Source organism: Halanaerobium congolense (assembly GCF_004366375.1).
Lineage (GTDB): Bacteria > Bacillota > Halanaerobiia > Halanaerobiales > Halanaerobiaceae > Halanaerobium > Halanaerobium congolense.
In genome coordinates this window covers 1-56,359 of record NZ_SOEF01000014.1, presented here as the reverse complement: position 1 = coordinate 56,359, position 56,359 = coordinate 1, and the positions used below count along the sequence as shown (strand labels likewise).

Annotated in this window: 67 protein-coding genes, 3 pseudogenes and 2 riboswitches (1 of these 72 cut by a window edge); of the genes and pseudogenes, 60 read left to right on the top strand and 10 right to left on the bottom strand. The window is 34.2% G+C overall.

Translation table 11 applies throughout. The features are described from left to right. Together C7954_RS06520 and C7954_RS06515 are read left to right on the top strand one after the other, a co-directional pair. A protein-coding gene (locus C7954_RS06520) for an ABC transporter permease (protein ID WP_073157735.1) crosses the window boundary here: on the top strand, positions 1–93 show its 3' portion. Its footprint begins 678 nt before the window's first position; only the last 93 of its 771 coding nucleotides appear in the window; its start codon lies off the left edge, out of view; its stop codon occupies positions 91–93. Next, positions 90–857, top strand: coding sequence for an ABC transporter ATP-binding protein (locus tag C7954_RS06515; RefSeq protein ID WP_073157732.1), 768 nt, complete (start codon positions 90–92; stop codon positions 855–857). The genes C7954_RS06520 and C7954_RS06515 overlap by 4 nt, the downstream gene beginning before the upstream one ends. Here the strand turns inward: C7954_RS06515 and C7954_RS06510 are convergent. After that, positions 814–2,292, bottom strand: a complete 1,479-nt coding sequence (locus C7954_RS06510; RefSeq protein ID WP_243734162.1) for an ArnT family glycosyltransferase — start codon at positions 2,290–2,292, stop codon at positions 814–816. The genes C7954_RS06515 and C7954_RS06510 overlap by 44 nt on opposite strands. Before the next feature lie 398 nt (positions 2,293–2,690). Between C7954_RS06510 and C7954_RS06505 the strand changes: the two genes are divergently transcribed. Together C7954_RS06505 and C7954_RS06500 are read left to right on the top strand one after the other, a co-directional pair. Then, positions 2,691–3,611 carry a sulfurtransferase gene (locus C7954_RS06505; protein WP_089723031.1) on the top strand — a complete coding sequence of 307 codons (921 nt, stop codon included), beginning with the start codon at positions 2,691–2,693 and terminating at the stop codon, positions 3,609–3,611. A gap of 155 nt (positions 3,612–3,766) precedes the next feature. Then, positions 3,767–4,669, top strand: coding sequence for a rhodanese-like domain-containing protein (locus C7954_RS06500; protein WP_073157726.1), 903 nt, complete (start codon positions 3,767–3,769; stop codon positions 4,667–4,669). Between the two features lie 182 nt (positions 4,670–4,851). Here C7954_RS06500 and C7954_RS06495 read toward each other — a convergent pair whose 3' ends face one another. The 5 genes from C7954_RS06495 to C7954_RS06475 form a co-directional block, all read right to left on the bottom strand. Then, complete coding sequence (locus tag C7954_RS06495; RefSeq protein ID WP_073157723.1) at positions 4,852–5,646, bottom strand: ABC transporter ATP-binding protein; 795 nt, start codon at positions 5,644–5,646, stop codon at positions 4,852–4,854. 50 nt (positions 5,647–5,696) lie between these two features. After that, complete coding sequence (locus C7954_RS06490) at positions 5,697–6,782, bottom strand: taurine ABC transporter substrate-binding protein (RefSeq protein ID WP_073157720.1); 1,086 nt, start codon at positions 6,780–6,782, stop codon at positions 5,697–5,699. A gap of 91 nt (positions 6,783–6,873) precedes the next feature. Then, positions 6,874–7,731: an ABC transporter permease gene (locus C7954_RS06485; protein ID WP_134059122.1), complete on the bottom strand. Its 858-nt coding sequence runs from the start codon at positions 7,729–7,731 to the stop codon at positions 6,874–6,876. A gap of 292 nt (positions 7,732–8,023) precedes the next feature. Further along, positions 8,024–9,721, bottom strand: a complete 1,698-nt coding sequence (locus C7954_RS06480) for an FAD-dependent oxidoreductase (RefSeq protein ID WP_073157718.1) — start codon at positions 9,719–9,721, stop codon at positions 8,024–8,026. Between the two features lie 82 nt (positions 9,722–9,803). Then, the gene (locus C7954_RS06475) at positions 9,804–11,063 is read right to left on the bottom strand and encodes a YeeE/YedE family protein (RefSeq protein WP_073157715.1); all 1,260 of its coding nucleotides are present in this window, start codon (positions 11,061–11,063) and stop codon (positions 9,804–9,806) included. 305 nt (positions 11,064–11,368) lie between these two features. On the opposite strand from C7954_RS06475, the gene C7954_RS06470 reads away from it, so the two are divergent. From C7954_RS06470 to C7954_RS06445, 7 genes are all read left to right on the top strand, one after another. Beyond that, entirely contained in the window at positions 11,369–12,016 is a 648-nt protein-coding gene (locus C7954_RS06470; protein WP_081374531.1) for a class I SAM-dependent methyltransferase, read from the top strand. A gap of 81 nt (positions 12,017–12,097) precedes the next feature. Further along, the gene (locus tag C7954_RS06465; RefSeq protein WP_073157709.1) at positions 12,098–12,307 is read left to right on the top strand and encodes a heavy-metal-associated domain-containing protein; all 210 of its coding nucleotides are present in this window, start codon (positions 12,098–12,100) and stop codon (positions 12,305–12,307) included. 68 nt (positions 12,308–12,375) lie between these two features. Then, positions 12,376–12,816 (top strand): SoxR reducing system RseC family protein, encoded by a 441-nt coding sequence (locus C7954_RS06460; protein WP_073157706.1) that lies wholly within the window; start codon positions 12,376–12,378, stop codon positions 12,814–12,816. Between the two features lie 100 nt (positions 12,817–12,916). After that, entirely contained in the window at positions 12,917–13,054 is a 138-nt protein-coding gene (locus tag C7954_RS13635) for an LDCC motif putative metal-binding protein (protein ID WP_158531721.1), read from the top strand. Between the two features lie 57 nt (positions 13,055–13,111). Beyond that, positions 13,112–15,598 carry a heavy metal translocating P-type ATPase gene (locus C7954_RS06455; RefSeq protein ID WP_110301056.1) on the top strand — a complete coding sequence of 829 codons (2,487 nt, stop codon included), beginning with the start codon at positions 13,112–13,114 and terminating at the stop codon, positions 15,596–15,598. A 58-nt stretch (positions 15,599–15,656) separates the two neighbouring features. After that, entirely contained in the window at positions 15,657–15,932 is a 276-nt protein-coding gene (locus C7954_RS06450) for a metal-sensitive transcriptional regulator (RefSeq protein ID WP_073157700.1), read from the top strand. Between the two features lie 89 nt (positions 15,933–16,021). Then, a complete protein-coding gene (locus tag C7954_RS06445) occupies positions 16,022–16,564 on the top strand; it encodes a hypothetical protein (RefSeq protein ID WP_073157697.1) in 543 nt (180 codons plus the stop codon). 69 nt (positions 16,565–16,633) lie between these two features. Here the strand turns inward: C7954_RS06445 and C7954_RS06440 are convergent, their stop codons facing one another. Then, a complete protein-coding gene (locus tag C7954_RS06440; protein WP_089717162.1) occupies positions 16,634–17,068 on the bottom strand; it encodes a Dps family protein in 435 nt (144 codons plus the stop codon). A gap of 230 nt (positions 17,069–17,298) precedes the next feature. On the opposite strand from C7954_RS06440, the gene C7954_RS06435 reads away from it, so the two are divergent. Continuing rightward, positions 17,299–17,583 (top strand): ATP-binding protein, encoded by a 285-nt coding sequence (locus C7954_RS06435; RefSeq protein ID WP_073157691.1) that lies wholly within the window; start codon positions 17,299–17,301, stop codon positions 17,581–17,583. 85 nt (positions 17,584–17,668) lie between these two features. Here the strand turns inward: C7954_RS06435 and htpX are convergent, their stop codons facing one another. Beyond that, positions 17,669–18,505 (bottom strand): zinc metalloprotease HtpX, encoded by an 837-nt coding sequence (htpX, locus tag C7954_RS06430; RefSeq protein WP_073157688.1) that lies wholly within the window; start codon positions 18,503–18,505, stop codon positions 17,669–17,671. Positions 18,506–18,676: 171 nt separating this feature from the next. Here htpX and C7954_RS13630 point away from each other — a divergent pair, with 171 nt between their 5' ends. The 7 genes and pseudogenes from C7954_RS13630 to C7954_RS06405 all read left to right on the top strand — a co-directional run bounded on the left by C7954_RS13630 (position 18,677) and on the right by C7954_RS06405 (position 22,573). Next, positions 18,677–18,814, top strand: coding sequence for a hypothetical protein (locus tag C7954_RS13630; protein ID WP_159429268.1), 138 nt, complete (start codon positions 18,677–18,679; stop codon positions 18,812–18,814). Next, the gene (locus tag C7954_RS06425; protein WP_073157686.1) at positions 18,807–19,091 is read left to right on the top strand and encodes a hypothetical protein; all 285 of its coding nucleotides are present in this window, start codon (positions 18,807–18,809) and stop codon (positions 19,089–19,091) included. Before C7954_RS13630 ends, C7954_RS06425 begins: the two co-directional genes overlap by 8 nt. Positions 19,092–19,129: 38 nt before the next feature. Next, positions 19,130–19,468: a phenylpyruvate tautomerase MIF-related protein gene (locus C7954_RS06420; protein WP_089720162.1), complete on the top strand. Its 339-nt coding sequence runs from the start codon at positions 19,130–19,132 to the stop codon at positions 19,466–19,468. Between the two features lie 30 nt (positions 19,469–19,498). Next, positions 19,499–19,732, top strand: a pseudogene (locus tag C7954_RS14050) (CorA family divalent cation transporter); the annotation flags it as partial. A 15-nt stretch (positions 19,733–19,747) separates the two neighbouring features. Continuing rightward, positions 19,748–19,933 (top strand): CorA family divalent cation transporter, encoded by a 186-nt coding sequence (locus C7954_RS14045; protein ID WP_256208173.1) that lies wholly within the window; start codon positions 19,748–19,750, stop codon positions 19,931–19,933. A 74-nt stretch (positions 19,934–20,007) separates the two neighbouring features. Continuing rightward, positions 20,008–21,444 (top strand): nicotinate phosphoribosyltransferase, encoded by a 1,437-nt coding sequence (locus C7954_RS06410; protein ID WP_089655723.1) that lies wholly within the window; start codon positions 20,008–20,010, stop codon positions 21,442–21,444. 46 nt (positions 21,445–21,490) lie between these two features. Then, on the top strand, positions 21,491–22,573 hold the full coding sequence (locus tag C7954_RS06405; RefSeq protein WP_166635499.1) for an ADP-ribosylglycohydrolase family protein: 1,083 nt from the start codon (positions 21,491–21,493) through the stop codon (positions 22,571–22,573). Between the two features lie 55 nt (positions 22,574–22,628). On the opposite strand, the gene C7954_RS06400 is transcribed toward C7954_RS06405, so the two are convergent. Then, positions 22,629–23,516 carry a LysR family transcriptional regulator gene (locus C7954_RS06400; RefSeq protein ID WP_089717156.1) on the bottom strand — a complete coding sequence of 296 codons (888 nt, stop codon included), beginning with the start codon at positions 23,514–23,516 and terminating at the stop codon, positions 22,629–22,631. A gap of 152 nt (positions 23,517–23,668) precedes the next feature. Between C7954_RS06400 and C7954_RS06395 the strand changes: the two genes are divergently transcribed. From C7954_RS06395 to C7954_RS06320, 17 genes and pseudogenes are all read left to right on the top strand, one after another. Further along, positions 23,669–24,688, top strand: coding sequence for a YeiH family protein (locus C7954_RS06395; RefSeq protein WP_089655712.1), 1,020 nt, complete (start codon positions 23,669–23,671; stop codon positions 24,686–24,688). Between the two features lie 418 nt (positions 24,689–25,106). Further along, the gene (locus C7954_RS06390; RefSeq protein ID WP_073157667.1) at positions 25,107–25,673 is read left to right on the top strand and encodes a DUF305 domain-containing protein; all 567 of its coding nucleotides are present in this window, start codon (positions 25,107–25,109) and stop codon (positions 25,671–25,673) included. Positions 25,674–25,753: 80 nt separating this feature from the next. Beyond that, positions 25,754–26,071, top strand: coding sequence for an SHOCT domain-containing protein (locus C7954_RS06385; protein WP_073157664.1), 318 nt, complete (start codon positions 25,754–25,756; stop codon positions 26,069–26,071). A gap of 36 nt (positions 26,072–26,107) precedes the next feature. Beyond that, on the top strand, positions 26,108–26,497 hold the full coding sequence (locus C7954_RS06380) for a DUF302 domain-containing protein (RefSeq protein WP_110301057.1): 390 nt from the start codon (positions 26,108–26,110) through the stop codon (positions 26,495–26,497). A gap of 164 nt (positions 26,498–26,661) precedes the next feature. Then, positions 26,662–27,768, top strand: coding sequence for a methylated-DNA--[protein]-cysteine S-methyltransferase (locus C7954_RS06375; protein WP_089720158.1), 1,107 nt, complete (start codon positions 26,662–26,664; stop codon positions 27,766–27,768). Positions 27,769–27,822: 54 nt separating this feature from the next. Beyond that, positions 27,823–27,978, top strand: coding sequence for a hypothetical protein (locus C7954_RS13870; RefSeq protein WP_223174521.1), 156 nt, complete (start codon positions 27,823–27,825; stop codon positions 27,976–27,978). A gap of 148 nt (positions 27,979–28,126) precedes the next feature. Continuing rightward, positions 28,127–28,579, top strand: a complete 453-nt coding sequence (locus C7954_RS13865) for a hypothetical protein (protein WP_089720156.1) — start codon at positions 28,127–28,129, stop codon at positions 28,577–28,579. Between the two features lie 25 nt (positions 28,580–28,604). Continuing rightward, entirely contained in the window at positions 28,605–28,973 is a 369-nt protein-coding gene (gene rsgA, locus C7954_RS06365; protein ID WP_081374529.1) for a GTPase RsgA, read from the top strand. 58 nt (positions 28,974–29,031) lie between these two features. Continuing rightward, positions 29,032–29,133, top strand: a riboswitch (SAM riboswitch). Positions 29,134–29,343: 210 nt separating this feature from the next. Then, positions 29,344–30,159: a MetQ/NlpA family ABC transporter substrate-binding protein gene (locus tag C7954_RS06360; RefSeq protein ID WP_073157648.1), complete on the top strand. Its 816-nt coding sequence runs from the start codon at positions 29,344–29,346 to the stop codon at positions 30,157–30,159. 42 nt (positions 30,160–30,201) lie between these two features. Beyond that, entirely contained in the window at positions 30,202–31,374 is a 1,173-nt protein-coding gene (locus C7954_RS06355; RefSeq protein ID WP_073157646.1) for a pyridoxal phosphate-dependent aminotransferase, read from the top strand. 26 nt (positions 31,375–31,400) lie between these two features. Then, positions 31,401–32,495: an iron-containing alcohol dehydrogenase family protein gene (locus C7954_RS06350; protein ID WP_073157643.1), complete on the top strand. Its 1,095-nt coding sequence runs from the start codon at positions 31,401–31,403 to the stop codon at positions 32,493–32,495. 159 nt (positions 32,496–32,654) lie between these two features. Beyond that, entirely contained in the window at positions 32,655–33,374 is a 720-nt protein-coding gene (locus tag C7954_RS06345) for an HD family phosphohydrolase (RefSeq protein ID WP_073157640.1), read from the top strand. A gap of 44 nt (positions 33,375–33,418) precedes the next feature. Continuing rightward, complete coding sequence (locus C7954_RS06340; RefSeq protein WP_073157637.1) at positions 33,419–34,069, top strand: YczE/YyaS/YitT family protein; 651 nt, start codon at positions 33,419–33,421, stop codon at positions 34,067–34,069. 104 nt (positions 34,070–34,173) lie between these two features. Beyond that, a pseudogene (locus C7954_RS13860) lies at positions 34,174–34,314 on the top strand (IS30 family transposase); the annotation flags it as partial. A 214-nt stretch (positions 34,315–34,528) separates the two neighbouring features. Continuing rightward, positions 34,529–35,467, top strand: coding sequence for an NADP-dependent oxidoreductase (locus C7954_RS06330; protein ID WP_073157634.1), 939 nt, complete (start codon positions 34,529–34,531; stop codon positions 35,465–35,467). 482 nt (positions 35,468–35,949) lie between these two features. After that, complete coding sequence (locus tag C7954_RS06325; protein WP_073157631.1) at positions 35,950–36,300, top strand: DUF3147 family protein; 351 nt, start codon at positions 35,950–35,952, stop codon at positions 36,298–36,300. A 106-nt stretch (positions 36,301–36,406) separates the two neighbouring features. Continuing rightward, positions 36,407–36,601, top strand: coding sequence for a DUF3179 domain-containing protein (locus C7954_RS06320; protein ID WP_073157628.1), 195 nt, complete (start codon positions 36,407–36,409; stop codon positions 36,599–36,601). Here C7954_RS06320 and C7954_RS14180 read toward each other — a convergent pair. Beyond that, positions 36,591–36,872 (bottom strand): MerR family transcriptional regulator, encoded by a 282-nt coding sequence (locus tag C7954_RS14180; protein ID WP_166635500.1) that lies wholly within the window; start codon positions 36,870–36,872, stop codon positions 36,591–36,593. The two genes, C7954_RS06320 and C7954_RS14180, sit on opposite strands and share 11 nt — an antisense overlap. 10 nt (positions 36,873–36,882) lie before the next feature. Here C7954_RS14180 and C7954_RS06310 point away from each other — a divergent pair, with 10 nt between their 5' ends. From C7954_RS06310 to C7954_RS06195, 24 genes and pseudogenes are all read left to right on the top strand, one after another. After that, positions 36,883–37,830, top strand: coding sequence for a dihydrolipoyl dehydrogenase family protein (locus C7954_RS06310; protein WP_089717142.1), 948 nt, complete (start codon positions 36,883–36,885; stop codon positions 37,828–37,830). Positions 37,831–38,131: 301 nt separating this feature from the next. Further along, positions 38,132–38,293: pseudogene (locus C7954_RS14175) on the top strand (flavodoxin family protein); the annotation flags it as partial. Between the two features lie 77 nt (positions 38,294–38,370). Continuing rightward, complete coding sequence (locus C7954_RS06300) at positions 38,371–39,909, top strand: ABC transporter substrate-binding protein (protein WP_134059119.1); 1,539 nt, start codon at positions 38,371–38,373, stop codon at positions 39,907–39,909. Positions 39,910–39,938: 29 nt separating this feature from the next. Next, positions 39,939–40,877 (top strand): ABC transporter permease, encoded by a 939-nt coding sequence (locus C7954_RS06295; protein WP_089655702.1) that lies wholly within the window; start codon positions 39,939–39,941, stop codon positions 40,875–40,877. A 17-nt stretch (positions 40,878–40,894) separates the two neighbouring features. Further along, the gene (locus C7954_RS06290) at positions 40,895–41,770 is read left to right on the top strand and encodes an ABC transporter permease (RefSeq protein ID WP_089655701.1); all 876 of its coding nucleotides are present in this window, start codon (positions 40,895–40,897) and stop codon (positions 41,768–41,770) included. A 6-nt stretch (positions 41,771–41,776) separates the two neighbouring features. Continuing rightward, positions 41,777–42,751, top strand: coding sequence for an ABC transporter ATP-binding protein (locus C7954_RS06285; RefSeq protein ID WP_089655700.1), 975 nt, complete (start codon positions 41,777–41,779; stop codon positions 42,749–42,751). Between the two features lie 12 nt (positions 42,752–42,763). Further along, positions 42,764–43,744, top strand: a complete 981-nt coding sequence (locus tag C7954_RS06280) for an ABC transporter ATP-binding protein (RefSeq protein ID WP_089655699.1) — start codon at positions 42,764–42,766, stop codon at positions 43,742–43,744. Between the two features lie 32 nt (positions 43,745–43,776). After that, entirely contained in the window at positions 43,777–44,184 is a 408-nt protein-coding gene (locus tag C7954_RS06275; RefSeq protein WP_089655698.1) for an RrF2 family transcriptional regulator, read from the top strand. Between the two features lie 18 nt (positions 44,185–44,202). Next, the gene (grxC, locus tag C7954_RS06270; protein WP_089655697.1) at positions 44,203–45,390 is read left to right on the top strand and encodes a glutaredoxin 3; all 1,188 of its coding nucleotides are present in this window, start codon (positions 44,203–44,205) and stop codon (positions 45,388–45,390) included. 141 nt (positions 45,391–45,531) lie between these two features. Then, positions 45,532–46,089, top strand: coding sequence for a peroxidase-related enzyme (locus tag C7954_RS14040; RefSeq protein WP_276330798.1), 558 nt, complete (start codon positions 45,532–45,534; stop codon positions 46,087–46,089). 31 nt (positions 46,090–46,120) lie between these two features. After that, a complete protein-coding gene (locus C7954_RS14035; protein WP_256208222.1) occupies positions 46,121–46,243 on the top strand; it encodes a hypothetical protein in 123 nt (40 codons plus the stop codon). Positions 46,244–46,269: 26 nt separating this feature from the next. Further along, entirely contained in the window at positions 46,270–46,803 is a 534-nt protein-coding gene (locus C7954_RS06255) for a hypothetical protein (RefSeq protein WP_089655694.1), read from the top strand. Positions 46,804–47,234: 431 nt separating this feature from the next. Then, positions 47,235–47,579 (top strand): DsrE family protein, encoded by a 345-nt coding sequence (locus C7954_RS06250; protein ID WP_089655693.1) that lies wholly within the window; start codon positions 47,235–47,237, stop codon positions 47,577–47,579. 502 nt (positions 47,580–48,081) lie between these two features. Further along, positions 48,082–48,786 (top strand): PspA/IM30 family protein, encoded by a 705-nt coding sequence (locus C7954_RS06245; RefSeq protein WP_089655692.1) that lies wholly within the window; start codon positions 48,082–48,084, stop codon positions 48,784–48,786. 2 nt (positions 48,787–48,788) lie between these two features. Then, a complete protein-coding gene (locus C7954_RS06240) occupies positions 48,789–49,442 on the top strand; it encodes a hypothetical protein (RefSeq protein WP_089655691.1) in 654 nt (217 codons plus the stop codon). Between the two features lie 16 nt (positions 49,443–49,458). After that, positions 49,459–49,686 carry an SHOCT domain-containing protein gene (locus C7954_RS06235; protein ID WP_089655690.1) on the top strand — a complete coding sequence of 76 codons (228 nt, stop codon included), beginning with the start codon at positions 49,459–49,461 and terminating at the stop codon, positions 49,684–49,686. Between the two features lie 145 nt (positions 49,687–49,831). Then, positions 49,832–49,954, top strand: a riboswitch (cyclic di-AMP (ydaO/yuaA leader). A 136-nt stretch (positions 49,955–50,090) separates the two neighbouring features. After that, a complete protein-coding gene (locus tag C7954_RS06230) occupies positions 50,091–51,413 on the top strand; it encodes a TrkH family potassium uptake protein (RefSeq protein WP_134059116.1) in 1,323 nt (440 codons plus the stop codon). A gap of 20 nt (positions 51,414–51,433) precedes the next feature. Beyond that, positions 51,434–52,087: a potassium channel family protein gene (locus tag C7954_RS06225; protein WP_089655688.1), complete on the top strand. Its 654-nt coding sequence runs from the start codon at positions 51,434–51,436 to the stop codon at positions 52,085–52,087. 26 nt (positions 52,088–52,113) lie between these two features. Then, entirely contained in the window at positions 52,114–53,940 is a 1,827-nt protein-coding gene (locus C7954_RS06220) for a sensor histidine kinase (protein ID WP_089655687.1), read from the top strand. Then, positions 53,933–54,349 (top strand): response regulator transcription factor, encoded by a 417-nt coding sequence (locus C7954_RS06215; RefSeq protein ID WP_089655686.1) that lies wholly within the window; start codon positions 53,933–53,935, stop codon positions 54,347–54,349. The genes C7954_RS06220 and C7954_RS06215 overlap by 8 nt, the downstream gene beginning before the upstream one ends. Continuing rightward, positions 54,339–55,034 (top strand): response regulator, encoded by a 696-nt coding sequence (locus C7954_RS06210; RefSeq protein WP_089655685.1) that lies wholly within the window; start codon positions 54,339–54,341, stop codon positions 55,032–55,034. Before C7954_RS06215 ends, C7954_RS06210 begins: the two co-directional genes overlap by 11 nt. Then, positions 55,035–55,448 (top strand): potassium channel family protein, encoded by a 414-nt coding sequence (locus C7954_RS06205; protein WP_089655684.1) that lies wholly within the window; start codon positions 55,035–55,037, stop codon positions 55,446–55,448. Between the two features lie 3 nt (positions 55,449–55,451). Beyond that, entirely contained in the window at positions 55,452–56,114 is a 663-nt protein-coding gene (locus C7954_RS06200) for a potassium channel family protein (protein ID WP_089655683.1), read from the top strand. After that, positions 56,115–56,318: a hypothetical protein gene (locus C7954_RS06195; RefSeq protein ID WP_243833653.1), complete on the top strand. Its 204-nt coding sequence runs from the start codon at positions 56,115–56,117 to the stop codon at positions 56,316–56,318. Positions 56,319–56,359 lie beyond the last annotated feature (41 nt).

The window sequence follows — 56,359 nt, the reverse complement described above, 5'->3', positions numbered from 1 at the left end:
ATTGTAATTATTTTTATTGGAGTTACAGTTGAGGATTTTATATTCAAGAAATTAGAAACAAATACAGTTCGGAAATGGGGCATGTTAAAATGAGCTCCTATTTAGAACTTAAAAATATAGCTAAGAGTTTTAACACAGAAAAAGGGAAGAAGATAGCTTTAAAAGATATTAATCTACAAATTAAAAAAAATGAGTTTTTGACAATTTTAGGACCTTCCGGCTGTGGTAAGTCAACTCTGCTTAAAATTATTGCCGGATTTATTAAATCAGAAAAGGGAAAACTTCTTAAAAATGAGCAGCTGATTGAAGATTCTGGTCTAGATCGTATTATGCTTTTTCAGGAATTTGAACAGCTTTTTTCCTGGCAGACGGTAATTGATAATATCAGTTTTGCGGTTAAGGCTTCTGCTAAAAATAAAAATATAAAACTAACTAAAAGACAGATTAAAGAAAAGTCATTAAAATATTTAAATGAAGTTAAGCTTAAAAGTTATCAGGATTATTATCCACATCAGCTATCTGGTGGGATGAAGCAGCGGGTGGCGCTGGCAAGAACTCTGGCTGCAGAGGGAGAGATAATGCTGATGGATGAGCCTTTTGGTAGTGTAGACAGTCAGACAAGACAGGAACTGCAGCAGCTTTTAGCTCAGCTCTGGCAGGAAGAAGATAAGACAATTATCTTTGTGACTCATGATATCAGAGAGGCAGTTTTTCTTTCGGAAAGGATAGTACTCATGAAAAATGAACCTGGAGAGATTATAGAACTGGTGGATAATAAGCTGCCCCATCCTCGAAAACGCAGCAGCAGAGAATTTAATCAGCTTTTTGAACAGCTTCAGACCCGGCTGCAGAATTAACCTTATAAATTTTAACCGACCAATCTTTTTGACCTATTTTTCTAACAATTCTCATTCCATAAGTAGAGCTGCTAAATATTTTAATCAGCTTTGTTTTCTGTTTTAAAAACTGCTGCATCTCAGAATAATAGGGATAAAGATTACCATAAAGGATATTCCAGCTGGGACGGCTGTTATAAATAAAATCCATTTCTTCAGGATAAATTATATATTCGATTTTATTTTTGTTAATATAGTCAGCAAAGGAGAGTTTGTTTTCCTCCAAATATTCCAGATTCCTATAATCATAAAGGCTTCCATTTTCAAAATAGTAATCAGTATTTAAATTAGCTAAAACCCGAGCTTCCTGCGGTACTACTTCTGCAATCTGATGCAGATAATCCTGATAATTATAATGGCTGTCCTTAATTATTGTGAAACCAGTGTTCAGCAATAAAATTATTATTAAAATCAATACTAGTGATCCCCTAAATTTGGGATTTAAATTTTTTATCATATTTATAAATATGAGATAGGCAGCAGGTAAAATAAAAATAATTGAGGTCTGGTTGTATCTGCCTATTATTAAATACCCAAGATTAAGACCCAGCAGAGTCAAAAGTAAATAAATATTAATTCTATCTTTTTTAAATCTGCTAAAAATAGATTTTATTATTGAAACTGTAATTACTGCAGTAAAAAATATAAGTTGAAATTTTATTGGAGGAATATAATAAGTACCACTGACTCTATAAAATAATTTTAGATAAAATGCTTTTAGATTTTCTAGTTTGATTAAAAAAGAATCTAAAACCCCCAGTCGGGCACCATAACTGCTGTAATTACTAATAAAATTAGGATCAAATTGAAAACTTAAATAAATAAATAACAGAGCAGTTATAGTCAGGGCTGCTCCAAAGCTGAGATAATTTTTAAATGTAGTTTTTTGATTAAAAATTAAATTCCAGCTGTAGATTAAGATTAAAGGCATTGAAATAATAAAGGCATTAGGATGAAAACCAATTGATAATCCCAGAATAAGTCCCAAAATAAAATCTTTTTGGACTGAATGACCTGATTTTAAATAATAATTATCAGCATTTTTAGAATCAATATTTTTTAAAAAATAATAAAATACTGAGAGGAAGAATAGAACTAAAATAATTTCCTGACGAGCCAGATGAGAGCTGTAAATAAAATGAATGTCAGCAGCCAGAATTATTAAAGCAGACAGACTTAACTTCTTTGAATTTGTAATTAAAAATGATATTTTATAAAAGATATAAAGGCTGACACTTCCTGCCACTAGAGAAATCAAGCGAAATGTAAAAATTTGATAGTCAAAAAGCTTGATAAAGATAATCTGCAGCAGATGAAAGAAGATTTTAACTGCATGAGGATGACGGGGCAGCAGATCAAAGAAGGATTCAGTGCTCGCTAAATTTTCAGTCTGCATAATTTGTCTTGAAAGCCCGCTCAACCAAGCTTCATCAGAATGTATAAAAGGAAAATTAGTCAGAAAAAATATATTTATTATAAAAAAAAGTAGAATTAAATGAGATGCTTTAATTTTATTAAACTTATTTTTTATTGAATTATACATATACATACAAAGATGCTCCTTAATATTATTTTAATCCAGCTCACGCCCATTATATCATATCTGTTTATTTTTTTTAAAACTTTTGAGTTAATCAGCAGCAGTTATTAAGTATTTTAGAGAGCAGAAAAGCAGTCCTCATTTGATAATTGAATGCACTATTAATAAATGTTATAACCATAAACGGCTAATATGTTTTATAATATTAATAGAGATTGTTCCAATTTTAACAATATAAATTTGGAGGTGGAAAAATGAAAAAAACAGCAAAGTTATTATTGCTTTTATTAACTTTTGCGATTATTCTCACAGGCTGTGAAGCAGATATTTCTGTTCCTGGTGAAGTGGGTCAGGATATAATTACAGCAGATGAAGCCCTTAAAATGATTGAGGAAGGGGAGGTAGTTGTAGTTGATGCACAGCAATCGGGTGATTTTGAAGATCAGCATCTTGATGGTGCAGTAAATATTGCCAGAAATGATATCACTACTTTTGGTCCTTATCCAAATATGCTAGCAGATGCTTCTAAAGTTGAGTCTTCTTTAGGAGAAAATGGCATTTCAAATCAGACAAAGGTATTAATTTATGATAATAACAATAATATGGATGCAGCCCGCTTGTGGTGGACAATGCTGGTCTACGGACATGATACTGCTAATATGAAGGTGATCAGTGGTGGTTTGAATGCTCTGAAAGAAGCTGGAGCTAATTTTGTATCAGGAGATTACGAGGTTGAAGCTGTAGAATACAAAGCAGCAGAAAAAAATGAAGAACTAATTGCTGCTAAAGAAGAAGTTCTGGCTGAGGTTAATAATCCCAGTGAAAATGTTGAAATTTTAGATGTTCGAACAGCAGCGGAAGTAAACAAAGGGATTATTCCGGGAGCTATTCATATTAATTATGTAAATAATAATAAGGATAATGGAGAATTTTATCCACCAAGTTATATTCAGAGATATTATCCTGATAATGGTATAACACCAGACGAAGAAGTTATTATGTACTGTCAGACTTCAATTAGAGCAGCTCAGAGTTTTATAGCCTTACATAATGCCGGCTATAGAAATCTAAAGCTTTATGATGGTGCCTGGATTGAATGGTCATCAGATAGTTCAACACCTAAGGCAGTGCCTACTGGTGCACCTGCTAAACCAAGTGCTCAGGATGGCTCTTAGTAAAATTGTTTTTAATTAAATGTATATAATGAAAGTTCTTAACAATAAGTTGAGAACTTTTATTTAAGAAGGTTTGTGAAATATATTTTAATGTATTGTATTTTCACAATTTAGTTAGATTTGACGTAACGAATAAAAAATTAGGAGGAATACGAATGAAAAAAAGAAGAATTTTATTATCAATGGCACTAGTTGTTATGGCCCTGCTGGTAGTTTCAACATCAGCATTTGCAGTATCTGATGCAGTAGAAGATGCAGTTAATGGTTATTTTGAAAACCTTCCTGAAGACAACGGTATGATTGGTGAAAAAGATTTTGTAGAAAAAGTTAAGGCCGGAGAAGATCTCTTTATTTTAGATATCAGACAGCCTGATGTTTATAATGAAGGTCACGTCAAAGGTGCAGTTAATATACCCTGGGGCCCAGAAGCTATTCCAGCTGCTTTAGATAAGTTACCTGGAGATAAAACAATTTATGTTTACTGCTATACAGCTCAGACTGCCAATCAGACAGTTGCTTTATTAAATTTTGCTGGTTTTGAGGCTAAGTCAGTTAGATTTGGCTGGAACTTAGGTATTTCAAGAGTTGCAGGTTATGAAGAAATAGTTGAAACTGAAGCACATCAACTTGGTGGAGTTACAGATTATAAAATTAATGCGAATCTTAAAGCTGCAGTTGAAGATTACTATGCAGGTTTAGCTGATGTTAGTGATACAATGTATAAAAACTATAAGATTGCTGAAGATATGTTAAAAATGGCTGTAGATTCTGGTGCAGATATGATGATAGTGTCAATCAGACAGCCTAAAGATTTTGCTGAAGGTCACATCAAAGGTGCAGTTAATATTCCCTGGGGTGCTGGTATGCAGCAGTATTTTGGACAGCTGCCTCAGGATAAGAAGATAGTTGTTTACTGCTATACAGGTCAAACAGCAGGTCAGGCAGTAGCAGGTTTAAGAATGTTAGACTATGATGCTGTATCACTTAATGGTGGTATGGGTACTTCTGCTAATGAGCCTTATGGTTGGTCTAACAAAGGTTATGAAGTAGTAAAGTAAGTAGTGCAGTAAATTGAAATTAAAAAACTTAATATCTGATAAAATAAAATTTATAGATATTAAAAAGGAGCCCCTCGGGGCTCCTTTATGTTTTTTGTACATATATTTATAGATTATTTTAAAGCCAATTATATTTTCTTAAGATTTTGATCAAATTTACACTCTAGTTAAAGATCTTAAATTTAATCAATTTGGCTGTGGATGATATCCATAATTTCATTTTTGACTTCAAAATAATCTTCATTATAAATTACTTCTTTAGTACCCTTTTCAAAAATTTGATTAGTAAAATCAACATTAAAGATCTTTATAATTTCACCCGGCTGTTTGGACATCACGACAACTCTATTAGCCAACAAAAGTGCTTCATCTACATCATGGGTGATAAAAAAGATGGTGGTATTGTTTTCTTTCCAGATGTTGCGAATTAAGTTCTGCATATTTTCTCTGGTTAAAGCATCCAGAGCTCCAAATGGTTCATCCATTAGAACTACCTGAGGATAATTTGCTAGTACTCGAGCGATAGCTACCCGCTGTTTCATACCTCCGGATAATTCAAAGGTGTAGTTTTCTCCAAAACCGCTTAAATTAACTTCATCTAAGAAAAAATCTCGGATTTCTTTAATTTCAGCTTTAGGTAAATCCCGCATTTTTGGTCCGAATTCTACATTTTCATTAACTGTCATCCAGGGGTATAGAGTGGGAGATTGAAAAACAACTCCCCGATGCCAGTCAGGTCCATCAACTTCTTTTCCCTGCATTAAAACTCTACCGGCAGTAGGTTTTACATAACCAGCAATACATTTAAGCAGTGAACTTTTACCACAGCCGGAAGGTCCTAAAACACAGATGAACTCTCCCTTATTAATCTCTAAGCTGATATTTTTTAGAGCCAGAGTAGAGTTAATACTTTCCCCATACTCCAGACTCATATTTTCAATTTTAATTAAGCTTTCTTTATTTGATTGAGCAGACATACAAGATATCCTTTCCTGGTTAACTATATATATAATTGAAAATTACTTCTTTAATTATTCTGATCATTTTTTAAAGATATTTTTATATATTCTGGATTAACATATTTATTAAAATCTGCTTGAGAAGGAGATTCTTCTATAGAGCCCTGCCGCTGCAGAAAATCAGAAGTATCTTTCATCACTTTAGCAAAGCTGCCAGGCTGATCAGCAGTGCCAAAGAAATCTTGACTTAAAAGTTCTTCTCTAGTTTTCCAGGTGGTGCCGCGCATCTGGTGGAGAGCGACTTCGGTTTCAATTCCAAGTTCATTACCAGCAATTTCAGCTGCTTTTTTCGGATTATTTCTATAAATGTCACCGGCTTCACTTAAAGCAGAAATGAAATCAGCAACTAATTCGGGATATTTCTCTGAGAACTTCTTACGAACAACCTCTACATTGGCAGTTATATACCCTTTTTCAGCCATTTCGCTGCTGTCAGTTAAAGTATAACCGCTTTTTAAAAGCTGGGCTAGGGTTGGCTGCCAGGTATAAGCTGCCTGAACATCACCGCGCTCCCAGGCTGCTACAATCTCGGCAGTCTGCATATCTAAAAGCTGAACATCTTTTTCAATACCTGCTTCTTTTAAAACATTTAAAAGAACATAATGGGAGGTAGAAGCAAAAGGGACTGCAATTCTTTTTCCAACTAGATCTTCAACTTTTTCAATCCCAGAACCATTTTTGACTGCCAGAGCTTCATTTTCTCCCAAAACTTCATGAATCCAGATTAATTCAACATTAAGTTCACGTGCTAGAGCAGTAATAGCATTGGTGTTTCCCATAGTTGCAAAATCAATACTGCCGGAAGCTAAAGCCTGATTGGCCTCTACACCTGAGTCAAAAATTCTGGTATTAATTTTAATTCCACGTTCGGTAAAATATTTATCAAAAAAACCTTCTGCAACTGCAATGGTTTCATCATTTGGAACTCTTAAAATCCCAAAGTTAATCTCTTCTGGTAGTTCTTCCTCAGCAGCTGTATTTTTAATTTCTTGACCTTCATTTTGAGCTTGATCATTACCACAGGCAGTTAAAGTTAAAGCCAGAGCAGTAATTAAGAAAATAAGCATTATTTTTTTAAAATATTTATTTTTCATTGTCTTTCCCTCCAGATTTGTGATAGTAATGTAAAATCTAATAGTTTTAAAATTTATCTTACAATATTTTAATATATTTCAAACAATTTAGTTAAACATGACCCTTCCAAAAAATAATTTTTCTTTCTAGAAATCTTAAACCAGCATCAATTATCACACCTGTAATTCCCATAATTATAATTCCAACAAAGATTACATCACTTTTCAAAAAATTAGATGCATCTAAAACCATCCAGCCTATTCCTGATGTTGCGGCAACCATTTCTGAGGAAACAAGTGTTGTATAGGCGACACCAAAGGCGGTTCTAATTCCAGTGAAAATTTCAGGTAGAGAAGCAGGGAGTACAATCTTAAAAAAAACATCCTTTTGAGCTGCTCCCAGTGAGCGTGCACTTAAGACAAAGTCCTGATTTAACTTCCTGACTGCAGAAACACAGGCAATATAAATAGGAGCAAATCCAGCTAAAAATAAGAGAATCTGTTTGGAGGTATCATCGATTCCAAACCAGAGCACTAGAAGTGTATAATAAGCTAGTGGTGGCAGGGGGCGATAAAATTCTACAACAGAATCAATTACTGCTTCAACTTTGTCAAAATAACCGCTTAATAAGCCAAGAGGAACAGCAGTAAAGATGGCAAAGAAAAGCGCCACAAATAAACGTTTAAAACTGGCTCCTAAATGAAGCCAGAGAGGAACTCCATTATAACCATTTTCTAGAATTCTTAAAAATGCATTCCAGACCCTTGCTGGTCCAGGCAGCAGGGTAGGGGTAAAGATACCTAACTTAGTAACTATATACCAGGTAAGAAAAATAGTAGCCCAGGTTATAAAAGTGAGGGCTTTTTCTGTTTTAGTTTTTTTATTTTTTTCGGATTCGCGGCTAATTTTTGGATTATTTGCTGCTGGTTTTTCTTTTTGTTTATTGTTTTTCTTTTTGTTTAAAACCATTTCTTTACACGTCCTCATAATCCTCACTATCTTTTTGAACATAAGTCATATACTAACATCAAAGATATCATATTTGCAGTAAATTATCAATTTTAAAAGTGCTGATAAATGATTAAAAAGACCACCAAGTTTAACCCTGATGGTCTAATTAAGGTACCTGGTACCGGGAAATTTAATCCAGGTACCATAATCCAGGTACCAGGTACTTTTAATTTTTGATTTATAACTAGAATTAACCGAGTTGATTGGAAAAACTTCTCAAGTACCCGGTACCTATTATACCTATTAGCCTTTACTCAAAATTATACTCAGTTACAATTTTTTCGCGGTCAGTTGTCTGATCTAAAAAGTATTCGTAGCAGCAGATTCCTAAGAAAGAACCTGAGACATTGATTACATTATCAAAGCCCCTACCCTGCAGAGCTAAAACAGCATTATAACTTCTCTGACCTGAGCGGCAGTGTAGGTATACCGGCTGGTCTTTAGGAATTTCATCAGTTCTTTCTCTTAATTCACTTAAAGGAATATTGATAGAATTAACCAAATGGCCGGCTTCATATTCATCCTCTTCGCGAACATCTACAATAAAGGCATCATTTTCTACTAATTCTCTAACCTTTGTTACTGGAACCTGATTGTAGCGGTTGTTGATTAAGTTTGTAGCAACAAGGCTTGCCTGGTTAACAGCATTTCTGGGAGTAGAGAAGAGAGGAGCATAAGCTAACTCTGATTCTGTTAAATCTTCTACAGTTGCATCCATTAAAATAGCTGTTGCCATTACATCAATTCTTTTATCTACATTACCTTTCCCAATTGCCTGAGCACCAAGAATTTTTCCTGTTGGTACCTCATAAATCAATTTAAAATGTAAAGGATTAGCATCCGGCATTAAGCTTACTTTGTCTGTTGGAATAACATAAACAAAGTCATAAGAAATACCAGCATCTTTTAGCTGCTTTTCGTTGAGTCCAGTTGCAGCTGCATTGTAATCAAAAGCTCTAATTACAGAAGTTCCAATAACTCCATTATTTTTATTAGGAATATTATACATATGGTTGGCTGCTGCTCTGGCCTGTCTCTGAGCAGGACCGGCAAGTGGTAATCTTGTTTTAGAGCGGGCAATCTTAGAATAAACTTCAATTACATCTCCCACAGCATAAATATCTGGATCACTTGTTACATAATTGTGATTTACCTCGATCCCACCTGTTTCTCCAATTTTAAGGCCGGCATCTTCTGCAAGTTTGGTTTCTGGACTAACTCCAATTGCTAAAACAACTGCTTCAGCATCAATTTTTTTACCAGATTTTAAAACTACATGGTTATCATTAACTTCACTAAGAGGATCAGATAAAACCACATTTACTCCATTATCATAGAGTTCTTTTTGAATAATCTGTGCCATATCAAAGTCAAAAGGATTTAAGACCTGATCCATAGCTTCTACTAAAGCTACATTTTTATCAGAGTGAATAAAGTTTTCAGCAATTTCAACACCGATATAGCCGGCACCAATTACTGCTACATTTTCTACATTGTTTTTCTTAACATACTGATTTAATTTATCAATATCATCAACATTTCTAATAGTAAAGACATTATCATTATTAACTCCCTTAATACTACCAGGTTTAATTGGATTGGCACCAGGAGAGAGCATTAACTTATCATATTTTTCTGTGTAAGTTTCTCCGGTTTCTAAGTTTTTAACTTCTATTGTTTTTTCATATCTATTGATTCTAGTAACTTCACTATTAACTCGAGCATCAATATTATACTGCTCGGCAAATTTGGAAGGACACATTAATACTAAGTCATCACAGTCTCTAACAATCCCGCTTAAATGATAAGGTAAGGAGCAGTTAGAAAAAGAGACATGTGAGCCTCTTTCAAACATAATAACTTCTGCGTCTTCATCAAGTCTTCTTACTCTAGCAGCTGTACCTGCACCACCAGCTACTCCCCCAACAACTAAAATTCTTCTACTCATCTTATATTCCTCCTGTAAATTTTATATTATAAATCATCCTCTCAACAAAAATAATGGTTGAGAGGGAATGTTACTTACTAAATTAAAATACTTTTTCACTGAACTTATTACTAATTATTCCGCCAATAATCATAAAGATTAAGAATACCCAGCCTGATAAAGAAAAGTTAGAGATAGGAGTAAATAATGCTCCAACATTACATCCCTGAGCGAGACGAGTACCAAAACCCATTGTTAACCCACCAAGTGAATACATTGCCGCCTGTTTTTTGCTAATTTGCAGTTCACTTTTAAAGGACTCCATAAATTTACCTGCAGTTAGAAGATAAATAATTGCTCCAATTAAAATACCAAAGTTCTGGACAGAAATTTGGTGTTCAAAAAATGGAGTGGCAAAATTTTGAGCTGACAATTGAGTGAATTCTGCAATAGCTTCAGCAGAGACACCAAATAACATTAATATTTTACCAAACCAGATACCATAGGCTTGAGAAATTCCCCAGCCATACCCTGTTACTCCCAGCATAACTGTAACAATTACAGCTAATGCTATAGCACCCTGTTTTAAGGTCCACGGTTTTTCGAAAAAGTGGTAATAGGTATCTTTACTAAATAATTTGAAATTCTTTAAATCCATGGGCTCTAAATTTTCCTGAACTCTTTCTATTTCTAAACCAGTGTATTTTCCTGATTTTTTTTGACGTTTTTCGTAATAATAGGATAAGAAGGTAAAGAACAGACAAATAGCACCTAAAAGAATTAAGGCACCTAGATAACCTTCAAACCCATCTCCCTGAAATAAGTCAGGCAGAAAAACCCCACCCATTGTTCTGTAGCCTATATAGGTGCTGAACCATGATTCTTGAACCCAATCAGCTGTGTACTGAACTGGAAAACCGATAAAAACTCCAAACATAAAGAAGATAAGAGTTGTAAACGCTCTTGGTAATGCCTGAGGTAGGTCAGTTAAAACTCCACTTGCACAGCAGACTGAAATAGACATACCGAAACCAAATAGAAAACCACCTAAGATTAAGCCTATATTAATTGGTTTAATCCAGAGATTGTAGCTGGCTGGATCTTTACCAAAGAGAAAAGCTGTAATTAGAACGGCTGTAATAAAAAACATAAATAACATAGTTCTCATTAATTTGGTTGAACCTGTTCTGTAAGCTCTATTTACACTCCCAGCAAAACCAGTATAAGCTCGTGCTAAAGCATATCCAAGTCCTGCTCCAGCTAATAATCTAAAAAATAAAAGATCTGTTTTCAGCCAGAATTTGGCTGCAGCTAAAATAATAATAATAGCTATAAACCCTAATGCTTTTTCAAATTTTTTCATAAAAAAATTCCCTCCTTATTTTTTGAATAAAAATAACTTTGTTCTAAAATTCGCAAAACAGAACAAAAAATTATAACAGAGATAAAAATAACTGCCAGGCTAAGTTATAATGTTATTTATAATATTATTCACAATCATCTATAATAATTATATACTATTTATTAACAATACTAAAATAATAATATCTTATGTAGGATAACTTTATTTTATAGACAAGTGATTTTGACTTTTTTAATTCTGAGTGTTATACTATGTTTAAAGATACCATATAGAGGTATATAGTATATTAATAAGGAGTTTTTATTATGAGTAAAGATAATAAAATTAAAAAGCGTTATGATCGAATTGCTCCAGTTTACGATTCTTTAGAACTGTTTATGGAAAAGGGAAAGATGGGAGATTGGCGTCAGAATCTCTGGCAGAAGGTGAGTAAAAAAATTGATCAATCTGAATTGAACAGGAGTGAGATCAAATTACTGGAAGCCGGTGTCGGCAGCGGCAAGAATATTGAGTATTATCTGGATGATCTTGAAATTTATGCTATAGATTTCAGTCCTAAAATGATTAAAGAAGCAGAGAAAAAAGCTAAAAAATATAATAAAGAAGTAAATTTGCTGGAGATGGATATTCAGGATCTGGATTTTGAAGATAATTATTTTGATTTTATTGTTACCAGCTGTGTATTTTGCTCAGTCCCAGATCCAGTTAAAGGATTAAAAGAACTAAAAAGAGTGCTTAAAGAAGACGGGAGGATAATAATGTTGGAGCATATGCGCAGTCAGAATGAATTTGTTGGTAAAATGATGGACTGGTTTAACTGGGTTAGCCTCTACACCTGGGGAGCAAATATAAATCGTAAAACAATAAAAAATATAGAAAGAGCTGGACTTAAGCTGGTTGAGGTTAATGATTTGATGTCCGATATTGTTAAAGAAATTGAGCTTAAAAAATAATTAAATCTTGACAAAAATACTAAGTAATGTTATTATAACTTATACCCCCTACATGTATAATGTATAAAGGAGATGTTAAAAATGAAAAAAACTATTATTATAGAAGGAATGTCCTGTGAACATTGTGAAATGCATACTAAAAAAGAATTAGAAAAAATTGATGGTGTTATTGCTGCAGAAGCTGATGCAGATCAAGGTCAGGCTGTAGTAGAAATGGAAAAAGAGGTAGCAGAAGCTAAATTTAAGGCCGCTGTTGAAGAGGCTGGCTACAAATATATTAAAACAGTATAAATTTAAAAAATTTTAATCTATATATACATTGTAGGGGTATATCTTATAAAATGAGGAGGAAAACTCCAATGGAAGAATTAGCTACTGTAGTTAAAAGTAAAAAGAATAAAGCAGAATTGAAAATAATCAGATACTCTGCCTGCAGCAAATGTGATAAAAGCTGCAGTCTGGCCGGTGATAGTCATGACCAGGATGAGATTGTTTTAGAAGTTGAAGATAAAATTGGAGTTACAGCCGGAGATCAGGTTTTAGTTGAAATGGAAAAAGGAAATCTCTTATTTGCTACTGTTGTTGTTTATGTGATTCCAATATTTTTAATGATAATTGGCTATTTTTTTGGAGTCTGGATGGCATCTTTATTTGGTATAGCGGCAGTAGAATTGGCAGGTATTGCTGGTACTTTTATTTTTTTAATTCTTTCTTTTTTAATAAATAAAATGTTTAATTCTTATCTTGAAAAAATTTCTTCGTTTAAACCGAGAATTAAAAGAGTAATTAATCGAAATTAAATAATAAGCAAAGCTGCACGACATTGTTTTTAGAAGTTTAAATAAAAAATTAATTGTACTCTTAGAATTAATATAGTTTATACTCTGAGGAGGATATAAGATGGTTCAGGATAAAAGCAAAAAAAATTGGTGGCAGAAATTTGTTAACAAACTGGCTTCCGCCAATGAAAAGCAGTATGGAGATGATGTTCCGGACTGTTGTGGAGATGGAAAAACAAAAAAAGAAAATAAAAAGTAGATTTAATTATTTGGATTTTAGATAAAATTTATATAATTTTAATGGAGGTGCAGAATAATGGCTAGTAAGAAAATAACTTTAAAAATAACAGATATGAGCTGTGCCAGCTGTGCTCAAACGGTAGAAAAATCTTTAAACAAAGCAAATGGAGTAAGTGAGGCACAGGTTAATTTTGCTGCTGAAAAAGCATATGTCACTTTTGATCCACAGCAAAACAGCAGAGATAAATTGATTGAGGTTGTTGAAAACAGCGGTTATGGTGTTAAAGAAGAAAAGGCAAAGACTTCTTTTAAGGTAGGTGGAATGACTTGTGCCAGCTGTTCGGCAGCAGTTGAGAAGGCTTTAAATAAAAGTGACGGTGTTTATCAGGCAAATGTTAATATTGCAACTGAAAAGGGTAGTGTTGAATATAATCCAGAAATTTTAAGCAAAAATGACTTTCGAGAAATTGTAAAAAATTCTGGTTATGAGCTGCTCAGTTTTGAAGATGAAGAAACAGACAAAAGTAGTGAGAGTGCTGAGGATGAAATAAGTGATGATCTGAAAAAAGTTAAAGCAGCAAAGAAAAAGATGTGGGGGACCTGGGCTTTTACAATTCCAATCATGCTCTGGATGATTCCAGAGATGTTCTTTGGTGTTGCCTGGCCCAATATGCAGATATTTAATTTAGGAATGATTGTGCTGGCTATTCCACCGCTCTTTATTTTTGGCCGCAAAACTTTTGTTACTGCCTATCGAGCGGTCAGCCACGGCAGTGCCAATATGGATGTTTTAATTGCAATGGGTACTGGAGCTGCTTTTATAACCGGCCCGGCTGTGTTTTTTACTCCAATTGCCAATTATGCAGGTGTTTCAGCAATGATTATGGCTTTTCATTTAACCGGACGTTATATAGAAGAAACAGCAAAAGGTAGGGCCTCTCAGGCAATTCGAAAACTGCTGGAACTGGGAGCCAAAACTGCCACAATTATTGAAAATGGAAATGAAAAAGAAGTTGCAATTGAAAATGTACAGCCTGGAGATATTATGCTGATCAAACCAGGAGAAAAAATACCTACTGATGGAGAAATTGTAGAAGGTGAGACGACAGTTGATGAATCAATGGCAACTGGAGAGTCAATGCCTGTTAAGAGAAAAGAAGGAGACGAAGTAATTGGTGCTACAGTTAACCAGAATGGATTGATTAAAGTTAAAGCCACTAAAGTTGGTAAAGACACCTTTCTTTCACAGGTAGTTAAAATGGTAGAGGAAGCTCAGGGAACCAAAGTTCCCATTCAGGAATTTGCTGATAAGATAACAGGAATCTTTGTCCCAACTGTTTTAATTATAGCTACTTTAACCTTTATTTCTTGGTTGATTTTTCCTGATACATTGCGAGAAGTTGGTTTCTGGGCCCAATCATTTTTGCCTTGGGTTGATCCAACATTAGGAACATTTACCCTGGCAATTTTTGCAACAATTGCTGTCTTAGTAATCGCCTGCCCCTGTGCTTTAGGACTGGCAACTCCAACTGCACTGATGGTTGGAAGTGGAATTGGAGCTGAAAATGGAGTTTTAATCCGTAAAGGTGAGGCAATCCAAACTATGAAAGATGTACACACAATTGTTTTTGATAAAACTGGAACCATTACTAAAGGTAAACCCGAGGTAACAGATATAACTGCAGCCTCAAACAGCAGTGAAGAGGAATTACTGCAGTTAGCCGCAAGTGTAGAAGCAGGTTCTGAACATCCTCTGGGAGAAGCAATAGTTCAGGGCGCAAAAGACAGAGAAATTGAAATAAAAGAAATTAAAAATTTCAATTCTGTTACTGGTAAAGGTGTTAAGGCAGAAGTTGATGGTAAAGAGGTACTTGTTGGAAGTAGAAAATTAATGGAATCAGCAGGAATAGATACCTCTGATTTTGAAGGTGAATTACAGAGGTTAGAAAATGAAGCCAAAACTGCAATGTTAGCTGCAGCTGATGGTAAAATGCTGGGAATAGTTGCTGTGGCAGATGCTTTAAAAGAGGATTCGTTTCAGGCAATTGCAGAACTCAAAAAACTGGGACTAGAAACAGCAATGATCACTGGTGACAATCAGCGTACAGCTGAGGCAATAGCAAAAGAAGTAGGAATTGATCATGTAGTTGCGGAAGTAATGCCCGATGGTAAGGTAGATAAAGTAAAAGAACTGCAGTCTAAGTTTGGTGTTATTGCTATGGTTGGTGATGGAATCAATGATGCACCAGCTTTAACTCAGGCAAATGTTGGAATAGCAATTGGTACCGGTACAGATATTGCAATTGAATCTTCAGATATTACCTTAGTTCGAGGTGATTTATCTTCTGTAATCACAGCAGTTAAGCTCTCCCGAGCGACCTTTAAGAAGATCAAACAGAATCTTTTCTGGGCCTTTTTCTACAACCTAATTGCTATTCCAGTTGCAATTCTTGGACTATTACATCCTGTAATTGCTGAGATGGCAATGGCGACAAGTTCAATTAGTGTTGTCACAAATGCTAACCTCTTGAGACGGGAAAATGTACAAGCGAATTATAAATAAAATTGGGAGTAGATAATCAAATATGATATAATGAAATAGAGGAATTAGGAGGGGTTTGATGAATTCTTTATGTGAGCTGGATAAAAAGGAACTTACAAATCGCTTAAGAAGAATAGAAGGCCAGGTTCGCGGTCTACAGCGGATGGTAGATGAAGAAAAGTACTGTGTTGATATTCTGCATCAGATCAATGCCGTTCAAGGGGGACTAAAAAAAGTTGGTCTAAAAATCCTTGATAAACATGTGCACGGCTGTGTTCAGAGAGCAGTCAAAAATGAAGAAGGCGACGAAATCATAAATGAATTGATGAATGTTTTGGCTAAGTTTACTGATTAAACTGAATTTAGATTTTAAGTTTGATTATAAAGATAAAAAAGTAAGAGGAAATTGGAATTTGTTGACAGAATTAAAGGAGGAATATGAATATGAAGAAAAAGTTAATTGTAGCTTTAATAGCTGTTTTGTCGATTTTTGTGTTAGCAGCATGTTCTGGAGCTGGAGAACAGGGAGCAGCTCCAGAACCGGAAACAGCAGATACCGTAACCACAGCCTCAATTATTGCGGATGAGGAAGCATTTATTAATGCAGTAAGTGCTGATGGCAGCTGGATTGTTGCAACTTTGAATGATTTGACTTTTGAAGAAGCAATAACAGTTGAAGGAAAATTTTATGATGATGGAGATTCTGAAAATGATCTCTATAGAAAAATAGCAGCTTATGCTCAGGATGATCAGCGTAATATAACAGACAGATATACTATCACAGCTCCTGAAATGATTATTAAAAGTCCAAATACACGCTTCCAGGCAGGAACATTTGTAGGAGATATTATTGTAGAGGCAAATGGATTCACACTTTATGATGCCGTTGTCGAAGGAAATATTTATTTTGCTAATGAAGAATATCAGAAATCAGCAGAAATTACTAATGATAGTGAAGTGACTGGAGTTATAGAAGTCCAAAATTAAAATAACTGCAAAAAAGCCCTAATGCTTTAAAGCATTAGGGCTTTTATCATTTTAAATTATTTAAGTTAATTATGCTAAAATAGCAGTTACAAACCAGATATTTTGGCTGTAGCCAGCTACATGATCTTCAAAGGCACCAACAACTTCAAAGTCACCATCAGCATCAGCATCGTTTCTAATTTCTGCAGCTAATTTTTTCATTTCTTTTAAATCAGACTGAACTTCATTCAATACCTCATCTACACCATACTTTTTAGAATCTAATTCTTCAATAGTTGCAGCTTCAATATAATCGTTTAGCTTTACTAATGGAAATTCACCTTTCATCTTCATAATTTCTGCAACTTCATCATATTTTTCAAAGAAATCATCATAAAGTTCTTCGGTAAAGCTGTGAACCTGCATAAACTGCTTACCTTCTACATTCCAGTGTAAGTTGTGTAACTTTGTGTTTAATACTGCTAAGTTTGCTAAATAAGTGTTCATTTTTTCGTAATTTTTCATTTTGAATTCCTCCTGTTTAATTTTTTATTATTAGTAATGATTATTATTATTAATTTCTACATTTATTATAATATTCTATTTAGATACTTTTGTCAAGGCAATATTTTGTCTAATGGTGTTGATTAAAAACTGGAAATCTTAAATAACTACAGTTATATGATTTATATCACATAACTAAAGAAAAAATTCTTATATAATATAATTAAATAACTAAAATAAAGGAGATTATCATGCAGCTAAAAAAATATATTACTATTGATCAAAACAAATGCAATGGATGTGGAAAATGTATAACTCATTGTACTAAGGGTGGAATAAAAATCAAAAGTGGTAAAGCAGTATTGGCAGCAGAATCATTTTGCGGGTCTTTTATCAATTGTATTAAAAAATGTCCAAGAGAAGCGATAACTATTCAAAGACGCAAATTATCTCAGGTTGAATTAGATAATGAAATAGCACCAAATGCCGGTTGCTTTTTCAGCGGTCGTTATGATGTAAACCACTGGTTTGAATAATTTTTATAAAAAAAGCCAGAAATTATCTATTTACATAGAAAACTCCTGACTGTTAATTAATATTTTATTTAAAGACTGTGCTGGTTTATTTTAACTGGCGCAGTTTTTTGATTCTTTCTTCTGTCGGAGGGTGTGAGCTAAATAATTTTGCCATACCTTCATTAGAAAGTGGATTTAAAATGAACATATGGGCTGCAGCTTCATTAACCTGCATTTTTTCTCGTCCCTGGCTGTAGCGTTCCATTTTCTCTAAAGCACTGGCTAAGCCTTCTGGATTACCAGAAATCTCTCCTCCGGTTTCATCAGCAATATATTCTCTTGAGCGAGAAATTGCCATTTTGATTAAAATAGCCGCGAGAGGTGCAAAGATAATAGCAACCAGCTGCAGTAAAGCTCCGGCTCCATTATTGTTACGGCGGCCACCAAAGATCATTCTGAATCTTCCCATCCTAGCTAGAAACGCAAGTGCTCCAGCCATTACTGCTGCCATGGTACTGATTAGAGTATCTCGATTTTTAACATGAGCCAGTTCATGGGCAATAACGCCTTCTAATTCATCCTCATTTAATAAGCGAATTAATCCTTGAGTAACTGCAACTGCAGCATGTTCTGGATTTCTCCCTGTTGCAAAAGCATTTGGCTGATTTGTTGGAGTTAAATAAATTTTTGGCATCGGTAGTTTAGCATTTTTAGACAGCTTTCTTACTATCCTGTAAATTTCTGGTGCTTCATTTTCATTCAAAGGTCTTGATTTAGTCATTTTAATTGCCAGTTTGTCACTATTCCAATAACTGATGAAATTTATTGCAAGGGCAAAAATAAAGGCCATTACAATTCCATTCTCACCGGCGATCATTCCTCCAAAAAACATAAATACAATTATTAAAGTAAACATTAATAAAAATGTTTTTGTACGGTGCATTATTTTACCTCCTCGTATAATATACTTATTTCTAATCTAATTCTACAGCAATATTATAACTTATACAAATTAAAATTTGATGAGAAATTACGGCTTCAAAATAGAGGAATTTTCCTGTCTTTGTTTAAATATGGATATAGTGAGAAAAAAATTATTAAAGGGGGGTAAATTTTGGATGCTGCAGCTATAACAATTATATTTATTGTTCTTTCAGCACTGGTGGCAGTTGTCTTAAGAAAAATCAAAAAAGATAAATGTCTTAAGGATTTTAGAGATGATACAGTCTGTTTGGAACTTTTAAATGGTTAGCAGTAATGACAGAGAGGTTAATAAACGGAAAAACGAGCTTTATGGGCTGGTTGAAACTTCCTATGAGCCACTGCTTGAAGATTATATTGGCGAAAGAGTAATTTTAGAGCTTAAAAAGGGCAGTGAATGGGTTAAATATAATGGTGTTTTAAAGGATTATACATCAGAGTTCATTGAGTTGATTGATGTAGATTATGCTCCTGAAACAAGTGGCAGAATTGATGCTGATTTAATAGTTTTAAGGAAATATGGTATAGTTCGCAATTTAAGTGAGTAGAGATAATTTAAACAAAAATTAAAGAGGAAGTGATTTTAATGCCATTTATTAAAGTACAAACCAATCAAAAGGTAAAAAAAGAGGAAGAATTATTAAAAAAATTATCAGCTGAGATGGCAGAGCAGCTTGGAAAGCCAGAATCATATATTATGACAGCTCTGGAAGCTGAACTAAAGATGACTTTTGGCGGCAGCAAAGAAAAAACAGCATTTATTGAAGTTAAAAGTATTGGCTTAAAGCAGTCAATGACCGAAGAACTATCTCAATTTATTTGTGAATTTATTGAACAGGAACTGGAAATAGAGCAGGACAGAATTTATATTGAATTTGCTAATGTCCCAGGTGCAATGTGGGGCTGGGATAGAGGCACCTTTTAGTTAGAGGCCGAAGCTAAAGTCTGGTTAAAAGCAAAAAGCGGTTTATCCAATATTGTAATTAAAGAATTAATTTCTGAAGAAACCAGACCTCGGGTTTTAAAAGATGAGGATGGGATTTTACTTAATCTGCGGGGGCTAAATTTAAATTCGAAGTCAGATGAGGAAGACATGGTTTCACTGCACATGTGGATTGAACCCGGTAAAATAATTACTACCCGCAGTGAACGAGTTTTTACCATTGATGATATTGATCAGAGTTATCAGAAAGGTGATGGTCCAATGTATATTCTTTCTATTGTCAGTAGTATCTTTTTACTTTTAAGTTTTTTAACCGGGCTATTTGGCATTAACATTGGTGGTATGCCAGGGACTGAAAGTAATGCAGCCTTTGGAATTTTTTCAATTTTAATGCTGGTGATTATTGGGTTCGAATACTGGTTATTTAAGCGAAATGATTGGATTTAATAAATCTAAAGTGTTAAAATCTAAACAAGAACATAATATCAAATATTAGTTTAAATTAAATAAGGTTGGTGTCTATTATAATGAGAGATTTAAGTCTTTTAACAGATTTTTATCAGCTGACGATGGCTCAGGGATATGCTGAAAAGGGAAAAACAGAAAATGCAGTATTTGACCTTTTTTACAGAGAAAATCCCAGTGGTAATGGTTATGCTGTTTTTGCCGGTTTAGAGCAGATTATCGAATTTATAAAGAATTTAGAGTTTAGAGAAGATGATATTAAATATTTAAGAAGTCAGGGATTTAAAGAAAGATTTTTAGATTACCTAAAAGATTTTGAATTTACAGGGGATATTTATTCAGTTCCTGAAGGTAGTGTTGTGTTTCCTAAAGAACCAATTCTTAAAGTGGAGGCATCTATTTTACAGGCCCAGTTATTAGAAACTCCACTATTGAATTTTATCAATCATCAGGCTTTGATTGCGACCAAAGCGGCCAGAATAACAGAGGCAGCTCAGGGTAAAAATGTGTTGGAATTCGGCCTTCGTCGGGCTCATGGTCCAGATGCGGGGGTCTATGGAGCAAGGGCAGCAGTAATCGGGGGCTGCTCCGGGACTTCCAATGTTTTAACCGGCAAAAAATTTGGAGTTAAGGTCAGCGGAACTCACGCCCACAGCTGGGTGATGAGCTTTGAAAGTGAACTGGAATCTTTCCGGACCTATGCTGACAATTTTCCCAATAGTGCTATACTCCTGGTTGATACCTATGACACACTAAAATCGGGGGTTCCTAATGCAATTAAAGTTTTTAAAGAGATGAAGGAAAAAGGGATTGATTCAGAGCTCTTTGGCATTAGACTGGACAGTGGAGATCTGGCCTATCTTTCTAAAGAGGCACGAAAAATGCTTGATCAGGCTGGTCTGGAAGATGCTGTGATAGTCGCTTCCAATAATCTTGATGAAGATATTATTACTTCCCTTAATCTGCAGGGAGCACAGATTGACCTTTATGGTGTGGGAACAAAACTGATAACTTCTTATGACTGCCCTGCCTTTGGAGCAGTTTATAAAATGAGTGAATATAATGATCAGCCTAAAATTAAGCTTTCTGATAATATTGAAAAGATGACTAATCCGGGTAATAAAAAACTGATTCGGATTTATGATGAAAAGTATGGAGAAATCAGAGCAGATTTAGTTGCTCTTGAAAAAGAAAAAATTAGTGCAGATAAAGATTTAGTTTTATTTGATGCCAGAGATACCTGGAAAACTACTACCCTTGAAGAAGGTAATTATAAACTGAGAGAGATGTTGGAGCCAATTTTCAAAAATGGTAAATTAGTTTATGATTCTCCAACAGTGGCTGAAATTAAGGAATATGCAGAAAAGGAAAAAGAGAGTCTGGGAGCAGAATATAAGAGATTGACTAATCCTCATATAATGAAAGTAGACCTTTCAGATGAGTTATATGATTTAAAGCAAAAGCTAATTCAGGAAAATAAAATGGAAAAGTAAAGTTTTAAAGTTGTTTTATGGGCAAATTTAAAAAGGAGATATAATTATGGTCAGTAAAAAAGAAAGAGCAAAAGGAGCATTGATGGGTGCTTTTATCGGTGAAGCTCTTGGAGTTGGACCTCACTGGTATTATGATTTAGAAGAAATGAGGGCTGAATATGGTGACTGGATTGATGATTATACTGAACCTAAAGCTGACAGGTATCATGGGGGCCTTGAGGCGGGAGAAATATCTCAGGCTGGTATTTTACTGAAAATGATGGTTGAACATTTAATTGAAAATAATGGTTATGATCAGGCTGCTTTCTGTAAAATGATGGACGAAGACTTTTTGCCTAAAATCTCTGGGAAGGCGATGGCTGGCCCGGGAGGATATACAAGCCAGTCAATGCGGCATCTCTGGCGGGCAAGGGTTAAAAACGAGCTGCCCTGGGATCAGTCTGCAGGTAATGCAGATACGACTGAGGCAATTGAAAGAAATATTGGGCAGGCAATTTTCTATGCAGATGATCTTAAGGCTTTAAGTTTGAATATAACTGATAATACTGCTTTAACTCAGGCAGATAATTTAATTGCTTCTTTAACTGTGGCTTACAGCTCAGTGCTGGCTATTTTGGTTCAGGGGGAAAAACTTGATCCTGAAATTTCTAAAAAACTTATGCGGGCTGTCGATCGAGGGGAATTACCTTTTCATAAGGTGACTTCTGATAATTTAAATCCCCCCGCTAAGGATAACACTGTTAAAGAATCTGATCTCTATGGTGAGGGAATCTTTGCTTCTCCTGATGGATTGCTCTCACCTTCTTATATGGCTCGAGCAGCTGAGGATCAGGATATAATAATTGAGCCTGCCTGGAAGGTTTCAATTGTTTATGGAATGCCCTGTGCAATTTATCATATGCTGCCTGCTGTCTACTATCTAGCGGCTAGATTTAAAGATGATTTTGAAGCAGGAGTGCTCAATGCCCTTAATGGAGGCGGTCAGAATCAGGTGAGAACAATGCTGACTGGTGCTTTAATCGGAGCTCAGGTCGGTTTTTCCAGGATCCCGGCTAGATTTATAAAGGGTCTTAAGCAGAAGAATGAGCTGCTCAATTTAACTGATAAACTGGTAGAAAAATGTAAATAGATGACTTTTGAATATAAAAGCTGTTTTGATAGTTATTTAAGCTGTCAGAACAGCTTTATTTTTTTCTTAAATTAATAAAAAGCTCAAAATATTTAAGGTATTCTTCTGCAAAAACACTGTCTTTTAAATAAATAAAATTAAATTCTCTTTGAATATTAAAATCCTTAATCTTTAAAGCTGAGATTTTATTAGCTTCTAAATATCTTTTAGCAGCGGCCTGATACATAAAAGAAATTCCTTTATTCTCCGAGACCAGAGCTTTAATCGCATTTAGATTACCAATTTCTATAGTGCTGGTAAAACTTTTAGGATTTAAATTATTTGTATAAAGAATTTGTTCTAATATTTCTCTAGTTCCTGATCCATTTTCTCTTAAAATTAGGCGAAAATCTAAGAGTTTATCCATTTTTATTTTCTCTCTGCTTAAGTTTGAGTCAGCAGAGCAGATTCCAATGAATTTTTCTTGACTAAAAAGGTGATATCCAAACTTTGTCTTGTCAAAAAAACCTTCTAAAACAGCAAAATTAATTTCTCCTGCTTTTAATTTTTGGAGCAGAGTGGCTGTATTTTCAACCAGCATATCAAAATTAAGCTCCGGATTTTCTGTCATTGCCTGGTTTAAAATATCGGGCATTACAAATTCTCCAATAGAGAGAGTAGCACCAAACTTTATGTTTTGCTTAGGTGATTTATTGCTGATAGTTTGTGCAATTTTTCTACTGTCAGCAATCATCCTTTCTGTATAATGATATAGTTTTTTACCCGCCGCAGTTAGATTAAGTTTTTTGCTGCTGTAATTAAATAATTTCACCCCGTAATATTCTTCTAAATGTTTAATGTGCTGGGAAACAGTGGGCTGCGTAATATGTAGTTTTTCTGCAGTTTTAGTGTAGTTTTTGATCTGACAGAGCTTCAAAAAAGTTTGGTGTCTAAAATCTATCATTCTTATCTCCCTTCTAAATATTTAAATGACTTTATAATATAAAATCAGATTAGCTATAATTTAAAATTATTGATTTATAAAATATTATAATTTTATTTTATCTATAATTTATTATAAAATCAAGAATGTAAACCATAAGGGGGAAGATAAAAATGAATAAACTTAGTGATTATTTAGCAGGAATCATCCTTACAATTTTATTAGCTTTGACTGCTAAAGCTGTAAGCAGCTATATACCAATGCATTTGATCAGCGGCAGTGTTCTGGCACTGATGCTGGGAATGCTTTTAAATCCGATTATACGAGAAATTTCTATTTTCAATACAGGTATCAATTTTGTTTCCAAGAAAATTTTAAAAGCTGGAATTGTACTGATGGGTCTTACTTTGAGTTTTTCTCAGGTTTTATCTGTCGGAGGTTATTCATTAATTGTGATGACTTTTACTTTGCTGACAGCCTTTGGGGGAGGGTATTTATTTGGCCGCCTTTTTAATATGAACTGGAAACTTTCAAGTTTAATTTCCGCTGGAACCGGTGTCTGTGGGGGGTCTGCTATAGCTGCGGTAGCTCCAACAATTGAGGCGGACAACAGCCATATTGCCTATGCTATTTCTGCAACCTTTATTTTTGATGTGCTGATGGTAATCTTATTTCCTCTAGCAGGAAGATATTTGGGGATGAGTGATTTAGGTTTTGGCCTCTGGGCGGGAACAGCAGTTAATGATACTTCCTCAGTGGTAGCAGCTGGCTATGCTTTTTCAGATGCCGCTGGTGCTTTTGCTGTGATAGTAAAATTGACCAGGACTCTTTCTATAATTCCGATAGTAATGATTTTTTCATTTATCAATGCTAGAGAAAACAAAAAACTGGGTGTAAGTGGAAATGAACAGAGAGAAAAAGTTGAAATTAAAAACATATTTCCCTATTTTATTCTTTTGTTTTTAATGATGGTGGCAGTAAAAAGTACAGGTTTTATCTCAGCTGAATTAAGCAGCAATATTGCGTCAATATCTAAATTTATGATGATTATGGCTCTAGGGGCAATTGGTCTGACAACTAATTTTAGTGAAGTATCTGATTCTGGTATCAAGCCATTACTGCATGGTTTTATAATATCTTCACTGGTAGTTATTGTTTCATTTACAATTCAGCTCTTTATTGGTCAGATCTAGCATTTAAATTAAAGTAGAGCTAAAGTAGAGCTTATGTTAAGATTAGTATAGAAGAAGTGATAGAGTAAAAGCCTGCTTGCAAAGCTCGGGTATGAAGTTACAGCAGCAACGAGAAAAACTGAGGCAGAAGAACATTTCAATAACTTAGGGGTAAAAAATATTATAGATAGAAAAGAGATTGATGATGATTCCGGTAAAATGCTGGCCGGAAATTTAAAAAATCTATCATTAATTCATATTTTCTTCACATTTTTATTCTAGAATTAATTCAAAGTAAAGACGACAGGAATGGTAGAGTTTAATATTTAACAATTACGATATAAGCCTTGACAGAACTAATCCTGAGTGTTATACTATGTTTAAGATACCTAATAGGGGTATGTTGAGAGTTGATTTAAGTTTAAAGGAGGATAATTAAATGAAAAGAATTTTAATAATTACTTTAATTATATTGGCAGCAGTTGGTATTGGAGCTAATATTGTTTCTGCCCAAGCTGGATTTGGACCTGGAATGATGTGGCCGGGCAAAATGGGACCGGGGATGATGGAATCAGTTAACAGTGAATATGAATTTTTAGTAAAAATGATACCACATCATGAAGAAGCAGTTACTAAGGCTAAAATTCTAAGAGATAATACTAATCGAGAAGAAATGCGAGAATTTGCTAAAGATATTATAGAAATTCAGACTCAGGAAATTGAAGAAATGGAAAAATATCTGGCTGAATGGTACCCGAATAGAACAAATAATTATCATTATCAGCCAATGATGGGAGATTACCAAGGATTGTCTGGAGAAGAACTCGATTATTATTTTTTAGAAGATATGATCTTTCATCACATGGGGGCAGTAATGATGTCTCAGCAGTTAATAATGCAGGGTTTGGCTGAACATCAATCAGTATATTTACTTGCCAGAAGTATTAGAGATAGTCAGCGACAGGAAATTTTCATGATGCGTGATTGGCTGGATAAATGGTATTAAATAGATTTGAGTAAAATAAATTTATTTAAATAAGAATTAACATTATTTCATACTAAAATATTGAATTAGGAGGTATAGTTATGATGGGTTATGGCCCTGGAATGATGGGAGGAGGATTCTCAATAATCTTCTGGATAGTAATTATTGGTGTGATTTATTATTTCTTTAAGGAATATAATAGACATAATCACCACCGCCATGATGATCGTGGAAATGGTGATCCTCACAATAATGGGCACAGTAATTTTGATGCTCATAGAGATAGCTTTAATAGAAGAAAAGAAATAGAATATAACAATAAGGAAGATAGTGCAGGAAAAATTGCTAGAGAGCGTTATGCAAAAGGTGAAATTTCTAAAGAAGAGTTAAAGGAGATCCTTGATAATTTAAATAATTAAATCTAAATTTTTATAATATAAATGGGAGGAATAATAATGAGTAATTATGGTATTAAAAAAACAGTAAAACTTTCTTATCAAGAAACAGTGAAAAAAGTAAAAGATGAACTAAAAAAAGAAAGTTTCGGTGTTCTGGTAGAAATTGATATGAAAAAAACTTTTAAAGAAAAATTGGATAAAGATATGAATAATTATGTTATACTCGAAGCATGTAATCCTAGCTTTGCCTTTGAAGGTATAGCAGAGGAGCCTGAGCTAGGTCTTTTACTTCCCTGTAATGTAATAGTTTATGAAACTGAGACTCAGGAAGTTAAAGTAGCAGCAATTGATCCAGAAAAAGCACTTGGCATGTCAGGGAATAAAAGGGTCAATGAAATAGCTAAAGAGATTAAATCAAGACTTGAAAGAGTAATAAAAAGTATTTAAGTTAATAATTATTTCTAATATAACCTGTTTGACTGCAGTTATAGTTTTAACTGTGGTTAAACAGGTTTTTTGTTTTAAATATAGTTGTTTAAGAACACTGTAAATGTTAAAATTTAAGTGATGAGTATTAAAAATCATATTGTTTAATTGAGGGGTTTATAATTATGGAAGAAATATTAAATATTGAGCAAAAAGAAATAGATTATTTAAAAGCAAAAGATAAGCGGATGTCAGATTTAATCGAAAAAATTGGAAAAATAAAAAGAATTTGTATTCCTGAACCATTTACTGCGCTATGTCGGAATATTGTTTATCAACAACTTTCATCTCAAGCTGCCGATTCTATCTGGGTTAATTTTAATAATAAACTTTCGGAATTAACTCCAGCCGCTATTATTTCAGCCAAAAAAAGTGAACTCAAAGCAGCAGGACTTTCAGAGAGAAAAATTGATTATCTTAATAATTTGTCAGAGGCTGTTCTTAATAATCAACTTAAGCTATCAAAACTTGGTGAGATGACAGATCAAGAAATTATTGAACAATTAATAAAGATAAAAGGAATTGGCCGGTGGACTGCAGAAATGTTTTTAATTTTTTCACTAGCTAGAAAAAATGTTATCAGCTTTAATGATTTAGGGATTAGAAAAGGTATTCAGTGGTTTTATGGTTTAAAAAATGAACCTTCTAAAAGGTATTTTAAAAAGTTTAGAAATAAATTTTCAACATATAATACAGCAGCTTCTTTATATATTTGGGAGGTAACTACACAAAATCTTGATCAGATTTTTAAAAGTGCTGAAGAATTAACAACTGATAATAAAGTGGTATATTATGATTCACCAATTGGTTTAATAGAGATTCAGACTGATCGAGGAAAGCTTTTGAGTCTTAATTTTCAAGAAGTTAAACGCTACCCAGAAGAAGAAACTGCCCTTTTATCAATAGCCAAAGATCAGCTGAATGAATATTTTAGGGGAAAAAGGAAAGAATTTGACCTACCACTTAAGTTAGAAGGTACAGATTTTCAAAAAAGTGTTTGGAAACAGCTTCTAAAAATCCCTTATGGAGATACTTTTTCTTATAAAGAAGTTGCAGAAGCAATAGAAAATAATAAAGCTTACAGAGCAGTAGGTAATGCAAATAATAAAAATAGTATACCGTTAATTATACCCTGCCATCGAGTAACAGCGAGCAATGGTAAAATTGGAGGGTATGGAGCAGGAGTCTGGCGGAAAAAGTGGCTTTTGAAACATGAAAAAGCTAATCTATAATTTTTTTGAAGCTGATATTATTAATTTTGGTAAATTTTATAAAGGAGAAGGAAAATGACTGAAATAGAATTGTTAATTGATTTTCATAAAAATGCTAAAAGACAGGGGCCAGGAAGTTCGGCTGATACATTAAAGGCCTTAAATTTAATAGGGATTAGCAAAAACAAAAATCTTAAAATTGTAGATATTGGTTGTGGTTCCGGTGCTTAGACAATTACTCTTGCTGAAAATATTGATGGTCAGATAACAGCAGTTGATCTATTTCCAGATTTTTTGAGAAAGCTTGAAATGAAAGCAGAAGCAAAAGGATTAAAAAATAGAATTAAAACATTGGAAAAATTAATGGATAAATTAGATTTTGAGCAAAAAAAAATTAGATATCATCTGGTCTGAAGGAGCAATTTATAATATGGGTTTTGAAGCAGGGATAAAAAGCTGGAAAAAGTTTTTAAAACCTGGCGGTTATTTATCAGTAAGTGAAATTACATGGTTGACTGATAAAAGACCAGAAGAAATTGAAAAATATTGGAATAATGAATATTTAGAGATTGATACAGCTTCAAATAAATTTAAAGTTTTAGAGAAAAATGGATTCACACCGGCAGGATACTTTTATCTACCTCAATCCAGCTGGTTGGACAATTATTATAATCCAATTGAAGATCGTTTTGAGAACTTTTTAAAAAGGCATAATCATTCCAAAACTGCAGAAAAAATTGTAGAAAATGAAAAAAAGGAAATTCAAATATATAGAAAATACAAAGAATATTTAAGCTATGGCTTTTATATAGCAAAAAAAGTTGAGAACTAACTTAGCTAAATAAGGAGGAAATCAAATTAGAAAAAGTGATGGTAGAGGAAAACATACTACCACTCATCGAAAATTAATTGTTTTAGAAAATGGATCTATAGTTATTGATACTCCTAATATGAGAGAAATTCAGCTCTGGGGTGAAAGTGATAGAGTTAATGAAAGTTTCTTAGATATTAAAAAAATAGCTAAAAATTATAAATTCAATGACTGTCAGCATGACTCAGAACCAGGCTGTGCTGTAAAAAAAGCTATTAAAGAGGGGAAGTTAGCTGAAGCAAGGCTTGCAAGCTATAGAAAGTTGAAAAAGGAATTATTGTATTTAGAAAGGAAAAAGAAATATGGAGCTGAATATGCAAATAAGTTAAAATATAAAGAATTAATGGGTTTGTAATTTGACAAAATAAAAATAAGATGATATTCTTTATAATCAATAATAATAAAAATTTAATAATTCATCAAGAGTGGTGGAGGGACTGGCCCTTTGAAACCCAGCAACCTACCAATATGGTAAGGTGCTAAATCCTGCATTTCAAAGAAATGACAGATGAGAGGACTATTAAAACCCTCTCATGAGGGTTTATTTTTTTTTACCACTTTTGCTATTAATAATCGTAAAAGTGGTTTTTTAATTATCTTAGAATTTGATGAAATTATTAATTAATCAGCAGGAGGTGAAGAAGTCAAATTTAAAAGTACTTATTGCAAATAGTATGATAATAAAATTTAATTAAATTTTAAAAAAGTAGAGGAGAATTTAAATTATGGAAAAAGCAATTAAATCAATTTTAATCAGCAGTGGAGTAGTTTTAGTAGTGGCTTTATATTTATTTATAGCAGCAAATACAGTAATGGCAGCAGATCCAATCTTAAAAGTTGGAGCAACAGCTGGTCCTTTTGCTCAAATATTAGAAGCTGTAAAGCCTGTATTAGCAGAAGAGAATATAGAACTTGAGATTGTTGAGTTCACAGATTATGTAACTCCCAACTTAGCACTGGCAGATGGTAGTTTAGATGCTAATACTTTTCAGCATATACCATATTTTGAACGTTTTAAATCAGACCGAGATTTAGATTTAGTTTCAGTCGCGAAAACAATTGTAATTCCAATCGCTATTTACTCTGATAAATATGAATCATTAAGTGAAATTCCCAAAAATTCAACTATAGCAATTCCAAATGACCCAACAAACGGTGGTAGAGCCTTATTATTATTTGAAAAAGCAGGTTTAATAAAATTAGATGATTCCGCAGGAATTAATGCTACAATTTTTGATATTGAGGTTAATCCACTTAATTTAAAATTTCACGAAGTTGAGGCTGCTCAAACTGCTAGAGTTATCCCTGATGTTGCCGCAGCAGCTGTTAATTCTAATTATGCTCTGGATCTTGGTATGAATCCCAAAGAAGATTCTATTTATATTGAAGATGGTGATTCACCTTACGTTTGTATAGTAGCGGTAAGGCCTGAAGATAAAAATGATCCTTTAATCAAAAAATTTGTAGAAGCTTATCAATCTGAAAAAGTCCGTAATTTTATAAATGAAGAATTTGATGGCTCAGTTATTCCAGCCTTTTAAAGATTATAAATATCAGTAGAATTCAAAAAAAGGAGTTATATTATGCCGGAATTAAATAAAAAAATTGATAAATTTAGTGATTCAGTGATTAGAAGAATGACAAGAATAGCAAATAAATATGATGCAGTAAACTTATCTCAGGGTTTTCCAGATTTTGACCCACCTGCAGAATTAAAAGAAGCTTTAAAAGATGTCGCTGGAGGAAGTATCCATCAGTATGCAGTTACCTGGGGAGCAGCAAATTTTCGAGAGGCTCTGGCAAAAAAACAGTCAGATTTTATGGGGATAGATATTGATCCAGAAAAAGAAATTGTTGTAACTTGCGGCAGCACAGAGGCTATGATGGCTGCAATGATGACAGTCTGCAGTCCAGGGGATAAAGTCGTTGTTTTTTCTCCTTTTTATGAAAATTATGCTGCTGATGCAATATTATCGGGGGCAGATCCTATTTATGTAAACCTTAATCCACCGGAGTTTGATTTTGATCCTGAGGAGTTAGAAGAGGCTTTACAGCAGGGAGTTAAAGCTTTAATTCTCTGCAATCCTTCTAATCCAAGTGGTAAGGTGTTCAGCCGTTCCGAACTAGAAACTATTGCAGAATTGGTAGATAAATATGATGTATTTGTAATCACTGATGAGGTTTATGAACATATTGTTTATCCACCAAATGAGCATCTATATTTTGCTTCACTGCCTGGAATGTTTGAGAGAACAATTTCCTGTAGTTCACTGTCTAAAACTTATTCGATAACAGGCTGGAGACTTGGTTATCTTATCGCACCTGAAAAAATAATTGATGGCGCTAGACAAATACATGATTTCTTGACAGTTGGGGCTGCAGCACCTCTTCAGGAAGCAGCAGTTACAGCACTTAATTTTGATAAAAAATATTATCAAGAATTAGAAAAAAAATATGGGAAAAAAAGAAAATTATTTTTGAGAGGTTTGGATCAAATTGGACTTAACTATACCAAACCACAGGGAGCATATTATGTAATGGTGGATATAAGTGAATTCAATTTTAAAGATGACTTAGAATTTTGTAAGTGGATGATAAAAGAAGTTGGGGTGGCAGCAGTGCCTGGTTCTAGCTTTTTTAAAGGAAATATTAAACATTTAGTGAGATTCCACTTTGCTAAAAAAGATGAAACTTTAAAAAAGGCTTTAGAAAGATTAGAAAAGTTACCAAAAAAAGCAAAAAAGAGAAACAATTAATATTAAATAAAGGAAGTGTTTTTAATATGCATTTAGTAATGGGTTCTCCTAATCGATATCTTCAAGAAAAAAATATTTTAATAGAAGCCGGTAATCATATTGCTCCGTTAGGAAAAAAAGCCTTACTGGTTGGAGATAATACTACATTAGAGATAGTCAGAGAAAAACTACATCAGAGTCTAACAGAAAATAAGATTGAATTTAAAGAGGAAGTTTTTGGAGGAGAGGTTACCAAAAAAGAGGCTCAGCGAATAGCTTCTTTAGTTGAAGCAGAAAATTTTGATTTAATCATAGGTATTGGGGGTGGAAAAGCAATTGATACTGCTAAGGCTGCAGCTGCATATTCTAAGCGAAAATTAATTACTATTCCAACCATTGCCTCTAATTGTGCTGCTTGGACTCCCTTATCAGTTTTTTATGATGAAAATGGTAGTTTTGAAGAATACATTATTTTTCAATATAGTCCGGCACTTGTTTTAGTAGATACTGAAGTTATTGCTAATTCACCGTTGAATTATTTTAAAGCTGGAATCGCTGACACAGTTGTTAAATTTTACGAAGCACGGGCTTCTGCAGCAGATAAAGAAAAAAACAGTCCAACAAGGGCAGCTCTAAAAATTGCTGAAGAGTGCAAAGATATCCTATTTGAATTTGGTGTTCAGGCTGCAGAAGATATGGAAGAAAAAAAACCGACTAAAGCCGTTGAAAAAATAGTTGACAGTATAGTTGCACTGGGAGGAATGGTTGGTGGTATAGGCGGTGATAATTGTCGTATTGCAGCCGCTCACGCTGTTCATAATGGCTTAACAGCCCTTTCTGAAACCCATGATTTACTACATGGGGAAAAAGTTGCCTTTGGTACTTTAGTACAGTTAGAATTAGAAGATAATGAAGCAGAATTTGCTGAATTATTAGTTCTGCTTAACAATTTAGAACAACCTATTACTTTAGCTCAACTGGGCCTAGCAAATGCAGACAATAATGATTTAGCAAAAGCTGCTGCTAAAAGCTGTGCACCAGAGGAATCTATTCATAATCTTTCTTTTAAAGTAACAGAAGAAGATGTTTTAGAAGCTATTAAAAATGTTGATCTTAAAGCTAAAAAATTTCTTGAACAATAAAATAAATTATTAGGAAATGATCTCCTTCCACTTTGAATTTAATCTTTTAACCAATATTCTTTCTTGAAAGACCTTGTTTTATTGCTTATTAAATGTTAAAATTTGATAGATGAAATTAATAAAAAATAAGCAAATGTTAGTATATAGGAAGGTGCAAAAATGAAAGAAAAGTTTATTGCTGATTTGAAAAAGACAGGAAAAAATGGTATAGAAGATCTTTTATCTTATTTAAAAGAAATTGAGTTTTATGATAAGCCGGCAAGCATCAGACATCATTTAAATGTTACTGGTGGTTTGTTGGAGCACACCGAAAATGTTAAAAAAGAATATCTAAAATTAAATGAAGAAATAAACGCGGGTATTCCTAAAGAAAATATGATCATCCAGGCTTCAATACATGATCTTGAAAAATGTTTTGCCTATACATCGGAAATGCAGAATACTATTACTGAGGGGCAGAATAATTTTTTAAGAAGTTTGGTCAGGGATAATATGGATTTGTATAATACTTATGGACTTGACAGGTATGTAGAAAATAAGGAGTTTATTATTTCTAAGGAATATGCCAGTGATTTAATTAAATGGTTTAAAGATGGTAGAAATATTGCTCCCCCTGATGTGAGAAGTGACTGGAATTATAATGAAAACAACTTACCTTTAAATCATTCTATGAGAGCTATTTTAGAGGCTTCAAAGTTTATTGAACTTGATGAAAGAGATGTGCTTGCTATAACTTATCATATGGGACCTTATGGCCCTTTTGATGAACGAAAAAGATCAAAAGCGGAAGAACTTTATCCTGATGTAAGATTGCTTCATTTGGCTGATTCTATAGCAACCAAAAAAGAAGATATTGAAGCAGAATTAAGTAATAAATAATACTTAAAGATAAAGTAAGTTCAAAAAATGTGAGGAGATCATGTATGTATAACTTTTCAATTAGAATGTTAAGATTATTTTTTGGTTTATTTCTTTATGCCCTTGGGATAGTTGTTACAATGAATGCCAATATAGGTTTTGCTCCCTGGGAAGTTTTTCATAAAGGAATAGCAAATATTTCAGGATTTACAATTGGACAAATATCTATAATAGTTGGCTTTTTAATCTGTGTATTGGTACTTTTGATGGGGGAAAAACTTGGTTTAGGTACACTTTTTAATATGCTGATGATAGGTACATTTATGGATATGATTATATTTGTTGATTTTATTCCTCATATTAAGAGATTTTATTTTGGAGTTCCATTTTTATTCTTAGGTTTGTTTATTATTGCAGCTGCAACATATTTTTATATATCTTCCGGTTTTGGCGCAGGTCCAAGAGATAGTTTGATGGTGGCTATAGAAAAGAAAACAGGTTTTTCTTCAGGATTTTCAAAAGCAATAATGGAAGCTGCAGTAGTTTTGTCAGGGTGGCTTTTGGGAGGGCCGGTTGGTTTAGGAACTGTTATTGCTGCTTTTGGAATAGGACTCTGCATAGATCTTATTTTTAATTTATTTAATTTTAAGCCATCTGAAGTAGAACACGAAACATTTGCCAAAACTTTTAATAAAATTTTGGATACTATTAAATAAAAGACAGTTAAAAATAAATTTTTGGCCTCAGATATTATGTCTGGGGTTTTAGTTTAGAAAAAATATGTTATTGGATTCAGGCAAAGAAAAGAAGAAAAAAATGAATTAAAAACATTGATTTACCACTGAAACTAAAGCGATCTTTAAAGTCCAACCGTGCTAAACAGAATAAAAAGAAACTGGGTACCAGCATTGAAGAACGGCCTGAAAGCGTTAATGATCGTAGCGAATTTGGCCACTGGGAATATGAAAAAAGATATTCATTTAAAGAAAGTTTCAAAAGTCTAAATCACAATCATAAGAATAAGTTATCAAAATTAGAATTGTCTTTTGTTTACTAATTACTATTATTAAAATTTATTATATTTTATTATTAACATTAGTTATAGAAATAAATAATATATATTCAGGAAATTAGACATAATATTCTATTAAATTAATTAAAAGAGGGTGTTAATAATGAAAGCAATTGTCATTGACCAGTATGGAGATAAAGATAAATTAAAAGAAAAAGAATTGTCAAAACCAGAACCAGATTCTGATGAAGTTTTAATTGAAATACACGCAGTAGGAATTAATCCTATTGATTGGAAGTTAAGATATGGCTATCTTAAGGAAAAATTTCCATTTGACTTCCCTATTGTTTTAGGTTGGGATGCAGCTGGAATAGTAGAGAAAGTTGGGAAAAATGTAGATTCTCTTCAAAAAGGTGATCGAGTTTTTGTTAGACCCGAACTTACAAATCGAGGAACTTATGCTGAATATACTACAGCAAAAGAGGATCTGGTCGCAAAAATGCCAGAAAATATTAGTTTTAAAGAAGCCGCTGCGGTCCCCCTTGCAGGACTAACTGCTTATCAAATTCTTGTGGATGTTGGTAATTTGGATTCAGGGGACAAGGTATTGATTCATGCTGGTGCCGGTGGAGTTGGAAGTTTTGCTATTCAAATAGCAAAAAATATGGGTGCCTATGTTGCTACTACAGCAAGTACAAAGAATGTAGATTTTCTAAAATCCCTGGGAGCTGATGAGGTCATTGATTATACAAAAGAGGATTTCTCTGAAGTACTTGAAGATTATGATCTGGTTATTGATACTCTCGGGGGAGAAATCCAAGATAAAAGCTTAACTATTCTTAAAAATGGAGGAATGCTTGTTTCAATTGTTGAAGAGCCTGATCAGGAAAAAGCAGAAAAACTTAATGTTAAAACTAAATTTCACTGGTTAATACCTGATGGCAAAGAGCTTGCAGCACTTGCTGAAATGATGGAAAATCAAACTTTAAAACCTGTTGTAGGAACAGTATTTCCATTTACAGATCAAGGTTTAAAGGAAGCTCATGAATTAAGTGAAACTCATCATGCCAGAGGGAAAATTGTTATTGAAGTTAGTTCATAAGATTTGTATTAACTTATGTGCTTTAGCTAATAATAGAGGCTAAGATTTATTTAAGTAGAAAATTTAATATAAGATCATCGTAATTGGAGATGATTCAACCTCAGAGAAACTTCATTTTTTAGTAGATAATGGAGTTTTCCTGGGGTTTTATTTATATCTGATAAATTAGATGACAAAAAATAAAAAAAGAATAGAATATTTAAATATTAATGGTGAAATAAATAGTAAAATAGATATCAATAAATTTTAAAAAATTTAATTTGAAGAAATTGAAGGTATACTTCTGTTTTGAATGAATTATATTAAATATAGAATTATAAAATTTCAATTTAAAAATAAATCAATTTATTTTGGGAGGTAATTATGATGGCTGAATTAATGTCAGGCAAAAAGGGAATAATTATGGGGGTAGCAAATAGAAAATCAATTAAAGAAAATTTCAAAAGAAGCTAAATTAAAATAGAAATGAGGGGTAGATACTGATGGCTTATTTAATCTTTAAAACTATAATTTCAGCAGTTATAATTGTAGCTGTGTCAGAAGTTTCTAAAAGAAGTTCACTTCTGGGAGCGGTTTTAGCATCACTTCCCCTGGTTTCTTATTTGGGAATCATCTGGCTTTATATAGATACTGAGAGTAAAACTCAGGTAGCTCAGTTATCAAGGAATGTTTTCTGGATGGTTATTCCATCCTTATCTTTTTTTGTAGTACTGCCATTATTATTAAATACTGACCTAAATTTTTATCTTTCATTAGCTATTTCAACGATAATTATGATTGTTGTATATTTTGGAATGGTCTTTATCCTGCAGAGATTTGGAGTTAATATTTAAATTTTCAATAATCTTAAATAGCAAACTGGAAGTTTAAAGGCTCAAATCAGAATAAAATTGAACTGCTGGAGAATATAAAAATATAAATTTCGCTTTTTTAAAACCCATGGTTCGGATGGAAAAAGAAGTTGAGTTTGATATAGAAGCTGAGCAATTTATAGCCCGTTATGACAGCAGTTTGGATACAGTTAAAGTTTTTGTTAAAGAAGAGGATGAGTTAATAGAAGTGGTTGTTTATGATGTTATGTGGTTTGCATGGCACGCTTATTTTCCAGAAACAATAGAGAATCTTATTCATTGAATAAAAGATTCAGTTGATTGATACTTTTAAAGGTAGTAATTTCTGATATTTCTTTTAGGGATAACCCTAATTTTTGAGCTGACTTAATAAACTTAAGGCGTTTCAGTTCCTTTGATGAGTATTGTCTGTACCTGGAGCTGTTTCTTGGAGGTTCAGGAATTAGTTTTTTCCGTTCATAATAAAGAACTGTTTCAACATTAGGAAAAAGGTTAATATAGTAACAGTAAAAAGCCTGGTTGAGAAAGAATTTAAAGAGAATGACTCTTATCAAATATATTTAAATCAGAAAATATACCGAGAAATCAATTACAGGAAACTGTTTAAATGAAAATCTTACTGGTAAATGCTGTCATCAAGCTCTGGCTGATGAACTACCATATGGTGGAACCTGTGCTCTTCGGGGTTGTGATCCAAAAAAAGTGTTAATTGGTCCAACTGAAGTTCACTATCATGCTGATCACCTTCTGGATAAAGGAATTGATCAGGTGCCTGAGATAAGTTGGGAAGATGTGATGAAATTTAAGCAGAAATTTGTAGATGAAATGCCACCCAAGATCGAGTCGGGTTATAAGAAAAAAGGAATAGCTATGTACCATGAAACAGCGCGTTTTCTTTCTGAAAATACTCTTCAGGTCGGACAGGAAAAAATTAGAGCCGATAAAATAGCAATTGCCACTGGTGCTAAACCGAGAGAACTTGAATTTCCAGGAGCAGAATATGCGCAGACCAGCACAGACTTTCTGAATATGAAGGAAATGCCGGATTCACTACTTTTTATTGGAGGTGGTTATATTGCCTTTGAATTTGCTCATATAGCTGCCCGCTGTGGTGCTGAAGTGACAATTGTCCACCACAGTCAAGCTCCATTGAAAAACTTTGAGCAGGATATTGTTGACCACTTGGTTAAAGTCACTGAAGAGCTGGGAATTAATCTCGTTCTGGAGACAGAAGTCTGCGGGATTGAGAAATTAGACAATAGCTATCGGGTTAAAGGAGAGACCAGCGGAGAATTTGATTTTTTTGAAGCAGAAATGATTATTAATTCAGCTGGAAGACCTCCAAAAATCTTTAATCTGGATTTAGAAAAAGCTAATATTGCTTATACTAAAAAAGGAATTGAAGTTAATGAGTATCTCCAAAGTACAACCAATCCCAGAGTTTATGCTGCAGGAGATGCTGCTGATTCTCCTGGACTACCACTGACCTCTCTTATATGCTGTAAAAGTTAGCAGTTTTACTGATAACTAAATAAAATTGAATATCTAATTTATGAATTAGAGTTTTCCTTGTAAATTCATTATCAATGTATTATAATTAGTTTAACATAAACTCGGATATTTAATATCTAAGTTAAAAAGGAGGCAGAAAATGGAATTAAATGAAAAGCAGCTTAAATTGTGTGAAGAAAATACCGAAGATTTTTCTAATTTAAAGGCTTTATTTATCAACTGTACTTTAAAAAAATCACCTCAAACCTCAAACACAAGAGGTTTAATGGATGTAGCAAAGGCAATTATGGAAAAAAATTTGGAAAATGATTTTACCCAGAGAAATACAACTTTTATGACCTGGAATTTAATGCACCTGGCCAAGATGCTTAAGGGAAATGATGGAATTACTGTCCACGGCAATCAGCGCAGTGCCTGGGATGCAGGCTGCAGCTTCGATCATCCAAATCCAGAATATAGATAGGAAATGAGATAAGAAAATATTTAAATTTAAAATTAGTTTTTGTATTGTGGAGGAAGAGTGAATCGAAGGAGGTCAAAATGTTAAAAAATAAATATATATATTTATTAATAATTACTGTTTTATGTTTAGGACTTTTAACTAATCCGGCAGCTGCTCAGGATGACAGTTTAAATATTGCTATACCTGGTAGGGCTCAGACACTTGACCCGGCATATCTGCAGCGGGTTTTATCTGACTGGCCGGTTATGAATTCAATTTTTAATGGGCTGGTTAAATATAAGCCGGGAACATTTGAGGTAGTACCTGATCTGGCTGAAGAATGGGAGATTTCGGAAGATAACACAGAAATTACTTTTCAGCTAAAAAAAGGTATCCAGTTCCATAAAGGTTATGGAGAATTTACTGCTGAAGATGTTAAATTCTCTTTTGAAAGAATAATCGCAGAAGATGCAAATTCACCAGAAGCACAGTCATTTATTAATCTGGAACGAGTTGAAGTTATCAATCAGTATACAGTTAAATTGATTTTGACACAGCCAATGGGAAGACTTTTCACTTCTACCTTACCTTTTAATGCCGGTTTGATTGTCAGCAAAAAGGCAGTTGAAGAGATGGGAAGAGAAAAATTTGCCAGCAACCCAATTGGTACTGGACCTTATGTTTTTGAAGAATGGGATGTCAACAATAATATAACACTAAAGAGAAATGATGATTATTTTGAGGTAGGGGCTGAATATGGTGAAATAGTATTTATGCCGATGTCGGATCCTACATCTCAGGAGCTGGCTTTACAGTCTGGAGAAATTGATATTGGACAGCTTACTCTTGATAATTTTGATCAGATAAGTCAGATGGAAGAGTTTGAGGCTGAAATTTATCCAGACCTGGCAATTCAGTATGTTGCTTTTAATACCAGTAAGGAGCCCTTAAATAATAAGAAACTAAGAGAAGCCTTAAGGTATATAATTAATCCAGAAGAAATTTTGATTGGAGCCTTTGCCGGTAAGGCAGAAAGAGCCAACTCAATTTTGCTTGAAGATATGACCGGTTACTGGCAGGCTCCTGATTTTAAGCTGGAAGACGTGGGAGAAGATTATGTCTGGAATCTGCTGGCAGAAGCGGGTTATCCCGAAGGAGAAGGTCTTGAGCTGGAGTATGTAACTGACGCCAATGAAGAAAGAAGATTAATTGGAGCTCTAATTCAGGATCAGTTATCACGCTTTAATATTGATTTAAATATCGAAGCCCTGGAGGTTGGACCAAAAATTGACCGCTGGCAGGATGGAAGTTATGATATTACCTATGCCAGATTTACCAACACTGTTGATCCAGGCTATAATTTTCAGTGGAATTTGAGTGAACAGCTTGGAAAGTGGAACTTGTTCCACTGGTCAAATAAGGAATATGATAATCTCTGGCAGGAAGCTGAAACTACCCTGGACAGTAATCTGCGGGCTGAAAATTACAAGAAAATGCAGCAGCTGATGAATGACGACTCGATTGGAATCTGGGTCACCCATGGAGTTAAAACACCTGCCTGGATTACTGAAATAGAGCCTGTTTTTTCACCTGATGGAGTGATTTTACCCTGGTTAATCAGCAATAGTGAAGAATAAAAAGTTATTAAAAGCTGGAGGATTATTATATGTTTATCTATATCACAAAACGCCTCTTATGGGTGATTCCGACTATTCTTACAGTCTTATTATTGTTATTCAGCCTCAGTTATTTACTGCCGGGAGATCCAGCTGATATTATACTTGGTCCGAGAGCTACTCCAGAAATGGCTGCAGAACTTGAAAGTCGACTTGGGCTTGATAACCCCTGGTACCAGAGTTATTTAATTTATCTACAAAATATTATTAAAGGTGATCTCGGTACTTCAATTTTTAGAGATCGCTCAGTATTAAAAGTCATTTTAGATGTTCTGCCTTACACAGTTATTTTAACCCTGGCCGGGATGGGCCTGGCTGTTTTTAACGGAATTTCTATTGGCCTCCTGGCAGCAAATTATAATAACAGTTATTTTGAAAAGTTTTTAACTATGCTTTCATTTATTACTGCTTCAACTCCAACCTATATTGCCGGGGTATTATTAATAGTTGTTTTTTCAGTTAATTTTAATCTGCTGCCCTCAATTGGAATTGGTGATGGCGGCTTATTAGACAGCATTCATCACTTAATTGGACCGGCGCTGGCCCTTTCGGTTGGCTGGACCGGCTATATTGCCCGTTTAACCAGAAGTTCAATGCTCGAAACTTTAGATCAGGAATTTATTCAGACTGAAAAATCATTTGGTATTCCCCGCTATTATATTCTCTACAAATATGCTTTAAAAAAGGCAATTAAACCTATCATTGCAGTAATAGGGCTTGGCATAGGCAGGCTGCTTGGGGGAGCAGTTTTTGTGGAAGTGATTTTTAACCGTCCCGGCCTGGGAAGATTGATTGTTGACTCGGTTAATGAACGCGATCTTCCTCTAGTTAGAGGTGGAGTTTTAGTAGCTGCCCTTTTATTTGTAGTTGCAAATCTAATTGCTGATATTTCATATGCCTATTTTGATCCCAGAATCAAACAAAAATAAACTGCTGGAGGTTAGACATGTTTAAGAGTCAGAAATTTTTTCGCTTTCAAAAAAAGAGTGCTAGAGTAATTAAAATAATGAAAAAAGATTACAAAGCATATCTCGGCGGCTCAGTAATCATGCTGATTTTGATTTCAGCTATTTTTGCACCCCTGATTGCTCCTGCTGACCCCTATAAAACCAATGTGACTAAAAGGTTGGAAGGACCAAGTCTGCAAAATTTGCTTGGTACTGACAGTCTGGGTAGGGATATTTTAAGTCGCCTTATCTATGCAGCCCGTCCGGCAGTTTTGGTTTCTTTTGGTGGGATTATTATCTCAGTAATTATTGGAATAATTCTGGGACTATTGGCAGCCTATGTTGGGGGAATACTGGAGAGTATAATTTTATTTATCTTTGATGTGATCAGGGCTTTTCCACCGATTATTCTAATTTTAGTTCTGCTTTCTATAATTGGGCCTTCATTATTAAGTGTAATAGTTATTCTTGGAGTGACAATTATGCCCCGCTATGGCAGAGTGGTCAGAGCAGAAACTCTCTCTGAAAAAGAAGAGGATTTTGTTGAGGCAGCCAGATCACTGGGAGCAGATAACTCCCGCATAATTTTTAAACATATTTTGCCCAATATTTTTGCTTCAGTTCTTGTCTTAAGTGGAATGGATATGGCCTCAATGATCATGTGGGAAGCAGGACTTTCTTTTCTTGGTCTGGGCTTACAGCCTCCTTTAAGCAGCTGGGGAGTAATGCTGCAGGAGTCATATCAGTATATTCAGACTGCTCCCTTAATGATTCTCTGGCCGGCTCTGGCAATAATGTTGACAATGCTAGGATTTTCGACTTTTGCTGAGAGTTTGAGGGTGGCTTTAAATCCAAAATTAAACCAGGAGGTATAAGTTCTTATGCCCGATAAAATCTTAAAGATAAATGATTTAGCAGTTGAATATAGAAATAAAGGGAAATATTTAAGGGTACTGCAGGATATAAATCTGGAACTTGACAGTGGTGAAATCCTGGCTCTTGTTGGAGAAAGCGGCTCTGGTAAATCTACTCTTGGAAAAACAATTTTAAGATTGCTGCCAGATTCAGCCAGAATAGCAGAGGGAAGTATATTTTTTAAAGGTAAAGATATCTGCAATTTATCCGAAAAAGATTTTAATGATCAGATTCGAGGTCAGGAAATGGCAATGGTGATTCAGAATCCTCAGAATGCTTTAAATCCAGTCTTTAAAGTGGGAACTCAAATTCTTGACGTACTGTATTTTAAGTCTAAAAAACAAAAAAGTAGAAAAGAACTAAAAAAAGAAGCGGTTGAAATTTTAAAAAAAGTTGGCATTTCAGATCCAGAATACAGATTTGGAGAATATCCCCATCAGTTTAGTGGTGGGATGAAACAGCGGGTGATGCTGGCTATGGCTTTTATCTCCAATCCATCTCTTTTAATTGCAGATGAGCCAACAACAGCTCTTGACCTGACAGTGGAGGCTCAAATTTTAAACCTATTATCCAATCTAGTAGATGAGTACAAAACATCTATCCTATATATCAGTCACGATTTAGGAGTTGTTGCCGGTTTAAGTGATAGGATTGCAGTGATGTATGCAGGGCGGATAGTTGAGGTTGCTCAGACCAGAGAGTTATTTGATCACCCCAACCATCCTTATACTGAGGCACTTTTAAAATGTCTGCCGGATTATCAAAAAACGGAAGAACTGCAGACAATTCCTGGGCAGGTTCCTGATCTTGATAACTATCCTCCGGGCTGTAATTTCCATCCCCGCTGCAGCTATAGTTTTGGCCGCTGTCGGCAGGAAGATCCCCGGCTTGAAGAAATAGCTTCAGAACATTTTTCAGCCTGTTTTTTAAATGACCGTTAAGGAGATATAAAAATGGCTTTAGTTGAGGTTAAAAATTTAAAAAAATATTTTGTCAATAATGACGGCCTGCTTTACAAACTGGCCAATAAAGGTCCAATTAAGGTTAAGGCAGTTGATGATGTAAGTTTTAAGATAGAGAAGGAGGATACCCTGGCTGTAGTCGGGGAAAGCGGCTGTGGTAAGACAACAGTGGCCCGCTCTGTTTTAAGATTAATTGAGCCAACAGCTGGAGAAATACTTTATAGAGGCAGGTCAATAAATAATTTTGATAAACAGGAGCTGAAAGTCTTTAGAGAAGATGCCCAGATGATTCTGCAGGATCCCCGCTCTTCTTTAAATCCTCGCTTTATTGTAGAAGAGATAGTTTCCGAACCCCTATACATCCATGACCAGATTAAGGATGATTTAAATCTGCTGGATCGAGTCTGGGAACTGCTGGATCTAGTGGGACTTTCTAAAAGGTATTCTGAACTTTTCCCACACGAATTAAGTGGTGGTCAGGCCCGAAGAGTTGGAATTGCCAGAGCTCTTGCTCTGCAGCCTGAATTTATAGTCTGTGATGAACCAACTTCCGGTCTTGATATTTCGATAATGTCGGCAGTTTTGAATTTAATGAAAAAGCTGCAGCAGGAATATCAGCTGACCTATCTCTGGATTTCTCATAATTTACATGAGGTAAGATATATTAGCAATAAGGTGGCAGTAATGTACCTGGGTAAAATAGTTGAAATCACAGATACTGATACTATTTTCAACAATTCTGTTCATCCTTATACAGAAGCATTATTTTCTTCATTAAGAGGAATAAATGATGACTGGAATTATAAAGAGCGTGAGATAATACAGGGAGAGGTGCCAAGTCCAATTAATCCCCCACCCGGCTGCAGTTTTCATCCCCGCTGTAAATATAGTTTTGATAAATGTAAAAAGATAGAACCAGAACTCAAAGCAGTAGAGGCAGGACATTTAACTGCCTGTCATTTATATAATTAGAATTAAAGCAAAAAAGGAGACATTTTAAGTATATGAAAACTTCACGAAAAACGGATTATGCAGTCCATGCCTTAATGATCTTAGCCAGAAATAAAGGTCAGGAACTTTCAGTAAAAGAATTAGCAGATTTAGAAAATGTATCTTCATCTTATCTGGCAAAGGTAATGCAGAAATTATCAGCAGCTGGAATTGTAAGCTCTGCTGAGGGAAAAAGGGGGGGATATACTTTAGCTAATAATGCTGATAATATAAATTTAGCTCAAATAATGGAACTTTTTGAAGCTAAAGACAATGTATTTGAATGTGTTGATGATATTCACGGCTGTTCAATTAAAGATAGGTGTAAAATCCATCGTGTATTTGGAAGGGCCTATCAAAAAATGCTGGCTGAACTTGAACAGACAACTATTAAAGATATTATTGATCCTGAAATCAAATAAAAGAAAGGGATTGATCTGATGAATAAGCCAAAAATTGAAATCTATACCAAAACCTGGTGTCCTTACTGTAGAAGAGCAAAGGCCATGCTGAAAAGTTTGGGGCTTGATTATACTGATTATGATATTACAGATAATGAAGAGCTACAGCAGGAGATGGTGGAGCGGAGCGGTAAAAAAACCATACCCCAGATTTTTATAAATGATCAAAAAATTGGCGGCTATGATGATTTAATTGAGCTTGTCAGTTCTGGTGGCCTTGATGATCTGACAGAATTTGAAAGACCAAACTGCAGTGAAAAAGACTGGGATCTGGCTGTAATTGGAGCTGGACCGGCCGGAATGACTGCCTCAGTTTATGCGGCTAGAAAAGGCTTAAAAGTTCTGATGGCAGCAAGAGATATCGGAGGTCAGGTGCTGGAAACTGACACTATCGATAATTATTTACCAGAATATGGAACTTCAGGCCCGGATCTAATGCAGAATTTTTTAAAACATCTGAGAAACTATAAGATAGACACACTTTTTGGAGAGGAAATTACAGATATTAATCCACAGGCAGAAGGACACATTCTGCTTACAAAAAGTGATAAAAAAATTAAGACTAAAGCTGTTTTAATTGCTGCTGGAACTAAAAAGAGGCAGCTTGGAGTTCCAGGAGAACATCAGTTAAAAGATAATGGTGTGAGTTACTGTGCTACCTGTGATGGCTATATCTATGAAAATCAGCCGGTTGCTGTAGTTGGCGGAGGTAATTCGGGGCTGGAAGCAGCTCTGGATATGGCAAAGATTGCGACTGAAGTTTATTTAATTATTAGAGGAGAACAGCTCTCAGGTGATAAAAGTCTGCAGGATAAGGTAAATAACTCAGATAAAATAGAAGTCTGTAAATCATACCAGACAACTGAGATAAAGGGTGAGCAGAAAGTTGAATCTATAAGAATTAAAAATCTTAATACCGGTAAAGAACGAGAACTTAATGTAAAAGCTATTTTTATTGAAATTGGCTTAATTCCCAATACAGGTTTTATCTGTGAGCACCTGGATATTAATCAGGGTAATGAGATTATTATTGATGCAAATAATCAGACAAGTATAGAAGGGATTTTTGCTGCCGGAGATGTAACAGATATCAGAGATAAACAGATTATTGTTTCTGCAGCAGAGGGTGCTAAGGCCGCCCTAAGAGCCAATGAATATTTAAATTAAAAACTTGTAATAATTTTTATCATGTTTGAAGGAGTTTAAATCTTATTTCAAACTTCTATCTTAGCTGGAAGGAAATTTGAAATATTTTTATTTTGGATTAAACTCGGATAAAATTAATCTGAGTTAGAAGGGAGGATAATAATGGCATGGATAGATATGGTAGATGAAGATAAGGCAGAAGGTAAATTAGCTAAACTCTATGATAAGTTAAGTCGTTCTGGTAAAAATGAGGTGGCACATGTTCTAAAAGTTCAATCTTTAAATCCTGATCTTTTAGAGGACCATCTTAAAATCTATAAAACTATTATGTTCGGCAGATCAAATATTTCCCGCAGACAGAGAGAAATGATAGCTACAGTTGTGTCTGACGTCAATGAATGTCATTACTGAATAACACATCATGGAGCGGCGCTCCAAAAGTTGATCAGGGATGATGAGCAGGCAGATAAAATATTAAGTGGTGTTTTAGATGATTATAATTCAGCACCAATTAGTGAAAAAGAAAAGGAAATGCTTGATTATGCTGTTAAATTAACTAAAAAGCCAGCGTCAGTGAAAAAGGAGGATCTTGATAGATTAAGAGAATTCGATCTGAGTGATAGAGATATTCTTGATTTAAATCAGGTAGTTGCTTATTTTAATTATGTTAATAGAACAGCTGATGGCCTGGGAATAGAACTGGAAGCAGAGCATAAGTAGATTATTGAATTAAAAAAAGGTGCACAGTTAATTGCTGTCAGTTCTCAGACACCCAGTCTATATTATAAATCAGGACGGCAAAATAGAATTTGTCGATCTGAATGTAGATTATACTGTTCGTACAGAGCCTCAGACAATTATTGATAATTTATAAATTAGATAAATGGGAGGAATATAAAAATGAGAAAAAAATTAACTTTAATAACAATTGTTGTTCTGTCTCTTTTTCTATTAACAGCTTGTGGAGGTAATGCAGCAGACGAAAACCAGCAGGAAACGACTGATACTGTAACAACAGCTTCTATAGTAAATGAAAAAGCGGCTTTTAAAGAAGCTATTAGTACTGATGGAAACTGGATAGTCGCTATCTTAAATGATTTAACTTTTGAAGAAGAAATTGTAGTTGAAGGGACTTTCCATGATGGTGGTAATTCAGAAAATGATATTTATCGTAAAATTGCTGCTTACGCTCAGGATGATAATTATAACGTAACAGATAGATATACAATTACTGCTCCTCAAATGGTTATTAAAAGTCCTAATACAAGATTTCAGGCGGGAATCTTTGAAGGTGACATTATAGTTGAGACTAATGGATTTACTCTTTATGATGCTACTGTGGAAGGAAATATTTATTTCGCCAGTTCAGAATATAAAGAATCTGCAGAGATTACTGAAGCTAGTGAAGTCACGGGTGAGATGGAAGTACAGTAGTAAGTTAGAAATTAATCTGATTTAAATATCACTACTCAAACTCTGCATTTGTAAAAAAATAATTAATATGCGGAGTTTGAGTAATTAAAGAAGGGGAGTAGGAATTGCAGTTGATGGTCGTCCCGAAATTAATTCAGGAGTAATAAAGTACATTAAACGGGTTATGGACTCCAATCAGATGGCGATATTAGATACGTTTCAGGTAGAAGGTTATTCTCAATGCTTTAGCTGTGGCTATGGAATTGACTGTGCAGCTGGACGGTAGTAGATAGACATGGTTTTTTAGATGAGATGAAGGAAGAACATTTTCCTTTGAAATTTAAAGAACAAAAAGATAAAAAATTAGAAGCCTACAAAATTGCTAAAACTTTGGGTTCGATTTTAGAAGAACGTAAAAATTAAATTATTATCACTATAAGGAGTTGAATAAAATGGCAGACAAAAATAGTTTAGTTGTTTTATGGACAAGTGGTGATCCAGATGTAGCTAAAAAAATGGTTTTTATGTACACGATTAATGCTAAAAAAAGAGGGTGGTGGCAGGATATTAAATTTATAGTCTGGGGACCGTCCTCAAAACTGTTAAGTGAGGACAAGGAACTGCAGGAACAGATTAAAGATTTTATTGAAGCAGATATTAAAGTTGAAGCCTGTCAGGCCTGTGCTGATCAATATGGTGTTGCAGATGATTTAGCAGAACTGGGTATTGAAGTTAAATATATGGGAGAGCCTTTAACTGATTATCTTAAAAGTGATAGTAAAGTAATGACCTTTTAAATAGGATTATATCACAGAAAATTGCCTGAGTTTATTAAAAAAATTAAATTATGTATCAAAGATAACTGACAAGAATAGTCAAGATTAATATAATTGGGATGATAAATTGAATAATTAATTGTTTTTAATCAGGCTGGAGGTAAAACTCCAGCCTTTTTTCATAAGAGTTCTGGCCAGTATATTATAAAAGTAAGGCAGAATCCTATAATGTTTTTGAGCTTTTTTTGACACAATTAATCCTGAGTGTTATACTATACTCAAGGTACCCAATAGGGGTATAATGTATTTGATGATTCTGATTATATAAGAATAATATCATGATAATTTAAACTTTAAAGATAAAATTCATAATTTCTTCACATTTAACTGTTATCATATAATTACCCGGTAAGGGTATAAAGCATTTAAGAAAGAATTTGAAGCATTTAAATAACAAATCAACAAAAAGTATGAATTTCTAATACTAATGTTTAATAATGTTTAATAAGGAAGGAGCTATTATATGAAAATATTAAAAAGGATGAAGAAAGCATTTGAGGCAAAGATGAGTAAGTTTGTTGATGAAGTTGAGGACCCAGAGGAACTACTGGATATATCTCTGCAGGAAATGAAAGAACATTTACAGCAGGTACAAAAGTCATTACTGGAGCTAACTACAATCAAAAAAGGTCTAGAAAAAGACTTAGAAGATGTTAAAGATAAGGCAGAACTTGCCCAGCAGCAGGCACAGACTGCCATGGATATAGAAAAAGAAGATCTGGCCCGTGCAGCTCTAGAAAAAAAGGCGGACTTAAATGAAAAAACAACTGTTTTAAAAACGGAAATAGAGAAAATCGAAAATAAGATTGAGGTTATTAAATCCAATAAAAACACACTGGCCGAACAAATTAAAAAGCTGGAAATGAAACGGGAAGAGTTAACTTTTATAAATAAATCTGCCGATGCTCAGCTGGAAGTAAAAGAGATTATTACCGGGGCTAGTAATAATATTACTGATTTAAATGAACAGATAAAGAGAGCTGAAGATAAGATAAACAGGAAGGAAGCTAAGCTTTCTGCTATAGATGAGTTAGTTGCTGATGGTGAGTTAATAAATGATCTTAATTCGGGGGATGATATTGATAAGTCTCTTAATCAAATACAGCGTGATTCAAAAATTGAAGAAGAACTTGCTAATCTAAGATCTAAAAAGACGGGGGAGGCATAATAATGGGGTGTGGAGGAGGATTAAATGATCTTTTTCGAGCCTATGGCAATAGAGATAACAACAGAAATACAGGATATAATGACCGGCGGCAGGACGATACTCAGGAAAAGATTTCCCTAATAAAAAGATTATATGCCGAAGGCAGTATTGATAGAGATAGATATTATTCATTAAAAGATAGAGCTTATAATGGCAATCTTTCTTTTGAACAATTAATGAATATTAAAGAATCGACTCATGATAACAGAGATAACAGTTCACAAGATAATGAAACAACAGAAGATAAATCGAATAATAAAAACAATAGTGTTAATAAATATAAAGAAAAACTTAAAGAATTAAAGAGCAGCAAAGAAAAAGTTGAAAGTATTAGATTAAAGATTCAGGAACGCCTAAACGAATTACTCCAGGAAAAAGAAAAATCAGAAGAAGTGGCTGAATCAATGATATCTTCTAGTGAGGAAACTGCCAGAGAATATATAGAAAAAAAGCTTGATATTGAAGAAAATATACAGGTATTGAAAAAGAGAGAAAAAGAATTAGAAAAACAAATTGATGAGATTGACAAAACGATGAAGATAATAGATACAAAAATGCTTGATTATGAAGCTGTAAAATTACAGGAAGAATTAGAAAATATCAAAAAAGATATTTAGAAAGGGGTTTTAATAAATGGGATATTGTTATGGTTTAAACAGTTATGGTTCTGGTTTATTAGGTAGTTATTGGTGGATAATGCCTCTCTTATTCTGGGGTCTTATTATAACAGGAGTTGTGTTCTTTATCAGATCACAGAAAAACCGTGGTAGTCGAGAAGCATTAAGTATCTTAAAGCATGAGTATGCTTTAGGAAATATTTCAAGAGAAGAATTTATAACCCGCAAGAAAGATTTACAATGATCTTAAATGAATATTGATATAGATATTATCTAAAAAGGCCTTCTCTGATAATTATGAGAAGGTTTTTTCTATATAGACTACGTGAATTATTATAATCACATATTTGACAAAATATTTATAATGTGTTTTAATATAAGAAAAGAAAATATTTCTGTTGTCTAATCTCATTTGAGAACGGGGGACCCACTTTTTGGGGCGAATCTATATAAGAAGAAGACCTTTACTTCTAGCCCGACAGCTAACTCCGTAGACTTTAAATAAGGGACAGACTTGATGCCATCATTATATTCTATATTATGGTGAAATTTATTTATTGGCACTGCAGTCTATCTGTAGTGTTTTTTTGATTTTATAGAGCTTTTTATTAATTTTATAATTATACTTGTCTGGAAGGAGTAGAGAGAATGAAGATTAGTAAGAAAAACTTAACCCCGGCTCAGTACTTAGTTTTTGGGTATTTTATTATTATCATGCTGGGATCAATACTTTTAATGTTTCCGATAGCAACAACTGATGGGCAGGGTTTAGGAACCGTAGATGCAGTGTTTACAGCAACTTCTGCAACCTGTGTGACAGGTTTGATTGTTGTAAATACTAAAGAAGCATTTACTCATTTTGGATCGACAGTTATCATGCTTTTAATTCAAATTGGTGGGCTGGGTATCATGTCCATGTCTACTTTATTTGCCTTTATAATTGGGAAGAAAATTAGTTTAAAAGAAAGGTTAATTATTCAGGAAGATTTAAATCAATATCAGATATCAGGTATGGTGAGGCTGGTCCAATATTTGCTTGGCTTTACCTTTGCAATTGAGGGAACTGCTGCAGTCATCTTATTTACTCGCCTGGTGCAGGACTATCCTACAGGGAAGGCAATTTATCTGGCCATTTTCCATGCAGTATCCGCTTTTAATAATGCTGGTTTTGATCTTTTTGGAAACAGCCTGGAGAACTTTACTGGTGATATAACAATCAACTTTGTTATTATGGCCTTAATTATTCTGGGGGGGATTGGTTTTGGAGTTATGGTAGAAGCTTATAACAGAGTCAGGTTTAAAAAATCAACTCTACAGACTAAACTAGTTCTCGTCATAACATTAGCCCTTTTAATCTTTGGTTTTATTGTCTTTTTTGCTTTAGAATATGATAACACTCTCGCTGGTTTACCACTACTTGATAAAACACTGGGAGCAATGTTTTTATCTGTAACACCAAGAACAGCGGGTTTTAATACAGTCCCGACTGGGGCTTTAAAACAATCTTCACTTTTTATTATTATCATCTTAATGTTTATTGGTGCTTCTCCCGGCTCAACCGGTGGGGGAATTAAGACAACTACTTTTGGAGTAATGCTTGTTACTTTAAAAAACATGATTGTCGGTAAAGAAGATATGGAAGTATATAACCGCCGTTTTGAAAAAAAAATTATCTATGAGGCATTCACAATTACAATGTTATCTGCCGGGCTGGTTGTATTAATAACTACATTATTATTAGTGATCGAAGATTTTCAATTTATAGATGTTTTGTTTGAGACAGTATCTGCCTTTGGTACAGTAGGACTTTCAACAGGAATTACCGGTCAATTATCTGATATTAGCAGAGTTTTGATTACTATTACAATGTTTGCCGGTAGAGTTGGTCCACTGACACTGGCACTTGCCTTTGGTGAAAGGGTAAGAAAAGGAAAATATCATTATCCAACAGAAAAAATAATGGTTGGTTAATTTAGATAGGGGGAAAATAAATGAAGCAGTTTGTTGTTGTAGGTTTAGGAAGATTTGGAGTCAGTGTTGCTACTACTCTGGCTGAAAATGGACATGATGTTTTAGCGATTGACCGTGATCCAGAAAAGGTGCAGGCAATCAGTGGTGATGTAACTCATGCTGTAGAAGCTGATGCTACAGATGAAGAAGCATTAAAAACTTTAGGTGTCAGAAACTTTGATGTAGCAGTGGTTAGCATTGGGGATAATGTTTCAGCAAATATATTATGTACTTTAATTTTAAAAGAATTAGGTGTACCTTATGTGATTGTAAAAGCACCAGATAAATTACACGGAAAAGTTTTAAGCAAAGTGGGTGCAGATAGAATTGTTTATCCAGAAAGAGATATGGGAGTTCGAATTGCTCAGAATCTTATTTCTTCTAATGTTTTAGATTATATTGAATTTGCTCCAGAATATGGAGTGATTGAAATTTTAGCCAGTGATAATATGATAGGTAAAACTTTAAAAGAGCTCGAATTAAGGGCCAGTTTTGATGTCAATGTGATGGCAATTAAAAGAGGTGACCAGCTTTATATTTCTCCAGGGGCGGAAGACAAAATTGAAATTGGAGATAAGCTGGTTTTAATGGGGAAAAATGAAAATCTGGATAAAATGAGGGATTTCGGTAATTAAATTTGTTTCTTAAGGAAGTGTAAATTATGAATATAAAAACTCTAAAAGGGAAAATACTCCTTGGCTTTGCAGTTATGATCTTAATTTTGGCAGGAGTTGTTGGCTGGAGTATTTATAACTTCGAATCACTTTCAAATGCAATCAATGATATCTTAGTTGAAAACTACCGCAGTATTAAGGCCAGTGACAGTATGGTAGAATCAATAGAGCGCCAGGATAGTGCTCTGCTGCTGCTTTTAAGAACATCTGAAGAACAGGGCCAGGAAATATTCAGGCGTAATGAAAAAGAATTCTATACCTGGCTGGCCAGAGCAGAAGATAATATAACCATTGAAGGTGAGGGTGCAATTTTAGAAAAAATTAATGAAAAATATTTTAGTTTTGTATCTAATTTTGACCAATTCTATAATGCAGAAGAAGATCAGCGCTGGGAGATTTATAATCAGCAGCTGCTTCCACGTTTTAATGAGATAAAAAATGATATTCGCGAACTAAGGGAAATAAACAGACAGGCAATGGTAGAAGCACAGAGAAGTGCCAACAGCAGGGCCAATCAGGCAATTATTTATACTATTGTTTTGGCCCTACTTGTAATTGCTTTTTCTCTAATTTTTGCCTTTTATCTGACAAAACAAATTTTGCGGCCGATTAAAGAATTGGAAAAAGGGATCAAAAAAGTTGCAGATAGAAATTTTCAGCAGCAGATTGAAGTTGCCTCCGAAGATGAAATTGGAGTACTGGCAGATGAATTCAATGAGATGATTGCAAAACTGCAGGAATATGAAAAATTGAATGTAAAAAAGCTGCTGATGGAAAAAGAAAAGTCGGAAGCAGTAGTCAATAATTTAAGCAGTCCTCTAATTGTAACAGATCAGGATCATAAAATTGTATTAATTAATGAAACTGCTAAAGAATTATTTTCTATCAAACAGGATGTCATTAATACCCACTTTTTAGAAGTTATTCAGGCAGAAGAAATATTTGAATATATCAAAAATCCAGATGCAAAAGAGAAAAAAACCTTTAAGCTGAAGAAAGATGATAAAGAAAGGCATTATAGAATATCTACCAGGCAGGTAATTGATGAAGATGAAGAATACCAATTTACAGTTACTCTTTTGGAGGATATTACCCGCTTAAAAGAAATTGACAGTATGAAATCAGAATTTGTTTCAACCGTATCTCATGAATTTAGAACTCCCCTGACTTCAATGAACATGGGCTTAAGTATGGTAATTAATGAGGACACAGGAGAATTAAATGAAGAGCAGCGAGAGCTGCTGGAGGCAGCTTATGAGGATGTTGAGCGGCTGACAGAACTGGTTAATGACCTGCTTGACCTCTCAAAAATTGAATCAGGAAGAATTGAGATGGAATTTGATAAAGTAGATGTCAACGATATTATTGAAAAAACGCTCAATCCTTTTTATAAGCAGGCAGAAGAAAAAGAAATCGACCTCAAATTTAAACAGTCCGAAGATAATATTTTTGCCTATGCAGATCCTTCAAAAATTAGCTGGGTTATCTCAAATCTGGTTGGAAATGCACTCCGCTATGCAGATAAAGGGAAAATAGAGGTGGATGCAGAAATAAAAGGTAGAAGGGTTTTAGTTTCTGTAGCAGATAATGGGCCAGGAATTCCAAGAGAATATCAGTCTAAGATTTTTGATAAATTTGTGAGAGCAGGGAATGATAAAGACGAAAAGAGTGGTACAGGACTCGGCCTGGCTATTTCCAAAGAAATTATTACAGCCCATAATGGTAGAATCTGGGTGGATAGTGAAGAAGGAGCGGGCTCAACCTTTTCATTCTATATTCCCAGATTTGGTTATCAGGAGGGAAAAGATGAGTAAAATATTAGTTGTAGATGATGAAAAAAATATTAGACTTGTTGTTGGTAAAAGTCTGGAAAAAGCAGGTTTTGATGTTTATTATGCTGTGGATGGGGTTCAGGCTGTAGAAAAAGCTAATGACATAAACCCTGACCTGGTACTGCTTGATTTGAGATTGCCTAAGATGAATGGTTTTTTGGTTTTAGAAGCTTTAAAAAGCGATACTTCGACTGAAGATATACCGGTGATGATTCTTTCAGCATTATCAGAAGAAGATGATGTACAGAGAGTAATATCATTAGGTGCTGAAGACTTTTTAGTTAAACCAATCAGTCAGAGTGATCTGCTGTCAGCAGTTGAGGCTAATATACGTACGGAAGCAACTAATGGTCAAGAAGAAAAAGAGGAGGAAAATAATAATGAAGCATAAAGTGCTAATTGTAGATGATGAAAAAAATATACGGCTGACTCTAAAAACTGCTCTTTCTAAAGCAGGTTATGAGGTGGAAACAGCAGTCAATGGGGAAGATGGACTAACAAAACTAAAAGAAGAGGAAATTCCAGTTGTGCTGCTTGATATGAAAATGCCTGGAATGGATGGGATTCAATTTTTAAAAGAAGTAACTGATAAAGATATTGCGACAAAGGTGATTATGATTACTGGTTACAGCAGTGTAGAAACAGCGGTTGAAACCTTAAAACTGGGAGCTGTTGATTATCTGCGCAAACCATTTAAACCAGAGGAAATAATTTCTATAGTAGAAGATGTATTTGAACGGCATGAAATTGAAAACAGCGAAAAAGAAGTAGAAAGCTTTGACGACTATATAATGCTGGCTAAAAACGCAATTAACAAAAGGGATTTTTCGAAGGCAAAAGAAATGCTGCAGGAAGCAACCTCCTTAAACTCTGAAAAACCGGAACCATTTAATTTTCTGGGAATTATCTATGAGATGCAGCATAAACAGGCAGAAGCAATGAAGATGTACAGAGCTGCTCTGGCACTCGATCCTGGTTATAAACCTGCCAATGATAATATTGAAAGAGCTGGAGAAAGTATGGGCTCCATTGATTTAGATAATGTTAATTTTGGAGATGACGAGGAGGAAGAATAAATGTTTATAGTTATTGTGGGCTGTGGACGAACTGGTTCTATATTAGCAGGAAGTCTTTCCCGCTCCGGGCATGAAGTTGTTGTAATTGAGCATAATCCAGAATCGTTTGCCCTGCTGCCGGTTGATTTTTCTGGTTTTCAGATTGAAGGAGATGCAGCAGAGAATGATATTTTAAAAGAAGGGAAAATTGAATCTGCTGATCTTGTTATAATCAGTACTGGCAATGATCAGATAAATTACCTGGTATCACAGATGGCAAAACTAAACTTCGATGTACCCAGAATTATGGTCAGAACACTTGACCCGGCAGTAGAAAAAATGTACGAAACGGACGAAAGAATTGAAATCTTCTCTCAGATTTCTCTTTTAGCTGAAAATATGATCAATAAAATTGAGCGAGAAGGGACGAGGTAGACAATGGATATCATACTTGTTGGTGGGGATAAATTAATTTATCATCTTGCCAAAAAATTAATTTCAAAAGGTCATTTTTTAACAATAATTAATAGAGATCGAAAACAGGCGGAAGATTTATCCAGAGAAATCAATGCTACAGTTGTTTTTGGTGATGCAACCAATCAATCTGTACTGGAAGATGCAGGAGCTTATAAAGCTGATAATTTAGTTGCTCTAACTCAGAAAGACCATAATAATCTTTTTATCTGTAAGATGGCAATGGATTATTTTGGGGTGGAAAGAACAACTGCTTTAGTAAACAATCCTGAAAATGAGGAATTATTCAGCACTTTAGGTATTACTGGAATTTTTAATATTACAGATCTTGTTAGTTCGATTATTGAACAGAGTGTAGTTGCTGATGATGTCAGCAACTTGACAATGATTGAGGAAGGAAAATTAAGTATCTTTCAGGTAGAAGTTTCTCCTGACTCAGAAGCCTGCGGCAAAGAAATTAAGGAGATAGATCTGCCGCTGACTATAGTTTTAGGAGGAATAGTTCGTAATGGTGATATTACAATTCCCCGCGGCGGTTCTAAAGTCCAGGCTGGAGATAAAATAGTAATTATTTCTCTGCCCGAAGAGCAGGCAGAAGCCATTAAAGTGTTTGGTGGTGAAGAATAAATGAAATATAAAAACTTGCTTATTTCTCGCTATTATTTAATTTCAAAATATATTGGAGTTATAATTATGTTTGCAGGGGGTGCTATTCTTTCACCACTGCTGTTTTTAACAGCTTATCCAGAAGAAGCTGCTCTAGCACCACATTTTTTATTATATAGGAAACTATGCTTTTGCAGGAATGTGGATAACTTTGTAGAAAGATAAAAATATTATGAGCAAAAATAAATCAAAAAATCATCCAAAAA

Bases quoted from the DNA above. Each gene is read 5' to 3' on its own strand.
- C7954_RS06515 (WP_073157732.1), top strand. From the start codon at position 90: ATGAGCTCCTATTTAGAACTTAAAAATATAGCTAAGAGTTTTAACACA.
- C7954_RS06510 (WP_243734162.1), bottom strand. From the start codon at position 2,292: ATGCAGACTGAAAATTTAGCGAGCACTGAATCCTTCTTTGATCTGCTG.
- C7954_RS06505 (WP_089723031.1), top strand. From the start codon at position 2,691: ATGAAAAAAACAGCAAAGTTATTATTGCTTTTATTAACTTTTGCGATT.
- C7954_RS06500 (WP_073157726.1), top strand. From the start codon at position 3,767: ATGAAAAAAAGAAGAATTTTATTATCAATGGCACTAGTTGTTATGGCC.
- C7954_RS06495 (WP_073157723.1), bottom strand. From the start codon at position 5,646: ATGTCTGCTCAATCAAATAAAGAAAGCTTAATTAAAATTGAAAATATG.
- C7954_RS06490 (WP_073157720.1), bottom strand. From the start codon at position 6,782: ATGAAAAATAAATATTTTAAAAAAATAATGCTTATTTTCTTAATTACT.
- C7954_RS06485 (WP_134059122.1), bottom strand. From the start codon at position 7,731: ATGGTTTTAAACAAAAAGAAAAACAATAAACAAAAAGAAAAACCAGCA.
- C7954_RS06480 (WP_073157718.1), bottom strand. From the start codon at position 9,721: ATGAGTAGAAGAATTTTAGTTGTTGGGGGAGTAGCTGGTGGTGCAGGT.
- C7954_RS06475 (WP_073157715.1), bottom strand. From the start codon at position 11,063: ATGAAAAAATTTGAAAAAGCATTAGGGTTTATAGCTATTATTATTATT.
- C7954_RS06470 (WP_081374531.1), top strand. From the start codon at position 11,369: ATGAGTAAAGATAATAAAATTAAAAAGCGTTATGATCGAATTGCTCCA.
- C7954_RS06465 (WP_073157709.1), top strand. From the start codon at position 12,098: ATGAAAAAAACTATTATTATAGAAGGAATGTCCTGTGAACATTGTGAA.
- C7954_RS06460 (WP_073157706.1), top strand. From the start codon at position 12,376: ATGGAAGAATTAGCTACTGTAGTTAAAAGTAAAAAGAATAAAGCAGAA.
- C7954_RS13635 (WP_158531721.1), top strand. From the start codon at position 12,917: ATGGTTCAGGATAAAAGCAAAAAAAATTGGTGGCAGAAATTTGTTAAC.
- C7954_RS06455 (WP_110301056.1), top strand. From the start codon at position 13,112: ATGGCTAGTAAGAAAATAACTTTAAAAATAACAGATATGAGCTGTGCC.
- C7954_RS06450 (WP_073157700.1), top strand. From the start codon at position 15,657: ATGAATTCTTTATGTGAGCTGGATAAAAAGGAACTTACAAATCGCTTA.
- C7954_RS06445 (WP_073157697.1), top strand. From the start codon at position 16,022: ATGAAGAAAAAGTTAATTGTAGCTTTAATAGCTGTTTTGTCGATTTTT.
- C7954_RS06440 (WP_089717162.1), bottom strand. From the start codon at position 17,068: ATGAAAAATTACGAAAAAATGAACACTTATTTAGCAAACTTAGCAGTA.
- C7954_RS06435 (WP_073157691.1), top strand. From the start codon at position 17,299: ATGCAGCTAAAAAAATATATTACTATTGATCAAAACAAATGCAATGGA.
- htpX (WP_073157688.1), bottom strand. From the start codon at position 18,505: ATGCACCGTACAAAAACATTTTTATTAATGTTTACTTTAATAATTGTA.
- C7954_RS06425 (WP_073157686.1), top strand. From the start codon at position 18,807: ATGGTTAGCAGTAATGACAGAGAGGTTAATAAACGGAAAAACGAGCTT.
- C7954_RS06420 (WP_089720162.1), top strand. From the start codon at position 19,130: ATGCCATTTATTAAAGTACAAACCAATCAAAAGGTAAAAAAAGAGGAA.
- C7954_RS14045 (WP_256208173.1), top strand. From the start codon at position 19,748: ATGTATATTCTTTCTATTGTCAGTAGTATCTTTTTACTTTTAAGTTTT.
- C7954_RS06405 (WP_166635499.1), top strand. From the start codon at position 21,491: ATGGTCAGTAAAAAAGAAAGAGCAAAAGGAGCATTGATGGGTGCTTTT.
- C7954_RS06400 (WP_089717156.1), bottom strand. From the start codon at position 23,516: ATGATAGATTTTAGACACCAAACTTTTTTGAAGCTCTGTCAGATCAAA.
- C7954_RS06395 (WP_089655712.1), top strand. From the start codon at position 23,669: ATGAATAAACTTAGTGATTATTTAGCAGGAATCATCCTTACAATTTTA.
- C7954_RS06390 (WP_073157667.1), top strand. From the start codon at position 25,107: ATGAAAAGAATTTTAATAATTACTTTAATTATATTGGCAGCAGTTGGT.
- C7954_RS06385 (WP_073157664.1), top strand. From the start codon at position 25,754: ATGATGGGTTATGGCCCTGGAATGATGGGAGGAGGATTCTCAATAATC.
- C7954_RS06380 (WP_110301057.1), top strand. From the start codon at position 26,108: ATGAGTAATTATGGTATTAAAAAAACAGTAAAACTTTCTTATCAAGAA.
- C7954_RS06375 (WP_089720158.1), top strand. From the start codon at position 26,662: ATGGAAGAAATATTAAATATTGAGCAAAAAGAAATAGATTATTTAAAA.
- C7954_RS13870 (WP_223174521.1), top strand. From the start codon at position 27,823: ATGACTGAAATAGAATTGTTAATTGATTTTCATAAAAATGCTAAAAGA.
- C7954_RS06360 (WP_073157648.1), top strand. From the start codon at position 29,344: ATGGAAAAAGCAATTAAATCAATTTTAATCAGCAGTGGAGTAGTTTTA.
- C7954_RS06355 (WP_073157646.1), top strand. From the start codon at position 30,202: ATGCCGGAATTAAATAAAAAAATTGATAAATTTAGTGATTCAGTGATT.
- C7954_RS06350 (WP_073157643.1), top strand. From the start codon at position 31,401: ATGCATTTAGTAATGGGTTCTCCTAATCGATATCTTCAAGAAAAAAAT.
- C7954_RS06345 (WP_073157640.1), top strand. From the start codon at position 32,655: ATGAAAGAAAAGTTTATTGCTGATTTGAAAAAGACAGGAAAAAATGGT.
- C7954_RS06340 (WP_073157637.1), top strand. From the start codon at position 33,419: ATGTATAACTTTTCAATTAGAATGTTAAGATTATTTTTTGGTTTATTT.
- C7954_RS06330 (WP_073157634.1), top strand. From the start codon at position 34,529: ATGAAAGCAATTGTCATTGACCAGTATGGAGATAAAGATAAATTAAAA.
- C7954_RS06325 (WP_073157631.1), top strand. From the start codon at position 35,950: ATGGCTTATTTAATCTTTAAAACTATAATTTCAGCAGTTATAATTGTA.
- C7954_RS06320 (WP_073157628.1), top strand. From the start codon at position 36,407: ATGGTTCGGATGGAAAAAGAAGTTGAGTTTGATATAGAAGCTGAGCAA.
- C7954_RS06300 (WP_134059119.1), top strand. From the start codon at position 38,371: ATGTTAAAAAATAAATATATATATTTATTAATAATTACTGTTTTATGT.
- C7954_RS06295 (WP_089655702.1), top strand. From the start codon at position 39,939: ATGTTTATCTATATCACAAAACGCCTCTTATGGGTGATTCCGACTATT.
- C7954_RS06290 (WP_089655701.1), top strand. From the start codon at position 40,895: ATGTTTAAGAGTCAGAAATTTTTTCGCTTTCAAAAAAAGAGTGCTAGA.
- C7954_RS06285 (WP_089655700.1), top strand. From the start codon at position 41,777: ATGCCCGATAAAATCTTAAAGATAAATGATTTAGCAGTTGAATATAGA.
- C7954_RS06280 (WP_089655699.1), top strand. From the start codon at position 42,764: ATGGCTTTAGTTGAGGTTAAAAATTTAAAAAAATATTTTGTCAATAAT.
- C7954_RS06275 (WP_089655698.1), top strand. From the start codon at position 43,777: ATGAAAACTTCACGAAAAACGGATTATGCAGTCCATGCCTTAATGATC.
- grxC (WP_089655697.1), top strand. From the start codon at position 44,203: ATGAATAAGCCAAAAATTGAAATCTATACCAAAACCTGGTGTCCTTAC.
- C7954_RS06255 (WP_089655694.1), top strand. From the start codon at position 46,270: ATGAGAAAAAAATTAACTTTAATAACAATTGTTGTTCTGTCTCTTTTT.
- C7954_RS06250 (WP_089655693.1), top strand. From the start codon at position 47,235: ATGGCAGACAAAAATAGTTTAGTTGTTTTATGGACAAGTGGTGATCCA.
- C7954_RS06245 (WP_089655692.1), top strand. From the start codon at position 48,082: ATGAAAATATTAAAAAGGATGAAGAAAGCATTTGAGGCAAAGATGAGT.
- C7954_RS06240 (WP_089655691.1), top strand. From the start codon at position 48,789: ATGGGGTGTGGAGGAGGATTAAATGATCTTTTTCGAGCCTATGGCAAT.
- C7954_RS06235 (WP_089655690.1), top strand. From the start codon at position 49,459: ATGGGATATTGTTATGGTTTAAACAGTTATGGTTCTGGTTTATTAGGT.
- C7954_RS06230 (WP_134059116.1), top strand. From the start codon at position 50,091: ATGAAGATTAGTAAGAAAAACTTAACCCCGGCTCAGTACTTAGTTTTT.
- C7954_RS06225 (WP_089655688.1), top strand. From the start codon at position 51,434: ATGAAGCAGTTTGTTGTTGTAGGTTTAGGAAGATTTGGAGTCAGTGTT.
- C7954_RS06220 (WP_089655687.1), top strand. From the start codon at position 52,114: ATGAATATAAAAACTCTAAAAGGGAAAATACTCCTTGGCTTTGCAGTT.
- C7954_RS06215 (WP_089655686.1), top strand. From the start codon at position 53,933: ATGAGTAAAATATTAGTTGTAGATGATGAAAAAAATATTAGACTTGTT.
- C7954_RS06210 (WP_089655685.1), top strand. From the start codon at position 54,339: ATGAAGCATAAAGTGCTAATTGTAGATGATGAAAAAAATATACGGCTG.
- C7954_RS06205 (WP_089655684.1), top strand. From the start codon at position 55,035: ATGTTTATAGTTATTGTGGGCTGTGGACGAACTGGTTCTATATTAGCA.
- C7954_RS06200 (WP_089655683.1), top strand. From the start codon at position 55,452: ATGGATATCATACTTGTTGGTGGGGATAAATTAATTTATCATCTTGCC.
- C7954_RS06195 (WP_243833653.1), top strand. From the start codon at position 56,115: ATGAAATATAAAAACTTGCTTATTTCTCGCTATTATTTAATTTCAAAA.